Here is a 56,373-nt window from a genome sequence, read left to right on the forward strand (position 1 = left end):
TCGCCGGTGGCGAGACCCTTGGCGATGTCGCCGACCGATTTGGCGATCACGCCGTCCGTCTCGCTGGCCGCGCGCAAATGCGCCCAGATGTCCTTCGAACTGATCTTGGCGTTGGGACCTTCATCCCAAGTGATATCGAGCGCTTCGAGCCCGGACCTGGCGGCCCACATGTGATCGCCGACCACGGCCACGAGGTCGTCGAGCACGACGATCTGCCGCACGCCCGGAATTTTCTTCGCCGCGCGGTCATCGACCTTGGCGAGTTTGCCGCCGAACACCGGGCATTGTGCCAGCGTCGCGAATGTCATGCCCGGCACCATCGCGTCGATACCGTAGATCGTCTTGCCGTTGACCTTGTCCGGTGTATCGAAGCGCTTCAGCGGCTTGCCGATCACCGAGAAGTCTTTCGGGTCCTTGAGCGCGACGTCCTTCGGCGGCGTGAGTTTGCCGGCGGCGTCGCACAACTCGCCATAGGACAGTTTGCGCCCGCTGGCCGCATGCATCACTTGCCCGTTCGACGCCGTGCAGTTCGCAGGTTCGACCTGCCACTGTTCAGCTGCGGCTTGCACCAGCATCGCACGCGCGGTTGCACCGGCATTGCGCAGCGGTTTCCAGAATGCGCGCACCGAAGTCGATCCGCCGGTCGCCTGGATGATGAAAATTGGATTTCCGTAGAGTTTGTCGCTGGGCGGCGCATGTTGCAGCGTGATCTGCGCATAGTCCGCGTCGAGCTCTTCGGCGAGGATCATGGCGATGGCGGTGTAGATGCCTTGCCCCATCTCGACTTGCGGCATCACCAGTGTCGTCTTGCCGGTAGTGTCGATGCGGATGAAGGCGTTGGGGGCGAATTTGCCCTCCGTCGTATCGGGAGGCTGTGTCGGCTCATTGGCCGCGCGTACCGGAAGCTGGAAGGCGAACATAAAGCCGCCCACAAAGGCGCCAGCGAGCAGATTGCGCCGTGACAGGCCAGAAGGCTTGTTTGCAGGACTGGCCGCAACAAGCATGTTGTCTGCAAGTTTCATGGCCGACTCCTAGGTTTGCCGTTCGGAGGCAGCATGTTTGATGGCTTCACGCACCCGGACATAGGTGCCGCAGCGACAGATATTTCCGGCCATGGCGGCATCGATGTCAGAATCGTCGGGGGTCGGCGTAGAAGCGAGGAGCGCCGCCGCCGACATGATCTGCCCGGACTGGCAGTAACCGCATTGAATGACTTCGAGATCGAGCCAGGCTTTCTGCACCTTGGCGCCAACCGGTGTGGTGCCGACGCCTTCGATCGTTGTGATGGCGCGCCCGCTCACCGCACTAACCGGCAGCAGACAGGAGCGCACGGCCTTGCCGTCGACATGCACGGTGCATGCCCCGCATAGCGCGACGCCGCAGCCGAATTTCGTACCGGTCATGCCGAGAATGTCGCGCAGCACCCAGAGCAGAGGCATGTCGTCTGGTGCGTCGAAGGACTTCTGCTCGCCGTTGATAGTAAGATTTGTCGCCATGGAGCCTCCAATCGACCGGCAGCCAATTCAACAGGGGTGTCCAATAACGTCCCGTCGGAAGACCGATTGGAATTAGTATAATCTTACAGCCGTCATTTCAACAGAAGGAAATATCCCAACTGCGTGATGCAAGTGCGCGCAATTGTTGCGATGAGCAACTATCAATTCAATTGCCGGCAATAGCGCAACTATCACGGGCTCCCAATAGTGCGTACATACGTTTTACTCAAAACTGAGATGCTTTGTTCAAGCACCGCGTCGTCAGGGCGGCAGGCAGCGCACAAAGTGCGCTGCCTGCCGCCGATGTCCTCAATATTTCTCCGGCACATACATCTCGGCTGGCACCGGGGTACGATGATAGTCGGGATTGCGCACGCGTGCCGGTAGGACCACGGGCGGATGCTCGACCTCTTGATAGGGGATCTGCTCCAGCAGATGCGCGATGCAGTTCAGGCGCGCCTTCTTCTTGTCGACGGCCTGCACCACATGCCACGGGGCTTCCGGAATATGCGTATGCTCGAGCATCGCTTCCTTTGCCTTGGTGTATTGCTCCCAGCGGGTGCGCGCCTCGACATCCATCGGGCTGAGCTTCCACTGCTTGAGCGGATCGGCGATGCGCATCGAGAAGCGCAGGTGCTGCGCTTCATCGGTGATCGAGAACCAGTATTTGACCAGGATGATGCCCGAGCGCACCAGCATGCGTTCGAATTCCGGCACCGAGCGGAAGAATTCCTCCACGTCATTGTCGGTGCAGAAACCCATCACGCGCTCGACGCCGGCGCGGTTGTACCAGCTTCGATCGAACAGCACGATCTCGCCGCCGGCGGGGAGGTGCGAGACGTAACGCTGGAAGTACCACTGGGTGCGCTCGCGCTCGTTCGGTGCGGGGAGTGCGGCAACGCGGCAGACGCGCGGATTGAGCCGCTGGGTGATGCGCTTGATGACGCCGCCCTTGCCGGCGGAATCGCGGCCTTCGAAGATCACAACGACCTTGAGCTTGTTGTGCTGGACCCAGCTCTGCAGCTTCACCAGTTCGCGCTGCAGGCGGAACAGCTCCTTGAAATAGTGGCGCCGCTCGATGGTCTCCGCGGGGCTGTGGCCGGACATTTCGTTTGTCAGGGCGTCGAGACGATCGTCGTCGATCTCGAGCTCGAGTTCTTCATCGAAGCTGTCCAGCATTTCTGCGCGAATGCGGTCGTGGATTGCTCGAGCGTCGTCGAGGGAATGTTCGGTCATGGCAGCTCCGCTGGTATCGAATGGGTCCACGGTTATGGACCAATGCAAATGTCAGCGGTGTGACACTGCCCCCCAACTTCGCGGCGGGGGAATGGCCCCAATGGGCCTCGCCACCGCTGTGTCCATGCAGGACGGGGTACCGCAAGCCGAATTCAACTACGCGTGATTGGCGCTACCTTGAGGGCCAGGCGTGCGCATCTGAGGTCGCGGGGCTCATTGACGAAGGAAAAATGTGATGAATAAATTCATTCTGTTGGGCGTCGCTTTACTGATCGCCGGCACTGCGAACTGGACCGCACAGGCCAAAGACGGGCATAGCACTGCCAGCAAGCATCGACGGATCATGTCCTCCCACGCGCGGTATGAGGGAAGCGCCCCCGTAATGGTCTATCGCGGATTTGGTGCCGGCCCCGGTTCATATAGATACAGCGCGCCATATGGATATGGCGGCGGTTCATACGGCGGATCTGACGATGCAGAAGGCCGAACAAGCGGCGGCTAGGAGGGGTCTTGGCAGTTTTGGCTGTTACCCACTCACAGACGGAATATGCGGCGCTGCACCAGCTCTCAGGTAGCAGCGCCGTGTGCAAACCCAAATCATAATTTGTACGCCGTGCGGAACCCGCCCCAATGACGTCCCTGTATGCGCACGGGCACGTCGATCTCGCGCATCATCACGGTCTGGCCGTTGCCCATGTCGCGGGCATAGCTCTGAATCAGGTAGGAACGGGTGTTGCGACCGGCGGCCAATCCAGCCGGATCGTTGAAGATGCGGCGGTTGCGGCAGTTGGCCGTGTTCCAGGCGACATCGCCCGGGCGCTGCGGCTTCGAATAGATGCTATTGTGCACCGGCAGATAGCCGTTGCGGTCGATCATGGCGCAGAACGCCATGCGGCTGTCCTTGGCGAGAAATGCATCCTGGAATTCGGGCAGTGCGCGGTCGGCCCAGCCGAGAATCTTTGTCCGGTACTGTACCGGATTGGAGCCGGGGATCTCGACGTAGTTGTCGTCGAACATGTCGTCGATGCTGATAGCGCCGGATGCAATACCGTCGGCAAAGATCTTGTTGAGCACGGCGCCGGCGTCAATGGCGCGGGTGACGAATTCGGTGTTCTCGTCATGGATCGCCCAAAGCCGGTCTTCGATCCGGCTGATGAGAGCCCCGTCGGGCGCGACGAACAGTGCCTGTGCGCCGGCGGGAGAATGTTCGGCAATGCGCAGGCGGCAGGGGCCGACCTCGCTGAGTTCAGCAGCAACGATGTCGTGCAACGGAAGCCGGTTCGCGTCCGGCCCCCCGATGAGAATGCCATCCATCGAGATTTCATAGACCGGCGCGCTGATCTGGCGGCCGCGGGCCTGAAGATCGACGTTGAGGTGACATGGCAGCTTTTCGCGTCGTCGCTCGTCTTCGCGCTCGCTCTGTTTGAGCAGTACCGCGCAACGCGACTTCAGCCGCGAGGCAAACATCGTCACGGCCTGGCCAGCCTGCGCGACATGCTCGCCATGGGCAGCCGCTTCCTTTGCAGCGCTATCGATTTCCGCGGCGCTGTCGCCGACCGAGACGATGAACTGCGAGGCGGTGGCAGCGTTATGCGACATCTCGCTGGTCGTTGCGTTCTGCTCGGCAACTGCGCCATTCACATTGGCAAACACCGGGCGGATCGCGTCGATGGCGATGGAGATGCGATGCACCGCATCGACCGAACTCGCTGCGTCGCGCTGCAGTGTGTCGATCTTCTTCCTGATCTCTTCGGTCGCGCTCTGCGTCTGCACCGCCAGCGCCTTGACCTCGGTGGCGACGACCGAGAAGCCGCGGCCTGCGGCGCCTGCGCGTGCCGCCTCGATGGTCGCGTTCAGCGCCAGCATCGTTGTCTGCCGGGCGATCTGCGCGATCAACTCCAGCACATTGCTGATCGCGGCCGAGGAATCGCGCAGCCGGTCCACATTGGCGCTGGCCTCATGCGCGGCGGCGCCGGCCTCGTCCGCAAGCCGGCTGGCATCGCGCACCTGGGCGCCGATGCCTTCGGCCGAATGAGTGAATTTATCGGCGGCCTGCGCAAAGGTTGTGGCAGTGGATTGCGCGGCGCTGCTGCGGTCGGCCAGCACATCGGTGCGGGCGCGGATGGCGGAGAGGGTGGTGGCGGTCGATTCGGCGCCGCCGGCGACAGACGTCGCGGCACGCTCGAGCTGGCGGATAAGCGCGCCCAGCTCGAGTTCCAGCAACTCCAGAATGTCGCGGGCGGAATCGTTGTCGGAAGCCGCGGGGGCCTCGATTGGCGCCGCTTTGTCGGGCGCAAGTACCGGCACAACCAGATCGGGCTGCTTCCTGCGGAACAGTCCAAATGCCATATTCAAATCTCGCGGATTACAATCTATGCGGGTATCCTTGCACCTGAGTGTGAAGTGAGGGTTAAGGATCGCAGTGGCGGCGATTTTGGCCTGCGAGATTTCGACGCATACTTTTGATTTTGCTGGGCTCTCGGCCTATAACCCCGCGCCGCAGCCCTTAAGACCCCAGACGATTCAAGAGAGACCGCATGGCCGGACATTCCCAATTCAAGAACATCATGCACCGCAAGGGCCGGCAGGATGCCCAGAAGTCCAAGCTGTTCAGCAAGCTGGCGCGCGAAATCACCGTCGCTGCCAAGATGGGGACGCCCGACCCGTCGATGAATGCCCGGCTGCGCTCCGCCGTGATCGCCGCCCGGCAGGAGAACATGCCGCGTGACAACATCGAGCGCGCCATCAAGAAGGCGATCGGTAGCGACGGCGAGAACTACGATGAAATCCGCTACGAGGGCTACGGCCCCGGCGGCGTCGCCGTCATCGTCGAGGCGCTGACCGACAACCGCAATCGCGCCGCCTCCGACATCCGTTCTTACTTCACCAAATCCGGCGGCAATTTGGGCGAAACCGGCTCAGTTTCCTTCATGTTCGACCATGTCGGCGTGATCGAATATGACGCCGACAAGGCCTCTGCCGACGACATGCTGGAAGCTGCCATCGAGGCCGGTGCGGATGATGTGGTGTCGGGCGAGGGCGGCCACGAGGTCTACGCGTCGCAGGAGACGTTCCGCGAGGTTGCCAAGGGACTGGAAGGCAAGTTCGGCGAAGCCCGCAAGGCCGCGGTGATCTGGAAGCCGCAGAACACGCTCTCGGTCGATGACGAGACCGGCGAGAAGCTGATCAAGCTGATGGACCTGTTGAACGAGCATGACGACGTGCAGAACGTCTATGCCAATTTCGAAGTGTCCGATGCGCTGATGGCCAAGATGGGCGGCTGAACAGGGGCTCAGCTTCCCTCTCTTTCCTTTGGGACGGCTCCGCGTTTCTATTTCGTTCCCTGCCGTCCGGCGTTATCCCTGTGGGATGACACATCCTCCGATTCGCCCTCCTGTCCGTATCATCGGCATCGATCCGGGCCTGCGCCGCACCGGCTGGGGCGTGATCGAGATCGACGGCAACCGGCTGACCTATATCGGCTGCGGTTCGGTGGAACCGCCGGACAATCTGCCGCTGGCGAGCCGGCTGCTCGGCATTCATGAAGGGCTCGCCAAGGTGCTCGGCGACTTCCAGCCGGCCGAAGCTGCGGTCGAACAGACCTTCGTCAACAAGGACGGCGTTGCCACGCTGAAGCTCGGCCAGGCGCGCGGTATCGCCATGATGACGCCGGCGATGTTTGGCATTGCCGTCGCCGAATACGCGCCCAATCAGGTGAAGAAGACCGTGGTCGGCGCGGGCCACGCCGACAAGAACCAGATCCAGGTGATGCTGAAGATCCTGCTGCCGAAGGCTGAGCCGAAATCCGCCGATGCGGCCGACGCGCTGGCCATCGCCATCACCCATGCGCATCACCGTCAGAGCACGGCACTGCGCCTCAAGGTCGTCGGCGCGTGATCGGCAAGCTCAAAGGCCTGATCGACAGCTATGGCGAGGACTATGTGATCCTCGACGTACAGGGCGTGGGCTATCAGGTGCATTGTTCCGCTCGCACGCTGCAGGCACTGCCGCAGGCGGGTGAAGCTGCGGTGCTCGCCATCGAAACATATGTCCGCGAAGACCATATCAAGCTGTTCGGATTCCGCAGCGATATGGAGCGCGAATGGTTTCGCCTGCTGCAGACTGTGCAGGGCGTTGGTGCCAAGGTCGCGCTCGCCGTGCTTAGCACGCTGCCGCCGGCCGACCTCGCCAATGCCATCGCGCTGCGCGACAAGACGGCCGTGGCGCGCACGCCGGGCGTCGGTCCTAAAGTGGCCGAGCGCATCGTCAGCGAATTGAAGGACAAGGCGCCGGCCTTTGCGTCCGTTGATCCGGTGGTCGCGCAACTCGCCGGCGCGATGGACGATAACCGCGCACCAGGCGCCGTCAGGGATGCGATCTCCGCGCTGGTCAATCTCGGTTATGGCCAGCCGCAGGCGGCGGCCGCCGTCGCAGCCGCGTCGCGCAGCGCAGGTGAAAGTGCGGAAACGGCGCAACTCATCAAGCTCGGGCTGAAGGAACTGGCGAAGTGAGCCTTGCCAGAATCGCCCGTGTGATCGGCATTGTCGCGATCTTCGGTATTGTCGGTTCGCTATCCGTGGCTGCACTTGTGTCGTTGCTTGTGGTCGGTCTGGGTGCGTCGATCCTGCAATTGATCTTCTCTGTGGCCGATCTCGATGGTTTCAGATCGCTTGTCTCGATTGCACTGTGGCTGCTGGCATTCGTTGCGGCATTGGCGGCGCTGCTGCCGTCGCTCGGTGCCGGCGTCGTCTTTGCGCTGTCGGCCGTCTATGCCGGGCAAAACGCGATCTGGATGGCGTGGCTCGCCGCGGCCGTCGGCATTGCCGGCTTCATCGGGTTTGGGATGTTCGTTCAGCCCTCGGAATCCTCAGCAGTGATTTTGCCCGGCGTTCGATCGCTCACGCAGGCGCTGTCACTGTCCGCATTGCTCGCGGGCATTGCCGTGATCCCAGCCAGCCTGTGCTGGTGGTTCGCGCGGCCGTTGCACCGTGGTAACGTCGCATCATGAATACGCCACCCGATCGCATGGTTACACCTGAGCGCCGCTCTGACGATGTCGGCGACACCACGCTGCGCCCGCAGTCGCTGTCCGATTTCGTCGGCCAGGCACAGGCGCGCGCCAATCTGCAAATCTTTATCGATGCCGCCCGCAAGCGCGGCGAGGCGCTGGATCACACATTGTTTGTGGGGCCGCCCGGCCTCGGCAAGACCACGCTGGCGCAGATCGTGGCGCGTGAACTCGGTGTCGGCTTTCGCGCGACATCGGGGCCGGTGATCGCCAAGGCCGGCGATCTCGCCGCACTGCTCACCAATCTCGAAGAGCGCGATGTGCTGTTCATCGACGAGATCCACCGTCTCAGCCCTGCAGTAGAGGAAGTGCTCTATCCGGCGATGGAGGATTTCCAGCTTGATCTCATCATCGGCGAAGGCCCTGCGGCACGCTCGGTGAAAATCGAATTGTCGAAATTCACGCTGGTCGGCGCGACCACCCGTGCGGGCCTGCTCACCAATCCGCTGCGCGATCGTTTCGGCATTCCGCTGCGGCTGAATTTCTACACGGTCGACGAGCTCGAAAAGATCGTCACCCGCGGCGCCCGCGTGCTGGACATCGGCATGACCCCTGAAGGCTCTAACGAGATTGCGCGCCGCGCCCGCGGCACGCCGCGCATCGCCGGGCGTCTCTTGCGGCGTGTGCGCGACTTCGCCTCCGCTGCGGATGCATCGGCCGTCGACCGCAAGATCGCCGACCACGCGCTGTCCGCACTGGAAGTTGACAGTGCGGGTCTCGATGCGATGGATCGCCGTTATCTCACCACCATCGCCATGAACTATGCTGGTGGCCCGGTCGGTGTCGAAACCATGGCCGCCGCGCTGTCCGAGCCGCGTGATGCCATTGAGGACATCATCGAACCTTATCTGATCCAGTGCGGCTATCTGCAGCGCACGCCGCGCGGGCGCTTGCTGACGTCGCATGCATTCAAGCATCTCGGTCTGAGCGAGCCGAAGCGCGACGCGAGCCAGATCGGGCTATTCGGATCGAGCGAGGAGGAGTAGCGCGATGAGCGAAAAGATTATCGGCGTGGTAGCCGCGCTGATCCGTGACGATAGCGGGCGCATGCTGGTGGTGCGAAAGCGTGGCACCGAGGCCTTCATGCAGCCGGGTGGCAAGCGCGATGTCGGCGAGGACGATCTGGCCGCGCTGGAGCGCGAGATCAGCGAAGAGTTGGGATGCCGAATGGTGCCGGGCTCGGCGCAGGCGCTCGGCCAGTTCAACAGCGTTGCCGCGAATGAGCCGGGATGGCGGGTGCAGGCCAGTGTTTATGCGGTGAAGGTGGATGGAGCGATCGCGCCCCAGGCCGAGATCGCCGAAGCGATTTGGATCAATCCAACTGCGCCTGAGGCTATTGTCCTGGCTCCATTGACGCGTGATCATGTGCTGCCACTCGCAGCTCACGGCTTTTCGTTATGACGGGTTCTACGACCTTCCATCTCGACGGCGCCATCGCCGACGGCCTGCATCGCATGCAGGTGCGGGTTTATTACGAGGACGCCGATTTGGCGGGAAGCTTGTAATTGCCTTTCGGGGACAGACTTTAACGCGCCCGATTCTAAAGACCGGACTATTGCAAATCTTTCGCTTGGCTTCGGTAATCCTCAGATAGCAGGCTTGCCCAATATTGGCGGCCGCTAGGCCTGAACCGTCGATGCGGCGATCTCGTTCAGTACTTCGGTCAATCGGTCTACGGCCCAATCCACCTGTGACTCGTCGATAATCAAGGGGGGCGCAAAGCGTATCGTGTTCCGGTGAGTATCTTTGGTCAGCACTCCCGCCTGAAGCAAGCGGCTGATCACCGTACCGGCACTAACCATGTTGCGGTGTAACTCGACCCCCGCAAACAAACCGCGACCGCGCACCTCGCGGATGATCGGATTTTTGATCGCAGAGAGCCGATCGAGGAGATGCGCGCCGACGGTCGCGGCACGTTCAATCAATCGCTCGTCGATCAGTGTGTCGAGGGCGGCTAATCCAACCGCTGATGCAATCGGGTTGCCTCCGAACGTGCTGCCGTGGTCACCGGGAGTGAAAACCTGCATGACCTCGCGACGGGCGAGGAAAAGCGAAACCGGCAACATCCCGCCACCGAGCGCCTTGCCGAGCATCAGACCGTCGGGTGTTACCCCTTCATGCTGACACGCGAGCAGACGTCCGGTGCGTCCCAGACCGCTCTGGATCTCGTCGCACAGCAGCAGCACGTTGTTCGCCTTGCAAATGCGTGCGGCCTCAGCGAGATATCCAGGGGGCGGCACGTTGATCCCGCCTTCGCCTTGAATTGGTTCGACCAGAAAGGCTGCGGTGTCAGGGGTAACGGCCGCGGCGAGTGCCGACGCATCGCCGAACGGCACGCGCGTGAAGCCGGGCGGGAACGGCCCGAAGCCGTCGCGATATTGGGTTTGCGAAGAAAAGCCAATGATCGAGATGGTACGGCCGTGGAAATTTCCCTCCGCGGTAATGATTTCGGCCCGGTCAGTCGGCACACCCTTGACCTTGTAGGCCCATTTACGTGCCGCCTTGAGCGCCGTCTCGACGGCTTCCGCGCCGCTGTTCATCGGCAACGCGGCGTCCATGCCGGTAAGTGCACAAGCCTTCACGAGAAAAGGCCCCAACTGATCACTGAAATAAGCGCGCGAGATCGTATCCAGGCGCTGTGCCTGTTCTGTCAGCGCCTTGACGAGGCGCGGATGGCAATGGCCGAAGCTTGCCGCCGAATATGCGCCCATCATGTCGATGTAGCGTCTGCCAGCCTCGTCCCACACGTAGACTCCAGCCCCGCGGACGATCGTGACCGGCAATGGTGCATAGTTTCCTGCACCAAAACGGGATTCAAGACCGGCGAAATCAGTCATGACAAGCGCTCCTGCCGCGTTCCTCCCCCGCGCCGGCTCGGCATGCCAGCCCGACCGTTGGTGAGGGCGCACAACCACAACTGCATCGTGAGATCACCGCTCATGGCGCGCGCTCTCCCGATTGGGCGCGCGTAAGGCGATGCGCGCCTCAGTTCTGATGTAGGAAGGCCGACGCAAAAAAAACAGGTGCGAGGGCTCACGACAGGCACCGCCACCTTTTTCGTTCTGCTATAATTCGTTCATGACGATCGGGATTACCGGGCCCGAACGGAAGACGCCAGGGCGAAGCGCCGTGGTCGGGGTGATTGTGACTGCCATCTTCTCCGGAATTTGCCTGATCCTTCTCGGGATTGTCGGCGAGTTCCTGGTCGACTGGATGTGGTTCTCCGCGGTCGGCTATTCGCAGGTTTTTTGGACATCGATCGGCGCCAAAGCCGCAGTCTTTTCCGTCGTCTTTGCGGCAACTGCCGTCATCGTGTGGGCGAACGCCCGGCTGGCACTTTTTCTTGCCCGACGGCGGCGAGGCCGGCTTCCCGTCGGCTTCGACTGGAAACTCGCGGCCACTGCAGTGCCGCCCGATCCATTCGAATTCATACGCGATCGGTTGCCATGGCGCCTCGCCATCGCTGGCGGCGCCGGACTCCTCGCTCTGCTTGTCGCATGGGGGGAGGTCGGCAACTGGAACATCATTCTGCAGTTCCTCTATCAGGTGCCATATGGCGCGAACGATCCGCTGTATGACAAGGATATTGGATTCTATCTGTTTTCTCTGCCCGCCTATATCGCCATCAGGAATTGGGCAGTGCTAACGCTGTTCATGAGCGCGCTTTTCGCCGCAGTGATCTATTGGATGCATGGTCAGATCGAATACCAGGTCCAGCGGTGGTCGATATCACCAACAGTGGTTGCTCACGGCTCGGCGCTGCTCGGCTTGCTCTTTGCGGTGAAGGCATGGTCCTACGGGCTCGACCGCTATTTGCTGCTCTACGGAGACAATGGCGTAGTGGTTGGCGCGAGCTACACCGATGTCCACGTGCAACTGCCCGTTCTCCGGTTGCTGATCGGGCTTTCGATCGTCGCGGCATGCGCTGCGTGGACGAACCTGTGGGCGCGCACCTACCGCCTCCCCACAGCCGCGATGTTGCTCGTCTTCGGCGGCGCTTTCCTGCTGTCCGGCGTGATCCCGACATTGTTTCAGCGCTTCTACGTGAAACCGAACGAACTGGAACTGGAGCGGCCCTACATCGAACGCAGCATCCGCCTGACCAGGGAAGCCTATAATCTCGACCGGATCGCCGCCAAGCCCTTTCCTGCCGAACAGGACCTTACCTTCGGGACACTCGAGGCCAACAAGGCGACCATCGAGAACATCAGATTGTGGGACGGGCAGCCGCTGGCGGATACCTACGCCCAGCTGCAGGAGATACGCACCTATTACAAATTAAGCGACCTGGATGTCGACCGCTACTGGCTTCGCGGCACCTACCAGAGCGTGATGCTGTCGGCACGCGAGCTCAGATCCTCACTGCTGCCGCCGAACGCCCAGACGTGGGTCAACCTCCACCTGCTGTTCACCCACGGCAATGGAGCGGTGATGAGCCCGGTAATGCACAAGAGCGCTGAAGGGCTCCCACTGCTTTACCTGCGGGATATTCCTCCCGTTGCGGATGGCGGCCCCGAAATCCGCGAACCGCGCATTTATTATGGACAAGAGGAGAGCAACTACGTTTTCGTCAGGACTACCACGCCGGAATTCGACTATCCGAAGGGGAGTGAAAACGTATACGCGGCCTACGACGGTGCCGGTGGCATACCGCTGACGGGGATGGTGCGGAAAATCATCTTCGCTCACCACTTCAACGATATGAACCTGCTGCTCTCCAGCTATATCACCGACGACAGCCGGATTATGATCCGGCGCAATATCGGGGAACGGCTACGCATGATCGCCCCATTCCTCAGTCTCGACCACGATCCCTATCTGGTCGTTAGCGAGGGGCGGATGTTCTGGATCCAGGACGCCTATACAACCAGCGACTATTTTCCCTCAGCTCAGCCTGCGCCCGGCCGCAATCTGAACTACATCCGTAATTCCGTGAAGGCCGTCGTCGATGCCTATAACGGCAGTGTCGACTTTTATCTGATGGACCAGGCGGACCCGATCGTGGCCACCTACCAGCGAATCTTTCCGGGGCTATTCAAGCCGCTTGCGGCAATGCCGTCCGATCTGCAAAAGCACATTCGCTATCCCGAGGACCTCTTCCTGATTCAGGCGCAGCTTTACCAGACCTATCACATGGCATCTGCCGACGTTTTCTATAACCGAGAGGATCTTTGGCAGTTTCCGCGCCAGCCGGCCGGCGACGGCGTCGCGCCGATGGTCCCTTACTACATCGTGATGCGGCTGCCCGGAGAAACCCAGGCCGAATTCTTTATCATGATCCCCATGGTGCCAAGCCGACGCGACAACATGATCGCGTGGCTGGCAGCGCGCTGCGACGCTCCCGACTATGGAAAATTGATCGTCTACGAATTTCCCAAGGAGAAGCTCGTCTACGGACCGTTCCAGATCGAGGCGCGCATTCATCAGAACACGGAGATCTCCCAGCAAATATCGTTGTGGAACCAGATGGGTTCACGGGTGATCCGCGGAAACCTGCTGGTGATCCCGATCGAGAATTCGATCCTGTACGTGTCGCCGCTGTACCTGCGCGCAGTCCACGGACACTTGCCGGAGCTCAAGCGCGTGATCGCCGCCTACGGCGAGCATGTCGTCATGAAAGAGACGCTTGCCGAGGCCTTGTCCGCGCTTTTCATCGAAACTAACGCGTCGCCGGCATCGCTGAGTGCTGCAACGGAAATGTCACGTGCGAACCCTGCGGAAAACAGGGCGCAGGAGGCGCTTGATCGCTATAACGAGGCAGTGAAGCTGTTGAGGTCTGGGGATTGGGCAGGCTTCGGCCTGCAGATCGACGCGATGCGCGGTCTTTTGGAGAAAATGAGCCGGGAATCAGCCGGACACTGACCAACGCTGGCTAATTGTCATTCGACAAAGAGAAATTCTCTCGTGATCTCAAATGCCCAAAAAGCTGAGAAATATCAGAATGGCTTTTGAACGCATTGGGAATCCGAAGACTTCCAAGCTGAATACTATAAACTCCGAAGATTGCTTCGCGGTTCAAGCCGCTGTCTGGAAAAGCAATTTGAGATGGTGGATGGTTGCGCGTCCCCGCAACCAAGATTCCAGGTGCATCCCAAGCAAGGTTCAAGCCCAAAGCGATTGGTGCTTGCTGGGGAAGGTGCCTCTGTGCAAGACGGTTACTCTCTGAAGTGTGATTGATAAGAGGAATCTCCCTGTGACAGCCTCTCTTGATGGCGAAATTCGCGACGGTCGTCATCATATGCGGGTTCGCGTCTATTTCGAAGATACTGACTCCGGCCAGATTGTTTATCACGCGAATTTTCTGCGCTTCATGGAACGCGGCAGAACGAACTATTTGCGTTTACTCGGAACAAGTCAGCAAGAGCTGCTGAAAGAAGCGCGAGAAGATGCGCCCGGCTTTGCCTTCGTTGTTCGTTCGATGAAAATTGATTTTCTAAAACCTGCAGTCCTGGACGATCTGCTTGACGTCATCACGGTTCCACAAGAGGTGAGGGGCGCCTCGATCATGCTAAGTCAGGAAGTGCGCCGCGGCGATGAGTTGCTGCTTGAGGCCAAGGTCAAGGTGGCCTTCGTGTCCGGCGGCCGCGCCAAGCCGATTCCGAAGGCACTGCGGATCGCCATGAAGGCCGATCAGATTTAGCGATCGCCCCATAGGTGAAATGGCATCGACTCCGCATGCGGCAAGGCTACAATCCCGGCATATCGCAAAGCCGAGGGTCCCATGTCGCGTCCACCGTTCCCGCCCTTCACCCGAGAAACTGCCGCCCAGAAGGCCCGCATGGCCGAAGATGGCTGGAATTCGCGCGATCCGGTGAAAGTATCGCTCGCCTATACCGAGGACAGCGTCTGGCGTAATCGCGGCGAGTTCTTTCAGGGGCGCCCGGCAATCGTCGAATTCCTCACCCGCAAATGGGCGAAGGAGCACGAATATCGGCTGATCAAGGATCTGTGGGCGTTCGACGGCAATCACATTGCCGTGCGCTTTCAATATGAATGGCACGATGACGCCGGCAACTGGCATCGCTCCTATGGCAACGAGCAGTGGGAATTTGATGAGGCCGGCCTGATGCGACGCCGCGAGGCCAGCATCAATGACATTGCGATTGCCGAAAAGGACCGCCGCTTCCTGTGGCCGGCGCCGGGGCCGCGTCCAGCGGATGTACCGGGTCTCGGCACCGATCCGTTCTAATCCCATCTGAGAGGATCACGTCCGACAGGATCTCATCCGGCAGGATCAGAGAGAACCGCTATCGACCACGAACTCCACGCGCTCGGCGACGAAGCGCGAATGCGTAGCGCTCAGTGGCGTGCCGTCGGCATCCACATCGATGGAATCGACAATCAAGATCGGACGCCCGAGTGCAACGCCAAGCCTTGTCGCATCGGTCGCGTCGATGATCCCCGCAGTGACCTTGGTCGAAGCGCGGCGATAGTCCTTGATGCCGTAATGCGCCAGCGCCTTGGTCATCGAGCGCACACGCTCATAGACCTTGCCGAAATCGGGAAAGCGTTCGGCCGACAGCCAGTTGGTGCCGACACAGATCGGCGTCTTGTCAGCGAGGCGCAGCGCCTCGATGCGGATCAGCGGAGCGCCGGCTTTGAGGCCAAGCTGCCTGGCGAGATCGCGTGTTGCCACATCATCCCAGGCTCCGATCAATTGCGCCTGTGGCTCGCGGCCGCCGGCACCGGCAATTTCCGAGAAGCGCGTGCGTGACCGCAGAGGATATGCCAGCTTTGGCGATTCCACATAGGTGCCGCTGCCGCGCTCGGCGCGCACCAGGCCGCGTTCGGCCAGGGTTGCGAGGGCGCGGCGCACGGTGTGGCGATTGACGCGGTAGATGTCAGCCAGTTCGGTCTCGCCGGGCAGCTTTTCGCCAGCGCCATAGCGACCATCGGCAATGCCGCGCTCGATGCCGTCGGCGACGTGCCGCCACAATGCAACGCCTGTTGGCTTGTCCTGAATGGTCACAAAATCGGTCCCGGAATGATGTCGACCACGCATTAGCGAAAAATCGTGCCGCTGTCACGAAACGGTCATTGCCTCCGCCTATAAAGTTGTCTAGTAAATCATACAACTTGTTGAGCGACGGTGACATGACTTCATCCTCCCTGAACCACCAGCAGGCCCGGCGCCGTGAGGCGATGGGGGTGCTTGGGCACTCCGCCACGGCGGATATCGCCGGATATCTCGATGCTGTGGCTGTTCCCGCCCATGAACATCTGCGTCAGCCGGAAAACGGCCTGGTGATGTTGCGCGGCCGGATCGGCGGCGATGGCGCGCCATTCAATCTGGGCGAAGCGACCGTGTCGCGTGCCGCTGTACGGTTGGCATCAGGCGAGGTTGGCTTCGGCTACACGCTGGGCCGGGATGGTGCGAAGGCGCACCTGATCGCGCTCTGCGATGCACTCATCCAGACCAGTGAATTTTCAGATGCTGTCGAGACCAAGGTGCTCACGCCGCTGCGCGCGCGCGTCGTCGCCGATAGCAAGCGCAAGGCCGCAGAGACCGCGGCAACCAAAGTCGATTTCTACACGCTCGTGCGCGGGGAGGGCTGATCATGACGACAGTTGCGGAAATGCCGGCCGGTTTCGCGGACAAGGTGCTTGCAGCGCAATCGACCTTCCGTTCGGTGATGGATGCGATGGCGCGTCCGGGTACCGTGCAGCGCATTCAGGCTGTTTCGGGCGTTCCCGCGCCAATGATGCGCGGCGCGGCGGCCATCGCGCTGACGCTGTTCGATCAGGACACGCCGGTCTGGCTCGATAGCAAGTTGGCGGCGACGATGGATGTTGCCAAGTGGATCAAGTTTCATACCAGCGCGCCTGTGATTGCCGATCCGGCGGTATGTACCTTTGCCGTAGTGGCAGATCCCGCCGCGCTACCGTCCTTCGAGCACTTTGCATTCGGCTCCGGCGAATATCCGGATCGCTCCACCACGATCATTCTGCAGGTGGCGAGCCTGACTGAAGGCCCTGCCTATGAGCTGCGCGGTCCAGGCATCGACGGCGCCACCATCCTGCGTGCGGCGATTGGCGTGCCGGATCTGCTGGATCGCCTCGCGCTGAATGCCTCGCTGTTTCCCCGAGGCATCGATCTCGTGCTGGTGTCCGGCGAATCCATCGTCGCGCTGCCGCGCACCACGCGTCTTGTCGCGAAGGAGGGCTGAGCATGTATGTCGCCGTCAAGGGTGGCGAACGCGCCATCGAGAATGCGCATCGTCTGCTGGCTCATGAGCGCCGAGGTGATCGCGATGTGCCGGAAGTGTCGCTGGCGCAGATTTCCAATCAGCTCGGCCTAGCGGTCGATCGCGTAATGACCGAAGGCTCGCTCTATGATCGCGAGCTCGCTGCGCTGGCCATCAAGCAGGCGCGCGGCGACATGATCGAGGCGATCTTCCTGCTGCGCGCCTTTCGCGCGACGTTGCCGCGGTTCGGATCGAGTGAGCCCATTGATACGTCGCAAATGCAAGTGCGGCGTCGCGTGTCCTCGACCTTCAAGGATATGCCAGGCGGCCAGGTGCTCGGCCCGACCTTCGACTACACGCATCGTCTTCTTGATCCCGAGCTGACCGGCGAATCCTCGCCCGAGCAGCCGGCCATGACCGACGCAGAGCCGGGCGTGATGCCGCGCGTGACTGATATCCTCGGCCGCGACGGCCTGATTGAAACGTCGCCCATCGAAGATCCCGAAAAGCCGGTCGGCGATCTCACCCGCGATGCGCTGAGCTTCCCGGCAGACCGCGATCTGCGCCTTCAGAATCTTGCGCGGGCCGATGAAGGGTTTCTTCTGTCGCTCGGCTATTCCTCGCAGCGCGGCTATGGCCGCAACCATCCTTTCGCCGGCGAAATCCGTCTTGGCGAGGTCGAGGTCGAATTCATGGCCGAGGATGTCGGTTTCGCGGTGCCGCTGGGGTCGATCACGCTGACCGAGTGTCAGATGGTCAACCAGTTCAAGGGCAGCGATACGGAAGCGCCGTGCTTCACCCGCGGATATGGCCTCGCTTTCGGTCAGTCTGAGCGCAAAGTAATGTCGATGGCGCTGGTCGATCGCACGCTGCGTGCACGCGAGCTTGGCGAGGACATCAAGGCGCCGGCGCAGGACGAGGAATTCGTCATGTCGCATTCCGACAATGTGCAGGCGACCGGCTTCGTCGAGCATCTGAAGCTGCCGCATTATGTCGACTTCCAGTCCGAACTCGGCCTGCTCCGCAAGCTGCGCAAGGAATTCGCCGACGCCAACGAGACGCCAGTTGCTCTTCAGGAGGCCGCGGAATGAACGCGCCGACATATAACTTCGCTTATCTGGACGAGCAGACCAAGCGGATGATCCGCCGCGCCATTCTCAAGGCGATCGCGATCCCCGGCTATCAGGTGCCGTTCGCCAGCCGGGAAATGCCGATGCCCTACGGCTGGGGCACCGGCGGCGTGCAGGTGACGGCGGCGATCCTCGGACCCATCGACAAGCTCAAGGTGATCGACCAGGGCTCCGACGACACCACCAACGCGATCTCGATCCGCAAGTTCTTCGAGAAGACCGCAGGCGTGGCCGTGACCACGAGCACGGGTGATGCGACGGTCATTCAGACCCGGCATCGCATTCCCGAAGCGACGCTGCAGGCGCATCAGGTGCTGGTCTATCAGGTGCCGATCCCGGAGCCGCTGCGCTTCCTCGAGCCACGCGAGACAGAGACGCGGCGTATGCATGCGCTCGCCGAATACGGCTTGATGCATGTAAAGCTCTATGAGGACATCGCGCGCTTCGGCCATATCGCCACGTCCTATGCCTATCCGGTGAAGGTCAATGCGCGTTACGTGATGGACCCGTCGCCGACGCCGAAATTCGACAATCCGAAGATGGACAACTGCGCGGCGCTGCAGCTATTTGGCGCCGGCCGCGAGAAGCGCATCTATGCGATCCCGCCCTACACATCGGTGGTGTCGCTGGATTTCGAGGACCATCCGTTCGAGCCCTACAAGCACAAGGCCTGCTGCGCGCTGTGCAACGCCGAGGATAGCTATCTCGACGAAATCGTAACCGACAACAAGGGCAGCCGGATGTTCGTCTGCTCCGACACCGATTATTGCGAAACGCGGCAATCACAGGGACACCGCGGCAGCGAGAATGCTGCGCCCTATGCGGAGAGCGCAAATGCTTGATGTGACAGCGAATTCAGGTCACCGCGCCGCGCCCGTGCCTGCCAGCGACGAGCCGTTGCTTGTTGCGGCAAACCTGGGGAAATCTTATGGCCGTCTTGCGGCATGCCGCGACGTGTCGTTCGAACTCTATTCCGGCGAAGTTCTGGCCATCGTCGGCGAGTCCGGCTCCGGCAAATCGACGCTGCTGCAGATTCTCTCAGGCCAATTGGCGTCGACCACTGGCAGCGTCGCCTACCGGATGCGCGATGGCGTAACGCGCGATCTCGCCACCATGGGCGAGGCTGAGCGGCGCTTCCTGTTCCGCACTGACTGGGGCTTCGTGCATCAGGACCCGGCGATGGGGCTGCGCATGGCGGTTTCCGCCGGCGCCAATGTCGGTGAGCGACTGATGGCCGTTGGCCATAACCATTATGGCAAGATCCGCGACACTGCGTCGTCCTGGCTCGAGCGCGTCGAGATTTCGCCCGAGCGTATCGACGATGCGCCGCGGACCTATTCCGGCGGTATGCGGCAGCGGCTGCAGATCGCGCGCAATCTCGTCACCGAACCGCGTCTCGTGTTCATGGACGAACCGACCGGCGGTCTCGACGTATCGGTGCAGGCGCGTTTGCTGGACATGATGCGCACGCTGGTCTCGGAGCTTGGTCTGTCGGCCATCGTCGTGACCCATGATCTCGCGGTGGCGCGGTTGCTGTCACATCGCGTGATGGTTATGCAGGGCGGACGCGTGATCGAAACTGGTCTCACGGATCAGGTGCTCGACGATCCCAGAGAGCCCTATACGCAACTGCTTGTTTCCTCGATTTTGCCGGCGTGAGGGCAACATGATTCCGATGATCGATATCCGCAACGCCGAAAAGACCTTCGTGATGCATCTGCAGGACGGCATTCGCCTGCCTGTTGTGCGCAATGTCTCCTTTCACGTTGCGCCGGGCGAATGCGTGGTGCTGTCCGGCCCCTCGGGGGCGGGCAAGTCGTCGATCCTGAAGATGATCTTCGGCAATTATCGTTGCGACGGCGGCACCATCGGAGTGCGCCACAACGGTGATGTCATCGATATCGCCACCGCCGAGCCGCGCGAGATTCTGGGTGTGCGCCGCGACACCATCGGCTATGTCAGCCAGTTCCTGCGCGCAGTGCCGCGTGTGGCCGCGATCGATGTCGTGGCCGAGCCGCTGCTCGTTGCTGCCGTAACGCGCGAGGAGGCGCGTGCGCGTGCGGGGGCGTTGCTTAAACGTCTCAACATTCCCGAGCGGCTGTGGAAGCTGCCGCCATCGACCTTCTCCGGCGGCGAGCAGCAACGCGTGAATATCGCCCGTGGCTTTATCTCCGATCTGCCGATCCTGTTGCTGGACGAACCGACTGCATCGCTTGATGCAGCCAACCGCGCCGTGGTGGTCGAGCTGGTTGCAGAGAAAAAACGTGCGGGTGTTGCCATGGTCGCCATTGTGCATGACGACGAAGTGCGGCACTTGATCGCCGACCGGCTGGTGGACGTCGCATCCTTCGCCGCTGCTGCTGCCTGAGAAAGAGAACCATGATCGCATCATCGACCGAAACCGTCATCGGCAACGCCAGGATCGTTCTTGCCGACCGCGTCATCGACAAGGGCTGGATCGCCTTTGTTGACGGTCGCATTGCCGAATTCGGTGAGGGAGATGCGCCGCGCGGCAGCGACGACATGCGCGGCGATCTGATCATGCCCGGCCTGGTCGAATTGCACACCGACCATCTCGAAGCGCATTTCATGCCGCGGCCGAAGGTGTTCTGGGATCCCATCCCCGCGGTCGTCTCCTATGACGGCCAGCTTGCTACCTCCGGCATCACCACAGTGCTGGACTCGGTACGGGTCGGCTGCGAGGACTCAAGCCAGGGGATCGACAGCTATGCCGGCCTGCTGGTGGATTCCATTGCCTCTGCCGGCGAAGCCAGTCTCCTGCGGGTCGATCACTTCCTGCATCTGCGCTGCGAGATTCCGATGCCGACCGTGGTCGAGGAAGCGAAGGCGCTCTTGGAGAAGCCGAACGTCCGGCTGATGTCGCTGATGGACCACACGCCAGGCCAGCGCCAGTTCCGCGACGAGGAGAAGCTACGCACTTACTATCGCGGCAAGGGTGGCAAGAGCGATGCCGAGCTCGATGTGATGTTCGCGCAACGCCTGGCCTGTCAGCAGCAATATGCGGCCGGCAATATGCGCGCGATCGTGGCGCTGGCCCATGGGCGAAACATTCCGCTGGCGAGCCATGACGACACCACGGAAGACAACGTGACCGAAGCCGTTGGAGACAAGGTCTCGGTGGCCGAATTCCCGACCACGCTGGAAGCGGCCCAAGGCCTGCACAAGGCCGGCATCGGCATCCTGATGGGCGCGCCGAATGTCGTCCGCAACGGATCGCATTCCGGCAATATCGCGGCGATCGATCTCGCCCGCGAAGGCATGCTGGATATCCTGTCGTCGGACTATGTGCCGTCGAGCCTTCTGATGGGCGCGTTGCAGCTCTCGAGCAAGGTGCCATCCATCGATCTGGCGAGCGCGATCCGCACGGTGACCAAGCGGCCCGCGGAAGCCGTCGGGCTCACGGACCGCGGCGAGATCGCGGTCGGCAAGCGCGCCGATGTGATCCGCGTACATGTGGCGCATGAGGTACCGGTGGTGCGCAATGTCTGGCGCGAAGGACATCGGGTGGCATGACCGACACCGCGGCGATATCCGAAGCGCAGGCAGGCCGGATCGGCCCCGGCCGGTTGGTGCTGGTGGTCGGCCCGTCGGGTGCCGGCAAGGATACGCTGATCGGTCTGGCGCAGGCCGCCTGCGCGGATGACAACAAGGTGGTGTTCGCGCGCCGCGTGGTGACGCGCGCGGCATCAGAATTCGAGAACAACGAACAGGTCACGCCGGAGGCTTTCTGGCGGGCACAGGCGCGCGGCGACTTCGCCATCGACTGGGAGGCGCATGGCCTCTGCTATGCGCTGCCGCGCTCCATCGACGATGAACTCCGCGCCGGCCGCAGCGTCGTCGCCAATATTTCGCGGACGGTGATCCCGGCGTTGCGCGCCGCCTATGACAATGTTGTCGTGGTGTCGATCACGGCGCCATCAGAGGTTCTGGCGGCACGGCTGGCGGCACGTGGCCGCTCTAGCGATGGACCGATCGGCGACCGGCTGCGCCGCAGCGTCGATGGCGCGAGGCCCGACGTGACGATCAATAATGTCGGTGCGGCGGAAGAGCACGCCGGCGATCTGATCCGGATCATCAGAGGCCAATAGTCAGGCGAACGGGAGAGCGATTATGTCAGTCATAGGAACGATCGAACAGCTCGAACAGATCTACGGTCGTTTCGATGACATTGGCGAAGCCTCCACCGCCAAGGTCGCGGACTGCGTGACGGCGCAATATCGCCGGCTGATCGAAGTGTCGCCTTTCGCGGCGCTGGCGACCACCGGCCCAGAGGGGCTGGATTGCTCGCCGCGCGGCGACCTGCCGGGCTTCGTCCGCATCCATGATGAGAAGACCCTGATGATGCCCGACCGTCGCGGCAACAACCGCGTCGACAGCCTGCGCAACATCGTGCGTGATCCGCGGATCGCGCTGCTGTTCCTGATCCCGGGCTCGGGCACGACGCTGCGCATCAACGGAGAGGCGCATCTGTCGGCGGATCCCGCATTGCTTGAATCCTTTGCGGTGACAGAGAAGGCTCCCCGCACGGTTATCGTGATGACGGTCGGGGAGATCTATTTCCAATGCGCCCGCGCCATCGTGCGGTCCGATCTCTGGAACCCTGATAAACGCGTCGATCCGAAGACCCTGCCGACGCCCGGCGAGATCCTGGCGGAGATGAGCGAGCGCCGGGTCGGCGGTCCGGAATACGATCGGCAATGGCCGGAAAGGGCGCGCCAGACCATGTGGTGACGGGGCGAATCTGGGGGTGATTTTTGCAGTGCGTTTCTGTCGCCTGCCGCGACTCCGTAGGCCCCTTGTTTCAAGTATTTTGCGCTTGCGAGGGTCCTGAAACCCTGCCGTACAAGTCGAATCGGGGTTTGATGGTCAAAAAACATCATTTTTCCCGGCAAAATCTGTGAAAATTTCATTGAGAACGGGTTTTTTCCCGTAATTCCTCATAGTGTCTGTCTCACCGAATCACGGCAAACCAAAAGGTGCAAAATGGCAGACCAAATGACGAAGTCGCAGCTCATCGAGAAAATCGCTGAGACCACTGAGCTCTCGAAGAAGGACGTCAAGGGCGTTATCGAGACCATGGCGACCCTCGGCTATAAAGAGCTGAAGAAGAGCGGCGTGTTCCTCGTTCCCGGCTTCGCCAAGTTCGTCGTCATAAAGAAGCCCGCCACCAAGGCACGCAAGGGCACCAACCCCTTCACCGGCGAAGCCATGACCTTCAAGGCCAAGCCGGCCCGCAAGATCGTGCGCGCCCGCCCGGTCAAGGCTGCGAAGGACGCGGTCTAAGCGGACCCTCGGCGCGGTCGCCCATGAGGTGACCGCAGCCGACTTGAATTGAGAACGGCGCGGCATTCCCTTGGGATGCCGCGCCGTTTTCGTTTGGGGGAGTGCCTGACCTCTCCCCGCTTGCGGGGAGAGGTCGACTGCAACGCGCGAAGCGCGTGGAAGTCGGGTGAGGGGCTCTCCATTCGCCTGCGCCTGCGGAGGCTCCCCCTCATCCGTCGTCGCTTCGCGACGCCACCTTCTCCCCGCAGGCGGGGAGAAGGCAGTCAGCGCGGCTCTACTCGTTCAGCCGCTTCTTGTAGGCGACGGGGTCCATGTCCCGGATATCGACGCTGAGGCTCTTGGTCTGCGGCAGCAGTTCGGCCATCGCTGCTCGCAGGGCTTCGCTGACAACAACCTTCTGCTCGGGCGTGCGGCCTTCGCATCGATACGGTGACATGGCAGAAGCCGTCGCGTTCCCTGGCAAGCAGATAGTCCACATAGGCCATCGTGCGGACCTTGATGTCCCCCGCCTGCATCACGCCGGTGGCGGCTGCTGCATCATGCAGGGCCTGCATCAGGCTGGTGGCGTCGAACAGGCTGCCATGGCCCTCGGTGGAGTGTTCGATGACGAGATGCGGCATGGGCTGTCCAGTTGGATTAAAGAAGCAGCGGCTTTACCGAGTCGGCGGCATCGCGCAGCAGCGGCAGGAAGCGGTCGATCATTTCCCCGGTCGAGACCCGGTCGACATGGGCGCCCATATTGATGGCGGCGACGATCGCGCCATCGTAGCGCCGCACGGGCACCGAGATCGAGCGGAAGCCCGGCTCGGCCTCGCGGTCGACCAGCGAATAGCCTTTCTCGCGGTCGGTGATGATAGTCGCCTTCAGCAATTCCTTGTCGACAACCGTGAAGGGCGTCATTGCCACGAGATCCATCGCATCCAGCGTCGCGGTGAGGTCGTCGTTGGAAAATTTCCCGAGCATGGCGCGGCCGACCGACGAACAGAACGCCGGTAGCCGGTAGCCGAGATCGATGCCGGCGGAGAATACGCGTGCCGGGCTGGCGCGGGCGACGAAGATCACCTCATGGCCCTCGAGCACCGCGAGCGAGGAAATCTCCTGCGCATCGCTGGAGATGCTGTCGAGCACCGGCTGCAGGATGGTGACGACCTGATTGGACGTCATATAGGAGCCGGCCAGCGCGAGGACGCGCGGCGAGAGCGCGAACAGCTTGCCGTCGCTGGTCACATAGCCCTTGCGTTCCAGCGTGAACAGGATGCGTCGGGCGGTGGCACGCGGCAGGTCGGCGGCCTTGGCGACGTCGCTCAGCGTCATCGGGCGCGAATGCGCGCCGAACAGTTCGAGCACCCGCAAGCCGCGATCGAGGCTCTCGATGAAGTCGGTATTGCCGCGTTCGTCGTCGGGGCGCTTGATTTTGGGCATGAGCCGCTGGTCCGACCTATTTGCCTGCTTCGAATTTTTTCAGATCGAATGACAGATCGGCGGCCTGTTCTGGTGTCGGCGACAACGACGCGGTGATCAGGCGACGTGCGATCATCTGGTCGCCCGGCCGGTTGATACTGTCGACGGCGGTGAGCTTGCCGTCGCGATAATAAAACACCGAGAACTTGCCATCATCCATCGAACCGCGGATCACCGCGCTGTCGGTTGGCGCAGAGAGGCCGACGATCTGCAGCTTGGCGTCATATTGATCCGACCAGAAACGCGGCACCGCGTCATAGGCTTCCGGCCTGCCGGCGATCATCGCGCCCACAGCCTTGCCCTGATCGGTGGCGTTCTGCACGGCTTCCAGCCTGACGCGGCGGCCGGCGAAGCCGTTGTGGTGATTGCTGACGTCGCCGGCGGCATAGATGTTCGGCGCGCTGGTCAGGCCATGTTCGTCGACATCGATGCCATTGGTGCAGGTGATATCCGCCTGCGCGGCCAACTCGTCATTGGCGATGCCGCCAATGCCGGCGACGATCAGGTCGGCGCGCACCCGCAGGCCGCTGGAGCAGACGACCTCATGCACGGCGCTGTTGCCTTCGATGGCAACGACGGATTCGTTGAAGCGGATGTCGAGACCATGGGAGCGATGGCTATCCAGAAGGAATTGCGAGATCAGCGGCGATACCGCGCGCTCCAACAGGCGCGACTGCGCCTCGATCAGCGTCACCTTCTTGCCGGCCTTGGCAGCAGTCGATGCTACTTCGAGGCCGATGAAGCCGCCGCCGACGATGACGACATCGTTGGCTGCTTCGAGCCGGGGCTTGAGATGCAGCGCGTCATCGAGTGTGCGCAGATAGACGATGCCGTCGCGCTCATGGCCGGGCACGCTGAGCCGTCGCGCCCGTGAGCCGGTGGCGATGACAAGCTGATCGAAGGGCAGGCTGTCGCCGCCGTCCAGTGCGATCCGGCCAGCCGCGTGATCGAGCCCGATGGCGCGATGGCCCAGCACCAGTTCGATGCCCTGGGTCTTGAAATAGTCCTCGCCGCGGAGGAAAAGGCTGTTGTGCACGACGTCGCCAGACAGAAATGCTTTGGACAGTGGCGGTCGCTGATAGGGCAGATGGATTTCGTCGGCGACGATGCGGATCGGCGCCTGATAGCCTTTCTCACGCGCACTGATGCCTGCCTGCACGCCGGCATAGGACGCGCCCACGATCACCAGACCCGTCATGCTTGTCCTCCGAACGTCGTTTCCACGCGAGATTTGTTCATTGAGGGAACATACGTTCGGAATAATTGATGGGCAAGCGGAAGGCCAAATGCCCACCATTGCCGACGTTACGAGCATCGGCGCTTCAAAATTGGGCTTGCACACGATTTAGTTTGGATCCAATCTATCAATATTCGAACTAATGTTCGCTTATTGAACATTATTGGGGGCAGTTCTGATGAAGTTCACGTCCTTGTGGATTGCCGGAATACTCGTCGCTGCGGCGCTGCCGGCAGCCGCGCAGCAACGCAACGTCAACGATCCCGATCTCGTGCTGGTGGGCGGAAAAGTCCTGACCATGGACAGCGGCTCGACCGTGGCCGAGGCGGTAGCGGTTCGCGACGGCAAGATTCTCGCGGTCGGCAGCACCGCCTCCGTCAGACCGCTCGCCGGCGCGCAGACGCGGGTCATTGATCTCGCCGGCAAGACTGTCGTTCCCGGGCTTATCGATACCCATGCCCATTTCGGCGCGGCCGGCCTGGGCGCCTATGTCGTCAACCTCAGCCCGGCCAAGAACGTGGCTGAGGCCTTGCAGTTGCTGAAGGCCTTCGTTGCGAAGAAGCAGGCCGGCGAGTGGATCACCACCGGTGGCTGGCATCCGCCATCGCAACTCGCGGAGAAGCGCTACCTGACCCGGCAGGAAATCGACAGCGTGACGCCGAACAACCCGGTATATCTGCGCACGGTCGGGCATTTCGCCATGGCCAACAGCCTTGCCTTGCAGAAGGCCGGAATCGACAAGACGACGCCCGATCCGTCGGGCGGATCGTTCGAGCGCGATGCTGCGGGCGAACTGACCGGCGTGCTGGTCGAGACCGCGATCCCGCTGGTCGAAAATCGCGTGCCACCGTTCACCGAGGCCGAGCAGATCAACCAGTACAAGGTCGCCGAGGCCGCGCTGAACAGCTTTGGCATCACCAGCGTGGTCGAAGGCGCCACCAGCGCGCGCGACACGCGCACGCTGCAGAAGATCGCGCTGTCGAAGGAAGCGACCTTGCGCGTCGGACTGATGTACCGCCCCGAGCCGCCGGCCGAACTTTCCGCATGGGAAGCGATTATGAACGGCAGCGGCGCGACGTCAGGTTTCGGCGACGACTGGCTGAAGTTCGGCGGCATCAAGATCTTCTACGACGGCGGCATGACGTTGAAGACGGCGATGATGCGCGATGTCTATCCGGACTCGCATGACGATTATCACGGCATCGCCCAGCAGACGCCGGAGCGGTTGAAGCAACTGGTGTCGATCTGCAACAAGTATGACTGGCGCGTTGGCGTTCATGTCGTCGGCGACCTCGGCGTCGATCAGGTGCTGGACGCCTTCGAGGCCGCGGACAAGGAAAAGTCGATCAAGGATCGCCGCTTTATTCTGATCCATGCCAGCCTGATCAGGCCGGAGCAGATGGAGCGCGCGCACCGTCTCGGCGTGAGGGTCGATTTCCAGAACGTGTTCATGTGGGACAAGGCCGCGACCGTGGAACGCTTTCTCGGCAAAGCGGTGGCGGACCGCGCCGTTCCGACCAAATCGTTGATCGACAAGATGGGCCTAGACAATCTCGGCGCCGGCACCGACTTCCCGGTCAATCCGATCAACCCGTTCCTCAACATGTACATCATGGTGACGCGGAAAGACCCGAATGGCCACGTCTACGGCGCGGCCGAAGCGATCGGCCGAGAGCAGGCGCTGAGGCTCTATACAAGCGCCGCATCCCGATACATGTTCGACGAAGCGCGGAAGGGCACGCTGGAGGCCGGCAAGCTGGCGGACCTCGTCGTTCTTTCCGCCGACTTCATGAGCGTTCCTGAAGACCAGATCAAGAATATCACGGCCGATATGACATTGGTTGGCGGTAAAGTCGTATTTCAACGTTGAGCCGTACCACCGGTCGAGTTCGAAGAGGAATCTTCCCATGATGAGCCAAGAGCAGAACGACCTGATCACCCGTATCGGGCCCAAGGCGCCCGCGGGCAAGCTGATGCGCCAATACTGGCAGCCGGCGGCGCTGGTCGATGAGCTCGAAGGGGATCGTCCGATCCGTCCGGTCAAATTGCTCGGCGAAGATTTTGTCCTGTTCCGCGACGAGCAGGGCCGTTATGGCCTGCTGGATCGCGACTGTCCGCATCGCGGTGCTGATCTGGCCTTCGGTCGCCTTGAAGGCGGCGGCGTGCGCTGCGCGTTTCACGGCTGGCTGTTCGACGTCGAGGGCAAGTGCCTGGAGACACCGGCCGAGCCGAAGACCTCGAAGCTTTGCGCCGGCATCAAGCAGCGCGCTTATCCGGTGGTCGAGAAGGGCGGCATTCTCTGGGCTTATCTTGGCGAGGGCGAGCCGCCGGCATTCCCGGAGATCGACTGTTTCGCCGCACCCGGTCAGTACACCTTCGCCTTCAAGGGGCTGTTTGAATGTAACTGGCTGCAGGCGCTGGAGGTCGGTATCGATCCCGCCCATGCCTCGTTCCTGCATCGCTTCTTTGAGGACGAAGACGTCAAGGCGTCCTACGGCAAGCAGTTCCGCGGCGCATCCGCTGGCACCGAGCTGCCGATGACCAAGATCCTGCGCGAGTATGATCGCCCGATCATCAATGTCGAATCGACCGAATACGGTCTGCGTCTGATTGCGTTGCGCGAGCTCGACGACGAGCGCACCCATGTCCGCGTCACCAACCAGCTATTCCCGCACGGCTTCGTCATTCCCATGAGCACGGAAATGACGATCACCCAGTGGCACGTGCCGGTCGATGACGAGAACTGCTATTGGTATGCGATCTTCACCAGCTACACGACACCGGTCGACAAGAAGAAGATGACCGACCAGCGGCTCGAACTCTACGAGCTGCCGAACTACACCTCGCGCAAGAACAAGACCAACGACTACGGCTTCAATCCGCACGAGCAGAAGCACGAGACCTATACCGGCATGGGCGCCGACATCAACGTCCACGACCAGTGGGCGGTGGAATCCATGGGCAAGATCCAGGATCGTACCCGTGAGCATCTTGGCTCCAGCGACAAGGCGATCATCGCCTATCGCAAGCTGCTGCGTGCGGAGATCGAGAAGGTTGCCGGCGGCCAGAGGCCGATGATGTCTCTCGATGCGGACACCGCGCGCAGCATTCAGGGCCCGGGCACCATGGACGGCATCGGGCCGACCAAGGGCTGGGAAACCTATTGGATGGAAGTCGACGTCGCCCGCCGTCGTGGTGCGCCATGGATGGCGGCGGCTCCGGCCGACCAGACCGAGCCGGGGTCCAATGTCATCCACCTGCCGGCGGCAGAGTGAAGATCGATCAGAACAGCCGCGGGAGAGTGCGTTGAGTTTCGTTGAACGTCACGGTTTGTGGTCCGCGGAGCAGAAAGAAGCAGCCGTCCGGCTGCGCAGCATGGTCGAAGAGCACAAGCTCGAAGTGGTCCGGCTGTCGTTTCCGGATCAGCACGGCATCCTGCGCGGCAAGACGCTGATCGCCAGCGAGGCGTTGCGCTGTCTCGAAAGCGGCTGCTCGATCACCACGACGATGTTCGCCAAGGACACGTCGCACAAGACGGTGTTTCCGGTGTTCACCGCCGGCGGCGGCTTCGGCATTCCCGAGATGCAGGGCGCGGCCGACGTCTTGATGATCCCGGATCCGACGACGTTCCGTGTGTTGCCATGGGCGCCGGAGACAGGCTGGGTTCTGTGCGACGTGCATTTCGCCGACGGACGTCCGGTGCCGTTCGCGACGCGCAACCTCTACAAGAAGGTGCTCGGCGATCTCGGCGCGCGTGGCTACGATTTCGTTGCCGGTCTTGAAGTCGAATTTCATATTTTCAACGTCGAGAACAACCGCATGAAGCCGGAGGATGCCGGCCAGCCCGGCACGCCGCCGGATGTCAGCCTGCTCTCGCACGGCTACAACTATCTCACCGAGCAGCGCTACGACCAGATGGAGCCGGTGCTGGAAATCATCCGGCGCGACGTGCTGGCGCTCGGTCTACCGCTGCGGTCGGTCGAAGTCGAATACGGCCCGAGCCAATGCGAATTCACTTTCGCGCCGACCATCGGCCTCACGCCCGCCGACAGCATGGTGCTGTTTCGCAGCGCCGTGAAGCAGATCGCGCATCGCCACGGCTATCACGCGACCTTCATGTGCCGGCCGAAGATTCCGAATGTCGTGTCATCGGGCTGGCATCTGCACCAGTCGATCGTATCGCGTACGACCGGCGCGAACGCGTTCATGCCGACCGAGGGCACGCAGCCGCTGTCATCGTTCGGGCAGGGCTATCTCGCGGGGCTTCTTACGCATGCGCGCGCGGCGACCGTATTCACGACGCCGACTATCAACGGCTACAAGCGTTATCGCTCCTATTCTCTGGCGCCGGACCGTGCGATCTGGGGCCGCGATAATCGTGGCGCGATGTTGCGCGTGCTCGGCGGTGCTGGCGATTCCGCGACGCGTATCGAAAATCGCGTCGGCGAGCCCGCCGCCAATCCCTATCTCTATATGTCGTCGCAGATCCTCTCGGGTCTCGACGGCGTTGATCGCAAGCTCGATCCAGGGCCATCAGCCGATACGCCTTACGAGACCAATGCCGATCTGCTGCCGAAGTCGCTGCGTGAGGCGACCTTTGCGCTCAAGGAAGATCCGTTCTTCCGCGAGAAGATGGGCGCGATGATGGTCGACTATTATACGCACATCAAGAATGCTGAGATCGATCGCTTCCAGGCGGAAGTCTCCGACTGGGAGCAGCGCGAATATTTCGAGATGTTCTGACGCTGCAATCTGTCGCGTCTTGTTGAAATCAAACGCGCCCCAGTTCGGCACGTTTATTGAATACAGGTTTGCCGAATAGCTTTCCAACTTTTGTAACGGGGACTACTGCAATGAATAAAGGCGCTCAATCGATCCTGGCTCTGGCCATTCTCGGCCTGATGACCGGTACTGCATCCGCCGACGTCATCAAGGTTGGTGTCATCGGCACGTTTTCGGGGCCGTATGCGCTGTTCGGCAAGAACTTCAAGATGGGCATCGATGCCTGGGTTGCGCAGAATGGCAACAAAGTAGGCAATCACACGGTCGAGTTTGTTTACAAGGACGAAGAAGGCCCGAACCCCGCGAAGTCGAAGGCGCTGGCGCAGGAGCTGCTGGTCAAGGACAAGGTGCAGTATCTCGCCGGCATCTATTTCACGCCGAACGCGCTGGCGGTTGCGCCGCTGCTCGAAGAATCCAAGACGCCGCTGATCGTGATGAATGCGGCGACCTCGGCCATCGTTGAGAAGAGCCCCTATATCGTCCGCACCTCCTTCACCATGTGGCAGAACACGGTGCCCGCGGCAAAGGTCGCGTTCAAGAATGGCGCCAAGAAAGTTGCAATTGCGGTCAGCGATTACGGTCCGGGCATCGATGCCGAAGCGGCGTTCAAGAAGACCTTTGAAGGCGAGGGCGGCGCCGTTGTTGAGGCAGTCCGCATTCCGCTCGCCACCACCGACTTCAGCCCGATCATGCAGCGTATCAAGGACTCCGGCGCTGACACGATTTTCACCTTCCTGCCATCGGGTCCGCCGACCCTTGGTTTCGTGAAGGCCTATCTCGACAACGGTCTCAAGGCCGGCGGCGTCAAGCTGATGTCGACGGGCGACGTGGTGACCGAGCCGGATCTGCCGAATATCGGCGATCCCGGCATCGGCATCCTGTCGACCTATCACTATTCGGTGTCGCATGACTCGAAGGAAAATGCCGCGTTCCTCGCGGAGCTCAAGAAGGGCGGCGCCAGCCTGGACGAGGTCACCATGACCTCGGTCGCGGCTTATGACGGTGCACGCCTGATCTACAAGATGATCGAGGCCACCGACGGCAAGCGCGATCCGGCCAAGGCGGTAGACGCGGTGAAGGACATGAAGTGGATCTCGCCGCGTGGTCCGGTATCGATCGATCCCGCCACCCGCCACATCCGTCAGAACGTCTATGTGCGCAGCGTGGCGAAGGTGGACGGCAAGCTGATCAACAAGGAAGAGCAGACCTTTGCCGATCAGCCCGATTGGGCGCTCAGCACGAAGTAGGCAATGCCGGGGATTCCGCCTCGTTGCGGAATCCCCCTCTTTCTGCGACATCGTCGCGCGAGATGAGATTTCCTTCGACATGACCAGCCGCGCGCGCTCGCTTCGATTGACCAACGCCCGCATCTATCGTTCTGCCTGGGATGAAACCCCCGCGGACAGCATCGTCGTCAGCGATGGCAAGGTGGTCTGGATTGGTGCAGCAGATGTTGCGCCATCCGCCGACGAGACGATCGATCTCGCGGGCGCCACCGTCATTCCCGGCCTCACCGACGCGCATATTCATCTGTTCGCTATCGCCCATGCGCGACTGCAGGTGCCGGTCACGCCGCGCGATGCGCCCACGATATCCGATGTGCTTGATTTGCTGGTTGCGCGTGCGCGCGCCATTCCATGTGATAAATGGGTCTACGGCGCGGGCCTCGATGAGAACGGACTGGCGGAGCATCGGCTGCCGACACGGGCCGAGATCGACGTCGTCATTCCCGATCATCCGGTGCTGATCCGCCGCTTCTGCGGTCATGTCGCCGTCGTCAACAGTGCCGCGCTGCGACTGCTGGACATCGACGATGCCACTGCCGATCCGGAAGGTGGCACGTTCGGGCGCTCCGAGGATGGCCGACTGGACGGCAGTGCCAAAGAAAGCGCAGCCGAACTGATATTCCGTGCGGCGCCGCCGATGGATCGCAATGAGCTCACCACGGCTCTGCGCGCGACAATTGCCGACAGCGCCAGGTTCGGTCTTATTGCTGCTGTAGAAGCTGCGGTCGGATTCACCGTCGGCTTCGATGATGAATTCGCGATCTGGAACGAGATCCGCGCGAATGGCGATGTGCTGCCAATGCGGCTCGGCTTCATGAACCAGCTCGACCCGGCTGAAGCGGCGGCGCGTGGGTTGGCGCCGACGCAAAACGTCGACTGGCAGTCGATGACGCTGAAATATTTCGCTGATGGCATCGTCGGCGCGCGAACTTCGGCGGTGAGCGAGGATTTCTTCGATACGCCGTCCCGCGGCATGTTCATGCGCGATGAAACCGAACTGCAGCGCGTGATCGCCGACGCGCATGCGGACGGCTGGCAGGTCGCCGTTCATTGTACCGGCGATCGCGGTATCGACTGCATCATCGAAGCCTATGAGAAGGCGCAGGCAGCGTATCCCCGCGCCGATGCCCGGCATCGCATCGAACATTACTTCGTGCCGCCCGCCGGTGGACTGGCACGGATGAAGGCATTGGGCGCGCTCGTCGTCACCCAGCCAAGTTTCCTCACCCGGATGCGGCGCTCGATTGCCGGCGCTTTCGGTCCGCGCGCCGATCGTTGCTATCCCGGCCGCTCGGTGATCGACGCGGGTGTCACTTACATCGCCAGCTCTGATGCGCCGACCGGGTCGTGGTCTCCGTGGGATGGCATTGCCGATGCGGTGAGCCGCGCCTCGGACAGCGGCGGTGCGCCGATCGGGCAGGGTGAAGCCATCAGCGTCCGCGAAGCCATTCACAGCTATACGGTCGGTGGCGCCATCGCGATGAAGCAGGAAGACTGGCGCGGCACGCTGATGCCGGGCATGGCGGCCGATCTGATCGCCCTTGATCGCGATCCGTTCGCCGCCGAGTGCTTCCCTTTGAAGGAGACGCAGGTGTTGCTCACCATGGTGCGTGGCGCCGTCGTCCATGACGCCATGCCGCAGTTTCCGGAATGGCGCTCGGCCGCTGCTTCGGCATAGGATCAATCATGCGCACCATCTTCAGCATCATGACCGACGCCGTTGCCTACGGGATGGTGCTGTTCATCATTTCTATCGGCCTGTCCATCATGATGGGGCTGATGCGCGTGGTGAACCTCGCACATGGCGCTTTCGCCATGATTGGCGGCTATCTGGCCTCCTATGCGATCCGCGACCTGCATGTGCATTACAGCGTCGCGATCCTGATGGCAGTGATCGGTACCATCATCGTTTCGATCCCGTTCGAGATTCTGCTGTATCGCCGGATCTACCGGAAGTCCGATCCGCTGATTCAGGTGCTGATGACCATTGGCATCACGTTCTTCATCATCGGCATCGTCAATTTCATCTTCGGCCCGTCGCTGAAATCGATTCCGTTGCCACAGACACTCAGTGGTCCGCTCGATATCGGTTTCCGCATGCTGCCGACTCATCGCATCTTTGTCATCGCCTGCGGCGTGGTTACGGCGCTGGCGCTGTGGCTTCTGATCGAGAAGACGGAGTTCGGAATCAAGCTACGCGCCTCGGTCGATCATAGTGGTATGGCGGACGCCTTGGGCATCCGCACCGAAATCATCTACGCAGTGACCTTCGCGCTGGCGATCGGGCTCGGCGCATTCGGTGGCGTGGTCGGCGCGGAGATCCTGCCGATCGAACCGTTCTATGCACTGCGCTATATGGTGACGTTCCTCGTCGTGGTCTCCGTCGGGGGGGCGGGTTCGATCCTTGGTGCGCTGTCGGCGTCGCTCTTGCTCGGCCTCGCCGACACCACCGGCAAATATCTCGCGCCGGAGTTCGGCGACTTCTTCTTCTATCTGTCGGTGATCGTCATCGTGTTCCTGTTTCCGCATGGCCTGTTCGGCAGGTCGCACGCATGAGCGAGATCGTCGTGACCCACGTTCCGCACAAGCGCAGCATTCCCTTCGGTCAGGAGGCGGTAGGTGCGCTGAGTATCATCGCGCTTGGTGCCATCGGCTACTTTCTGTATCCGGACGATCTGGCGTTCCTGACGCGGCTGATCGGCATCGCATTCCTGGTGCTGTCGCTCGATTTGGTCACCGGTTATTGCGGCGTCGCTACCCTCGGCCATGCCGCGCAATTCGGCGTCGGCGCCTATGCCGCCGGCATTGCTTGCGTGCGCGGCATTACAGATCCCGTCGCGTTGCTGGCGGTCGGCGTGTTTGCGGGCACGATCATGGGGCTGATCTCCGGCGCGCTGATCACGCGGTTTCGCGGGCTGCCGCAGCTGGTGCTGTCGATTGCCGTGGGGCAATTGGTCGCCGCACTTGCCAACAAGCTGTCGTGGCTGACCGGCGGCAGCGACGGCCTGTCCGGTATCACACCGGGCAAGGTGTTCGGCATCTTCAATTTCGACATGTACAGCCGCACGGCATTTTTGTTCTCGCTGGGCGTGCTGGTCATTGTCTTCGTGCTGCTGCAGCGTTTCGTGCGCTCGCCATTCGGCCTCATGTGCCGCGGCATCAAGGATGACGATCTGCGCGCCAGGATGATCGGTGTCTCGATCTATCCGCGCCTTGTCGTGATGTATGGCGTCGCTGGTGCCGTTGCCGGGATCGGTGGAGCGCTGACGGCGATCAGCACCGGCGTCGTCGGTCTCGACAGCGTCAGCTTCGAACGATCAGCCGAAGTTCTGGTGATGCTGGTGCTTGGCGGTGCAGGGCATCTGTGGGGCGCTCTGGCCGGCACGGTGATCTTCATGATCTTCGAGCATATCGTGGCCGCCGCCAATCCGTTCCACTGGATGACGCTGGTCGGCCTGCTGCTGATCCTGATTGTGGTGTTCGCGCCGCGCGGGCTGATCGAACCAGTGCTGTCGCTGGCCTCCCGCTTCAAGCGCAAGGGAGAGGCGGCATGACCAATCTCCTCGAAGCCCGCGGCGTGTCGTGCTCGTTCGGCGGGCTGCATGTGACGCGCGACGTCAATTTCAAATTGACTGCCGGCGACCGCGTCGCGCTGATCGGCCCGAACGGCGCTGGCAAGACCACGCTGGTCAATCTGATCACCGGCGACATCGCGCCGAGCGAAGGCCAGTTCTTCATGGGCGGTGACGAGATCACGGGTCTCAGCATTCCCGATCGCGTGCGTCGCGGCCTGGTGCGCACGTTCCAGACCACGCGGCTGTTTGCCAATCTCACCGTCGCCGACAATGTCGCGCTGGCGATCATGCAGCGCAAGCGCATCACGCGGCGTTTTTTCTCGTCATCGACGGAGCTGCCGGAAGTCCGTGCGGAGTGGAGTGAGATCCTTAGCCATCTTGGCCTCGCCAAGCTCGCCTATCGCAAGGTGGTCGAGCTCGCCTACGGCCAGCAGCGCCTGATCGAGCTTGCCATCGGCCTCGCGCTGCATCCGAAGGTGCTCCTGCTCGACGAGCCCGCCGCCGGCGTGCCGCATGACGAGGCGCCCAAAATCCTTGAGGCGATCAATCGGCTGCCATCGGATATCGCCGTGTTGATGATCGAGCACGACATGGATCTGGTGTTCAAGTTTGCCAGGCGCGTACTGGTGCTGGCGGCCGGACGGTTGATCTTCGAGGGATCGCCCGATGAGGTCACCGCCGATCACGAAGTGCGCCGCGCGTATTTGGGGAGCTATGCCGATGCCCGCCGCGCCACTTGATATCCAGAACCTGAGCGCGGGCTACGGCCCAACGCGGATCATCGAGGGCATTTCGTTCTCGGTGAAAGCAGGTGATCGTCTCGCCGTGCTCGGCCGTAACGGTATGGGCAAGACCACGCTGCTGGCGACGCTGATGGGCCTGACGACGCGCCATGCCGGCGAGATCAGGATCGCTGACCAGGATGTCACGGCCAGGCGCACCTCGGCGCGCGCCGATCTCGGTATCGGCTATGTGCCGCAGACCCGCGACATTTTCGCCTCGCTGACGGTGGAGGAGAATCTGCGTACCGGGCTGAAGGGGCGGCCGGCGTCGGCGCTCGATGAAGCCTATGCGATGTTCCCGCGGCTACGCGAACGCCGCGGCAATTACGGCAAGCAGCTGTCAGGCGGTGAGCAGCAGATGCTGTCGATGGCCCGAACACTGCTGGGCAAGCCCTCGATCCTGTTGCTCGATGAGCCGCTGGAAGGTCTGGCGCCCGTCATATGCGACGAGCTGATGGCATTGCTGGCGAAGCTGGCCGCCACCAGTGAAGTCACCATCATTCTGGTCGAGCAGCAGATCGAGCGCGCACTGGATTTCGCGAGCAGCGTCATGGTGATGGAGCGGGGCCGTACCAGCTGGACTGGCACGCCGGATGTGCTGATCGCCGACCGCGCGCTGGTCGATCGGCTGGTCGGTGTCGGCATTCACTAGATTCCGGAATTGGCGCGCCGGCTGGCGCGTCAGGCCCGAAAGATCGTGATCCCCAATACCAGCAGCACGATGCAGATCGCCAGGAAGATATAGAAAAGCACGCGTGCGACATCCGCCGTGGCAGCGGAAATGCCGGTGAAGCCGAACAGGCCGGCGGCGACGGAAATCAGAAAGAAGATCAGCGCCCATTTCAGAAGGCTCATCGGGGAACTCCGGTTGCAGCGGTTCCGGAACGCCCCGCTGCGAGATTTGGTTCCGGCTCGCAACCAAAGCAGCTCGCTAATGCGGCACCGGTCCGGGGGAATGCGTAACAGCCTACTAATTAGGCAGCGCAAAGGTATTGGTTAGCATTTTAAACCCGCCCTTAACCAAAACATCCCTAATGAATGGATAGTAGGCCTGCTCCCCGCAGTGGATTTGTGGTTCGGGGGACGAAGGGTTCAGTATGCGTGTCGCGGTCGGTCATGGGTGGTTGCGCTGGGTGAGCACCGTTACGGCGCAGGGATGTGCGGTGCCGGCGCCCCGTAGTAAAGTCTGACGCGCATGTTCACCAAACGCGCCATCGTTACGAATACGGAAGCCGCCGATGGCACTGCGGGCGAGAGCCCGCTGCTCAGGGTTTGGCGCAATCGCAGCCTGTTCGGCGCTGTGTTTCTTGGCGTGATGATCCTGACGGTCATTGCGCTGGTCGTGCTGCCCGTGCGCTATCTCGCCACAGGTTCGGTGATCGTCGCCGAACAAGAGCCCAGCAATAGCAACGCCTCGGCCGCCTGGGCGCAGAAGATCGGTGACCCCGCCGACGTCGAAAGCCAGCTCTTGATCGCGCGCTCGCCGCGGGTGATGCGGCTCGCCATGCAGCAGCCGGGCGTCACAGAAGCCGCCATTGAAGAGTGTCAGAGCAGGAGCAGTAGCTCGACCTGCGAAAAGATGCGGACCGATACGGCGGCGCTGATCGACTATGTGTCGGGAAATTTTGCGATCGGTGCTGTCGGACGTTCGCGCGTCATCAATATTTCCTACACCTCGTCGATCCCCGAAGTCGCGCAGAAGATGGCGAATTCGTTGACCAACGCGTTTCTCGACGAGCAGCGGACATCGGGTGCCAGCAGCCGCGAGGTCGCCGCGTCCTATCTCTGGAAGGAAGCCAAGCAGCTGGATGCAGAGTTGCGCGATGCCGATGCCAAGATCCAGGCATTTCGTCGCAACAAGGGCCTGATGCGCGGATCGCTGGCGCCGATCAGCTCGGAGCGGCTGAGCAGCATCAGCCAGCAGCTGTCGACCGCCGAGACCGCGCGTGCCGATGCGCTCGCCCGCTTGCAGGAGATCAAGGCCAATCAGGCGCGCGCTGTCGATTCCCCTTCAGTGCTGTCGAACCGCTCGATCGCCGATCTCAAGCAGCAGCTCACGGTCGTCACCGCGCAGCTCGCCAGCCAGGCCAATGTACTCGGGCCACGGCACCCGTCGCTGCGTGCGCTGGAGCAGGAGCAGTCCGCGATCAAGGAGCGCATGGCCACGGAAGTGGCGAGCATTGCAGCGAGCGCGCAGAAGGCGTTCGACGCCAATGATTCCCTCGTGAACGCGCTCAGAAAGCAGATGGATGCCGTGAAGGCTGAAGTAGGCTCGGCGACATCGGACGAGGCCTCGATCGAGAGCATGGTGCGCAGCACCGAGATCAAGCGCCAGCAATATGCCGATCTCTACAAGCGCGCCAGCGAACTTGAAACCGAGCGGCGCGTGCTGATTGGCAATACACGGCTGGTCAGCCTTGCCGAACTGCCGACCAAGCCGTTTTTTCCGAAGAAAATTCCGTTCCTGGCCGCTGGCGGCACGCTCGGCCTGCTGCTCGCATTCGTCGCAGCCTTCTTCGGCGACCGGGTCAATCTTGCGGGTCTGTCCCGGCTGCGGACTGCAACTATTCGCCCGGTGCGCGCAGCCGCGCCTGCCGCCGAAGCTGCACCAGTCGCAGTCGCTGCACCAGTCGCTCCGGCGCCCGTCCAGACGACTGCACCCGTGGCGCCGCGTTCTGGACCGCCGCCGACGGCATTGTCATCGGAGTTGGCCGTCGTCACCGGCGCCCCCATTCTGGCACGATTGCCGACCGTCAAGCGCGATCCATCGGAATCGCCGATCGGTGCGATCCTCACGGCGCAGTCCGGCGCCTCGCTGGCGCGTGCGCTGCCGCTCGCGCTGCAGGATCGGCACTATCAGGATGCGCTCCGCGATCTGGCGACGGGCCTGCTCGCGTCGAACGACGCCAGGACACGCCGCAAGATTCTGGTCGCGTCGCCGACGACGGCCGAGGGCAAAACGTTTCTGACCCTGACTCTGGCGCAATATCTCGCAACGGCTGGCCGCAGCGTGCTGGTGATCGAATGCGATTTCGGCGCGCCGAAGTTCGAGACCGCGCTCGGATTGCGCAGTAACCTCGGCCTGCAGGGGATCTTGCGCGGAGACATCACGGCGCGCGAAGCGGTGGTCCGCACCGCGACTCCTAATCTCGACGTCATTCCTGCCGGGCCGTTCTCGGCATCCGCCGAATTGCTGATGCGCAAACCGCTCGGTGATCTCCTGCTCTGGAGCCAGATCTACGACGTTGTCCTGATCGACGCGCCATCGCCGGGCATCCAGACCGATCTGGGCGTGCTGGCCAGGCAGGTCGATGGCGTGCTGCTCTGTATGCGTTCCGGCCGCTCGTCGATCGGGCAGGCAGTGGCCACATCCAGCGCGATCCGTGTCGCTGGCGGCAGCGTCTTCGGCATTGCCGTCACCATGATGCCGGATGCCAATACGCCGCGCGGCACAGACCGGGTTTCGAATGATGCCTATGCCGGAGCGACGTGATGCCCGCTCCGCGCGTTCTGTTCGTCTGCCATACGGGCTCGATCTCCGGCGCTGAGCTCGTTCTGATCGATCTCGTTCAGCCATGGGTGGGCGAGTCGGCCTTCCTGTTCGAGGATGGTCCGCTGCAGCAGGCGCTCACAGCCAAGGGCCTGAAGGTGCGCGTGTCGCGCTGGGGCGAGGGGCTCACGGATGTCAGGCGCGACAGCTCGATCCTGAAAGCCTTTCCGCTGATTGGTCGGCTCGGGGCCATCATTGCCGAATTGACGCGCGAGGCGCGCCGTCATGACGTCATCTATGCGAATTCGCAGAAGGCCTTTGTGTTATCGGCCGTGGCCGCCACGCTGGCGCGGCGTCCGCTGATCTGGCACCTGCACGATATCATCAGCAGTGAGCATTTCGGAGCTACACAGCGCCGCGTGCAAGTGGCGCTGGCGAATTATTGCACGGCGAAGGTGGTCGTTCCTTCGCAAGCCGCTGCAGATGCCTTCATTGCCCAAGGCGGCCGCAAGGAGCTGGTCGCGATCGTGCCCAACGGCCTTGATGTGCCGCCGGACGTAAGCACGCCGCTCGAGATCAGGCGCGAGTTGAAATTGCCCGAAGGACCGCTCGTCGGAGTCTTCAGCCGCCTCGCGGCCTGGAAGGGGCAGCATATCGTGTTGCAGGCTCTCGCAAAGACGCCGGGCGTCAGCTGTATTATTGCAGGAGCTGCGCTGTTTGGCGAAGAGCCTTATGCCGAGAAGCTCAACCGGATGGTGGCGGATCTCGGTCTTGGCGATCGCGTGCATTTCCTCGGCCAGCGCGGCGACGTGCCGAGGCTGATGCGCGCCGTCGATGCGATGATCCATCCCTCGATCGATCCCGAGCCCTTCGGTCGCACGCTGGTCGAAGCCATGCTCGCCGATGTGCCTGTGATTGCGACGGATGCCGGTGCGGCGTCCGATATTCTCGAGGCCGGCAAGGCGGGGACGCTGGTGCCGCCCGGAGATGCCGATGCGCTGGCCGCCGCTATTACCAAGGTCATGTTAAGGCCGCCTGAACTGGCGGGCCAGTTGCAATATGCCGAAGCGCGGGCGCGCTCGCATTACAGCGTCGATCAGATGCTGCAGACGGTCTCGGGCCTGATCGGGCGAGCGGCTGCCGGAGCTCCCGTGTGACCGCGTATCGCTGCTCAATTCTTGGTTTGAAAGCCTGGACGGTCCCTGATCGGACCGCAGCGGTGCGCTTATGAGCGGCGCCCGGCATTCGACGCGCAAGTTTACGGCGATTCTCATCAGCGGTGCGCTGACCAGCAAGCTGCTGGGCTTCGGCCGCGAGATATTGATGGCGCAAGTGCTTGGCGCTTCGCTGGTCGCCGACGGCTTTCGTGGTGCAATCACGGCGGTGATGCTGCCGCTGGCCTTCCTGCAGAACGAAACTGTTCCCGCCGTGATGATCCCGATGCATCGGGATGCATTGAAGGACGGCAACGGACCTCAACGCCTTGGCGCCATGACGGTGGCGATCACCGGCATCGCCGTGATCCTGATGGTAGGGCTGCAGGCGCTCGGCGAGCGGGCCGTGGATGCGCTGGTCGGTGGCTTTTCGGCGGAGGGGCGTAGCCTCACTCTCGACTTCATTCGAATCATGGCGCTGGGCATGCCGGCTTCGGCGATGATCAATGTGCTGGCCGCGGGGGAAATCGCGCTCGGTCGGACGCGCCTGACGAATATCCGCGCCAGCATCCTGAACATCGCCGTGCTCATGGGCATCGCACTGGTCGCTGTGTCCGGCAACTTCCATACGCTGGCCTGGTCGTTCTCGATTGCCTTCAACGCGCTCGGCGCCTGGGGCCTCTACACGATGTGGCGCGAGGGGGTGCTCAGCTTCAAGGGCCTGTCGCTGTCATCGGTGCTGGCGTCAGGCCGCGAATTCTTCCGTCGGCTGCGACCGCTGCTCGCGCTACCGGTCGCCGAACAGGCCAATGTCTGGATCGAACGCCTGCTGGCATCGCGGGTCGGGACCGGTGCGGTGGCCTCGCTGGATTATGCGCGGACATTGACCGAAAGCGCGTTGCTGCTGATCAGTCAGCCGGTCGGGCTGGCGGTGTTGTCCAGCCACCCGCCGAAGGATGTCGGCGCGCAGATCGAAGCGATTGCGCGACCTATTCTCGCACTGGCGGTGCCGGCGTCGGTCTTTCTCGCGATGTTCGCGCCGGAGATCGTGCGGCTGGTTTTTCTGCGCGGCGCCTTCAACGAGCAGGCGCTATTCCTGACCAGTCAGGCCTTGCGTGGCATTGCACTTGGCCTATGGGCCGCGACGCTTGGCTGGATCCTGATCCGCATTCTCAATGGCGCAGGCCGGAACTTTGCGGCCGCTGCCATCATCGTCAGTGCCTATCTGGTTAATATCGTAGTTAACCTTCTCACCTCATACCTGCCCACGGCGCATGAATGGGGCACCTTGTTGCTTGGACTGGGTGAAGCCGCCCGTGGTATCGTTCTCCTGGCTGGCGTCATGATCGTCCTGGGGTCCCGGCGCAAGCTGCTCTACCTGATGTTTCTCGCGTGTTTCCCGGCAGCGCTGATGGCACTCCTCAGCTGGCAAATTCATGAGGTTCTGACGGGTCCGTGGCAGCGGCTTTTCGCCGGTGGCTTTGCCTATCTGGTCTGCCTTGCGCTGTCTGTCGCGATGCTGATGCCGGGCGTTTACATTGCGGCATTTGCGCGCGTCCGGGGTCGCTTGTGATTTTGATATGCATTTTTGTATTAGAGAGTGCCTTGATCGTCTGAGGACTTTTCGATGAAGCACCTGTTATCCAGCGCCGCCCGACGCATGGCGTCGTCCGAAGCGCTGGTCCGCCCGATCAGCATGGCTGCCGATATGTTCATGGGCACGCGTGGCTGCCTGATGACCTTTCATCGCGGCGCTTCAGCCAGGACCTGGGAAAAGCTGCCCAACCGCGACTTCTATCTCGATACGAATTTTCTCGATCAGTTCCTGTCGCATCTGAAGCAACGCGGCTGGGATGTCGTGACGATGGAAGAAGCGATCCAGCGCTCGAAGGCTGGAAAGTCCAACGATCGCTTCGTCAACTTCTCCGTCGACGATTGCTATCGCGATACCTATGAGGAAATTGTCCCGCTGTTTCGCCGCCGCCACGTGCCGGTGACACTGTTCGTCACGACGGGCATTCCTGACGGTACGCTTCCGCTGTGGGCGGCAGGTCTGGAAGATACCTTGCTCAACAACGACCGGGTCATTCTCGAGGATGGTGCGATTGACGTGCCGACATCTGACGCCAAGCGTGCGGCATTCTATTGTATTGCAGACCGTTGGGATGGTCCGCAGGCGTCAGCCTCTTACAAGAAATTTTGCGAGCTCAATGGTGTCGACATCGACGCGATGCACTGGAAGCACGCGATCACCTGGGAGATGCTCGAAGAGTTGCGCGACGATCCGCTGGTGGAGATCGGTGGCCACACCGTGACACATGCCCGCATTTCGTCGCTGTCACCCGATGGCGCACGCTTCGAACTCAAGGGCAGTCGCGACCGGTTGGTCGAGCGCCTTGGCATCCCCGCCAGGCATTTCGCATTTCCCTATGGACGCTCAGGCGATTGCGGTCCACGCGATTTCGCGATCGCGCGCGATGCCGGTTATGCGAGTGCAGCGACGACCCGCAAGGGCCTCGTGCGCAACGGCCAGGATGCCTATAACCTGCCACGCTGCACGATCAACGGTTCGGATCGCAGTCTCGCGACCATGGAGCTCCATCTGTCTGGCCTGACGGGTGTGGCCGCGAGGATGACGGGGCGTGTCTAGCAGTCGTCGTCTCAAGGTTCTCTCGATTGCACATTCCGCCGTCAGCCGCGACGCGGGGCGTCTGCGATACTACCCACTCGTCGGGCGCGATGACGTCGATATGCATCTCGTCGTCCCGGCTACCTGGTATCAGTTCGGCCGTACGATTATTGCAGATCCGTCCGATGATCCCGGTATGACCGTGCATGTGATGCCGATCCGCCTGCCGCGCGCCGGCCCGATGAGCTGGTATCTGCACTTTTATCCGGGCTTGCGGCGTCTCATCCGTGAGGTCGATCCGGATGTGATCCATCTCTGGGAAGAGCCGTGGAGCGTCGTCGCGATGCAGGCGCGCATCCTTAAGGGGCGCGCCGCGATGGTCCTGGAAGTCGATCAGAACATCCTGAAGCGCTTGCCACCGCCGTTCGAGTTCATCCGCAAGGACGTGCTGCGGAACACCGATCATATTCTCTCGCGCAGTCCGGAGGCGACAGCAGTCGTCCGCGCGCGCGGTTATGCGGGGCCAGCGTCGCCGATTGGCTACGGCGTCGATCTCGCGACCTTTAACCAAACTGGCGAACGCCAGGCGCCGATTGCGCCCGGGCAGGGACTACGCATCGGCTATGTCGGGCGTCTCGTCGAGGAGAAGGGTCTCGATGATGCGCTCGATGCCATGAAGCGCGCCACGGCACATGTGACATTGGCGATCATGGGCGAAGGCCCGCATGAGCCTGCGCTAAAGCTGCGGGTCAACGAACTGGGCCTGACCGATCGTGTCACGTTCCAGGGCTGGGGCAAACCGGCCGATGTCGCGTCGTTCCTGAGCGGTCTCGATGCAATGATCTTGCTGACACGCACCACCAGCGCCGTGCGTGAGCAGTTCGGCCGGGTGATCGTCGAGTCGCAGGCTTGCGGCGTGCCGGTGATCGGTTCGACGGGCGGCGCTATTCCCGATGTTGTCGGCAAGGGCGGCTGGACTATTCCCGAGCGCGATCCGGATGCGCTGGCGACACTGCTGGATCGGCTTGCTGCCGACCCGCAGCAGTTGCTGGACCGCGGCGTGGCCGCGCGCGACAACGTGCTGACGCGTTTCACTTACGAGGTGGTGGCGAATGCGCTGGTGTCGGCCTGCCAGCAGGCCGCCGATGCAAAGCGGGTGGGGTGACCGGCCGCTCCCTTGAAGCAGGCGCTTGTGATCAGGCACCGACCGCCATGGCGCCCGGCGCAAATTCGTTCTTCGACGCCTGCACCTGCTCCAAAAGCTCGATATAGCGCGAACCGACATAGTCCCAGCCGTAATTCAATGCCGTGGCATGCGCGCCTTCGCACAGCCGGGCCAGTGTCACCGGATCGGAGAAGGCCATCGCGATCTTCTCGGCGATGTCTGCGCCGTCCGTCTTGATCTGATAACCGTTCACGCCGTCGACAAGGTAATCCTCGATACCGCCGGCTGGTGTTGCGAAAACCGGCGTCGAGCAGGCCATGGCTTCCATGCAGACCAGCGAGAAAGTTTCATAGGCAGTCGGCAGTACAAAGGCGTCGGCCGCAGCATAGAAGGCCGGCATATCGGTGCGGGATCCCGCGAAGACCAGCCGATCGGCGGAGGTTGTCGCCAGTTTGCGATAGGGCGCGGGATTATCCGAGCCCACCACAAGCATCCAGACATCGGGGCCAAGGCGTTCGAGTGCGCCGATGGCATGCGCCAGGCCCTTCCGGCGGAATTCATGGCCGGCGAACAGCAGCAGCTTTGCGTTCGCCGGGATGCCGAATTCTTCACGGATATTGAGGCCGGCGGCGGTGTCGCGGGTAAAGCGGTTAAGATCGATGCCATTGGGGATCACGCGGATGCGCGATGCCGGCACCTTGTAGATCTCCTGTAGCTCGGTTGCGACGCGCGGCGAGACCGCGACATACATGCGATAGCGCAGGCCGCCGATCATCCAGCGATCACGCACGGCCACCCACAGATGCATCGGATTGAGCATCCAAGACCAGGCGCCGGCGTTGCGCTTTTCGGCGAGGCTCTGCGCGTTGACAGCATGCACGACCAGCACGTCACCTATCAGGCTGTCACCGTGACTGATGATGACGGCCTTGGGATGATGATAGGCGGCGCGCGTCGCCAGTAATGTGAAGGTGGGAACGACAAAAGCGCGACCAAGATAGCGCAGGATGCCGCGCGTCTTGATGCGCGAAAGCCAGGCACCGACGCGCTCGATGCGCGTACCTGGCGTTGCCTTTTCACCGACGGCGCTGGCGAGAACTGTGTTGGCGATTTTGGCGCGACTGAATGCGCATGCGAGTTCGCTGGCCACGCTCTCAACGCCGCCGACTGAACTCAACTCCTGGACGATCTGGACGATCTCGATGGTCATGGGCCGACACTATGAAAACGGGTGAACGCCAATACCGTAGGTGCGCTGATAAGTCGCAATTTCATCAATATCCTGCTTTCGCAGGCTTTTGTCACCAGCACAACGTCTAAGATTTGACCTTCGCGATAAGGCATATCGGCGGAAACACTCGGACACAGTCGAGTGAATGCAGCCTCGTTGCGCCAAGTAGTATTCCGCTCCACCTGGAGTCGGTAATTGGCGCGATTCTACGTTGACGACGTCTCGTCGGGCAGTTTTTACCAGCGCTTCGGGCCTAATGGTGAACGGCGTCTTGAAGCGACATCTGAAACAGAGCGCGGAAATGGATGTTGTGGCCCCGATTCAATATCGAGTCATGCTTAACGCGCGCTGTTTCAAATTGATCACGCAGGTTTCAAAGAGACACAGCACTGATCGAGCGTGGGACAGTTACGGCCAGGCCGCATAGGACGGACCATGCTGGCTTGGATCGAGCCGCGCGCGACGCCGATAGGCGCCGGGTGATGCGTTTTGATACTTGCGGAAAAAGCGGTTGAAATAGCCGGGATCACGAAAGCCGAGGCCGTAACCGATCTGCTCGACTGGCAGATCGAGCTGCCGCAACCGCATGCAGGCTTCGTGGATCAGGCGCTGATGCACGATGGCGCGCGGGCTGTAACCCTTCTCGCGCTTGCAATGCGCATGGAGCTTGTCGTCGGTGACGCCGAGCGCGGCCGCATAGCGGGCGATAGGCCAGCCGTCGCGATAATGCAGTTCGACCATCTGCAGGAAATTGCCGACGAGGCGGGGGCCGTCGCCGCGCTGTGCAGCATTGTCGGAGGCTTCCTCCGAAATCACCGATCGCCAGATGTGGAGGCACAGCAACAACACATGCGTCGATGTCATCGTCGCGCTGCCGCGGCCCGGCGTATTTAATTCACGCACCAGCGTGCTGCAGGATTCCGTGATGGCCGCAAAAGTCGTCGCGAGTTGCGCGCCTTCGCGCAGGACCAGCCGGTCGATGGTTCGCCGCAGATGCAGCGCCTCGGCACTGCCGGCGACGGTGCGGGTGAGGACATCGTCCGACACTGAAATCAGATAGCCTTGCGCGCCGGCTTCGACCTCCAACGTGCCTTCGTGATCGCCGGGAAGCCACAACAGGCCGGGGGACTGAATGGCAACCGTGGTGCCGCGCATCGTGGCGGTGCCGCGCCGGGTTTCGATCACCAGCAGATGCGAGCGCCTGGCAACCGACTGCCGGATGATCCAGCTGCGCGGCGCCAGTCCGGGTGCGAATCTTTCCGCATGCAATGCCGGAAGCGGCTTCTCCGCGAAGCCGGTGGGACCAGAAACGATGTGTGCGGTCTCAAGCACTGGGACAATCCGTCGCGTGAAATAACTCGCCTACACGGATCAATACAATCTTTCCCCGGATGCGTCCAATTCCCAGCCCCAAACGCTGGACTAGTCTCCGGCCATCGAACGCCACAAGGCGTCGGTGAAAAGAATTCGGGGAGGATAACATGGTGTCAGCAGTCAAGCGCCTTGCGGCGGGACTACTCGCAGTGGTCGGTGCGGCGTCCGTCGGGTGGGACGGTGCAGCGGAGGCCCAGACGTCGGTCAAGATCGGTTATGCCATCTCGCGCACCGGCCCCGCCGCCGGCGGCGCCGCGGTGACGACGATTCCAAACTACGAGCTGTGGGTCAAAGAGGTGAACGCCGGCGGCGGGCTCAAGCTCGGCGACAAGCGCGTCCCAATCGAGGTCGTCCAGTATGACGACCGGTCGAGCGCAGAAGAAGCCGCCAAGGCGCTGGAGCGGTTGATCACCCAGGACAAGGTCGATTTTATCCTGCCGCCCTGGGGTACTGGCCTGAATCTCGCGGTCGGCCCTATCCTCAACAAGGCCGGCTATCCGCATATTGCATCGACGGCCGTGACCGACCGTGCGCCAGAACTGGCGAAGCGCTGGCCCAACAGTTTCTGGCTGCTCGGCACCAGCGCCGATGCTGCCAAGACGCTGGTCGAGCTGCTGGTGAAGCTGCGCACCGAAGGCAAGATCGGCGATACCGTGGCAATGGCCAGCATCGCCGACGGCTTCGGCATCGATCTCTCTGGTGCCGCCAGGCCAGCTCTTACAGCCGCCAAGTTCAAGCTCGCCTATGACAAGACCTATCCGGTCGGCACGCAGGATCTCAGCCCGATCATCAACGAGGTGAAGGCGCTGAACCCCGACGTGTTCATCGCCTTCAGCTATCCGCCGGACACGATCGCGATCACTGAACAGTCACGCATCTCCGGTTTCAATCCGAAGATCTTCTACACCGGTGTCGGCACTGCATTCCCGCTGTTCAAGCAGAAATTCGGCGCCAACGCGGAAGGCGTGATGGGCATCGGCGGCTGGAACGGCGACAGCCCGGCCATCAAGGACTATCTGGCGCGCCACAAGGCGTCGGCAGCAAACGGTGCAGAGCCGGATCGCTGGGCCAGTGCGGTCACCTATGCCGGCCTGCAGATGCTGCAGCAGGCGATCGAACGCGTCGGCAAGGTCGATCGGGCCGCCGTCATCAACGACCTGCAGAGCGGCACGTTCGATACCGTGATCGGCAAGGTGAAGCTCGAGAACAACATGCCGACCAAATACTGGTGGGTCGGGCAGTGGCAGGACGGCGAGTTCTATGGCGTTGGCCCGTCGGGTAACGAGGGCGCGCGTGCGCCGGTCGTCCCGAAGCCGGCCTGGAAGGCGCAGTGATCGCGTCCCTCCCGTATCTGGTCTGACAGAATGACAAACGCGGTTCTCACCGGCCTCGTGCTGGGCGGCATGTATGCGCTGATCGCCATGGGGCTGACCCTGCAATATGGCGTGGCGCGGATCATGAACCTGTCCTATGGCGAGTTCCTGATCGGCGCGGCCTTTGCGTCCTATTGGCTGTTCACCGGCTGGGCACTCAATCCGCTCGCAGGACTGGCGTTTGTCATTCCGGTCAGTTTCGGCATCAGCTATCTCTTGTATCGCGTGTTGCTCACGCCGCTGGTGCGCCGCGCGCGCACCCGCGACGCCCTTGAGGTCGACAGCATTCTAGCCACCTTCGGCATGATGTTCATCGTGCAAGGCATCATGCTGACCATGTTTGGCGGCGCCTATTTCAGCTACTCGTTCCTCGCGGTGCCGGTGACGATCGTCGGCGAGGTGCTGGCGCTGAATCGCCTGATTGCATTCGGCCTCGCGGTCGTGGTCGGCCTTGCGCTCTATCTGACGCTGACCCGCACACGGATCGGGACGTCCATCCGGGCAGTGGCTGTTGATCCCATCGCGGCGCAACTCGTTGCCATCGATGTCACCAGGACATCGGCGCTGGCCTTTGCGCTCGGCGGCGCGCTGGTGGCGTCCGCCGGCGTGCTGATCAGCATGTTCCTGACCTTCAGCGCCACCTCCGGCGTGGTGTTCACCATGAAGGCGCTGATCGTGGTCGTGATGGGTGGCGTCGGCAATTTGCTGGGCTGTCTCGTCGCCGGGCTGGCGCTGGGATTGAGCGAAGCGCTGGTGGCGACCTTCATTGATCCCGGCCTGACGCTGGCTGTTAACTTCGCGCTGTTCCTCGGCGTGCTGCTGGTGAAGCCGGCCGGCATTTTCGGGAGGGCGCAGCGATGAGCAGTACCCAAATAACCACCGGTGCGATCTGTCTCGCAGCCGTGGTTGCGCTCGCATTCGCCCCGATGATTGTCGATGCCTATCACCTCGCGCTCGCGATCAGTCTCTTGCAATTCACGGTGCTGGCGACGGCATGGGGCATGTTCTCTGGCCCGACGCGCTATGTGTCGCTGGCGACCACAGCCTTCTTCGGTGTCGGCGCATACACCGTCGCCGTTCTGGGCGAGCAATTGCCGTGGTCGCTGGTGCTGCTGATCGCGGCTGCGATCGGCGCGGTCATGGCCGTCATCGTCGGCCTGTCGACGCTGCGGCTGAGCGGCGTGCATTTCGTCATCTTCACCTTTGGCCTCGCTGAACTCGTGCGCCAGATCGTCGTCTGGTACGAGGTCAACATGACGCGTGTGCTCGGCCGTTATGTCTTTGTCGATATCACCCAGAACGACATCTACTGGCAGTTGCTCACGCTCGCCGTCATCGTGTTCGGTACCGGCTGGCTGATCGCCCGCTCGCGCTTCGGCTTCGCACTGCGCATCATCGGCGAAGACGAGACTGTGGCGCGGCATTGCGGCATCAACGTCACCATCGCCAAGGTCGCGCTGTTCACTATCACGGCCACCTTCATGACGCTGGTCGGCGCGATCATGGCGCCGCGCTTCACCTATATCGAGCCATCGATCGCCTTCAACGCCACCATCTCTTTCGAAGTGGTAATCATGGCACTGCTCGGCGGCGCGCATCGGTTATGGGGGCCAGCGCTCGGCGCCATTCCGCTGACGCTGCTGTTCGACTTTCTGTCCGCGCGCTTTCCCAGCACATCGACGCTCATTATGGGCGTGGTGTTTCTGCTCATCGTCTACGCGCTGCCGTCAGGTGTGGTCGGCCTCTGGGAGAAGTTGAAAGCCTGGCGACCCACGGCCTCGAAGATGCGGGGAGCGCAGGCATGACCGCCAGTGCAATGCCGGTGCTCCGCATCGAAGGTCTGACCCGTGCCTTTGGCGGTCTCATCGCGGTCAACGGCATTGACCTCACGGTTCATGCTGGCGAGATCGTCGGGCTGCTTGGCCCCAACGGCTCCGGCAAGACCACGGCGCTCAACCTGATATCCGGCGTGCTGTCGCCGAATGCCGGCGTAATTGCCTTCGCCGGCCACGATATCGCGGGCTGGCCGACCCATCGCATCGCGCGACTCGGTCTCGCGCGCACGTTCCAACTGGTGCGCGTGCTCGACGGCATGACCTGCGGGCAGAATGTGGAGGCCGGGCTGGCCTTTCATCATGCGCCGCTTGCACGCGACGCGATGGCGGCCGCTGCGGCCGGCCTGCTCGCGCGGGTCGGTCTCGCCGGATTTGGTGGACGGCCCGCATCGGAGCTCACTTATATCGACCGCAAGCGACTCGAACTGGCACGCGCGCTGGCGCTGCAGCCGCGCCTGCTGCTGCTCGACGAATGGCTCGCCGGTCTGAACCCGTCCGAGTTGCTGATCGGGATCGAGCTGATCCGATCGCTCAAACAGGAGGGGCTGTCGATCCTGCTGGTCGAGCACGTGATGGATGCGATCCGTTCGCTCTGCGATCGTTGCGTGGTGATGAGCAGTGGCCGCAAGATTGCAGAAGGGCCTGTAGCTGCTGTGCTGAGCGACCCCGCGGTGATCGAAGCCTATCTGGGAGTCCCGGCGGATGCTTGAGGTCTCCAACATCAGCGTCACCTATGGCCAGCATCACGCGCTGAGTGATGCGGCGCTCCATGTCGAGCGCGGCGAGATCATTGTCATTCTCGGCGCCAATGGCGCCGGCAAGTCATCGTTGCTCAAAGCCATTGCCGGTTTGCTGCCGTCACCAGCCAAGATCGTCAAACTCGCCGGTCGTGATCTGTCCCGTTTGCCGCCTCATGAGATCGTGGAAGCCGGGCTCGCGCTGGTGCCGGAAGGCCGCGGCGTGTTCGGCGAATTGACTGTGGCCGAAAACCTGTTGCTCGGCGCTAATCCGAAACGCGCACGGGCCGTTGAGGCCGAACAGCGTGCCAAGGTGATGACGCTGTTTCCTCGGCTCGGCGAACGCTTGGCACAGACCGTGCGTACCATGAGCGGCGGCGAGCAGCAGATGGTGGCAATCGGCCGCGCGCTAATGTCGAACCCGGAAATTCTTCTGCTCGACGAGCCATCGCTCGGCCTGTCGCCACTGCTGGTGCGCGAATTGTTCGCCGCCTTGCGCAAGGTGCGTGAGACCGGCGTCGGCCTGCTGCTGGTCGAGCAGAATGCCCGCGAGAGTCTGGCTATCGCCGATCGCGGCTATCTGATCGAGAACGGCAAGATCACCGGCAGCGGCACCGCGGCAGCCCTTCAATCCGACGACGCCGTGCGCCGCGCCTATCTCGGCGGTCTCGCCAGCGGCGCGGCCTGAGCGTTCCAAGAAGCATTCAACGGAGGATATCGCCATGAACCAGATCAATCTGCTGCTCGAGAACCAGGATGTGCAGGCCATCGACGGCGCGACATTCGATCGCCTCAACCCGATGACCGGCGACATCGCGTCGCGCGCCGCTGCCGCGCAGATCGCCGATGCCAAGCGCGCTGCCGATGCAGCCGCCGCTGCCTTCCCTGCGTGGTCGGCGACCGGCCCGGGTGCGCGCCGCGCCGTCCTGCTGAAGGCCGCAGATATTCTCGCCAGCAAGGCGCCCGACTTCATCGCACTGATGGCATCTGAAACCGGCGCCACTGCCGGCTGGGCCGGCTTCAATGTTCATCTCGCCTCCAACATGCTGCGTGAGGCGGCGGCGATGACGACGCAGATTTCCGGCGAGGTGATCCCGTCGGACAAGCCCGGCTGCATCTCGATGGCGATCCGCCAGCCCGCGGGCGTGGTGCTCAGCATCGCGCCGTGGAATGCGCCGGTCATCCTTGGCGTACGTGCGGTCGCGCTGCCGCTGGCCTGCGGCAATACGGTAATCCTGAAGGCATCGGAAATCTGCCCAGGCACACATCGGTTGATCGGCGAGTGCCTGCGCGAGGCCGGTCTACCGCCGGGCGTACTTAATGTGATCACCAACGCGCCGGAAGATGCGCCCGCGCTGATCGATGCACTGATCTCGCATCCCGCCGTGCGCCGGATCAACTTTACCGGTTCGACCCGCGTCGGCCGGATCATCGCAGAGACCGCCGCCAAATATCTTAAGCCGGTGCTGCTCGAACTCGGCGGCAAGGCGCCGCTGGTGGTGCTCGACGATGCGGATCTTGATGCAGCAGTGGCGGCCGCGGCCTTTGGAGCATTCATGAACCAGGGGCAGATCTGCATGTCTACCGAACGCCTTGTGGTCGATCAGAGGGTCGCTGATGGTTTCGTGGCCAAGCTCGCCGCCAAGGCCGGCAGTCTTGTCGCTGGCGATCCGCGCAAGGGCGATACGCCGCTCGGTTCACTGATTGGCAAGGATGCTGCGGATCGCATGCAGGCGCTGATCAAGGACGCTGTGGGTAAGGGCGCCCGCGTTGTAGCGGGCGGCAGCGTCGAGGGCACGCTGATGTCTGCGACAGTGCTTGATCACGTTACCTCGACGATGCGGATCTACAATGAGGAGTCATTCGGGCCGATCGTGAGTGTCGTGCGCGTCGATGGCGTGGACGAAGCCGTGCGCGTTGCCAACGATACCGAATACGGACTATCGGCAGCGGTGTTCGGCCGCGATATCGCCCGCGCGCTGGATATCGCCAAGCGGATCGAGTCTGGAATCTGTCACATTAACGGCGCGACCGTGCATGACGAGGCGCAGATGCCGTTCGGCGGGGTGAAGGCGTCGGGCTACGGTCGGTTCGGCGGCAAGGCCGGCATTGCCGAATTCACTGAACTGCGCTGGATCACCATCGAGACCGGCCCGCAGCACTATCCGATCTGATCGTGTCCGTTACATGCGGCCGTTAGAGGCTGACGGCCGCATAAGCTTTGCTGATATCCGTGGCCGCATGCTGCAGATGTTCACGCAGCTTGATCTGACTGGCTTTCGGCGTGCGGAATGCCGGTGTCACGAAAGAGATCGCGGCGATCACGCCATTGGAATCGCGGATGGGAACGGAGACGGCATAGACATGCGGTGTGATTTCCGCGCGCGACTCCGACCATCCCTGCTCGCGGATCATGGCGAGTTCGCGTACCAGCAGCCTGCGATGTGGTGCGAAGCCGGGATCGCGCCGAACGGCGTCGTCGAGGATTGTCTCGCATTCAGCTTCGGGCATATGCGCGAGCAGCATTTTCGGTCCGGCGCCGCGGTGCAACGGCAAGGCCGTTCCGACCTCGAAGGTCAGGCGAATGCGTGACGACGATTCGGCGCGCTCGATACATACGGCGCGATCGGCCGAGCGGCGCAGCAGGATGATGGTTTCTCCGACCTCCTGAGAAACGCGCTTCATGAAGGGGCGAGCAATGGAGGCGAGATCGGTGCCGGCTCGGGCCGCCTGAGCCAGGCCGATGACGCGTGGCGCGAGCACGAACGAGCCGCGGCCGTCTTCGTCGATGAGGTCGGCTTCGCGCAAGATGCCAATGTACCGATAGGTCGACGACAGTGGCACCCCGATCTGTTCAGACAGGCTTTCTGCGGAATGCCGCGGGCGATCGGTGGAGAAGGCCAGCAAGGCGCGAAGTATCTTTCGCGAACTGCCATCCGCAGCAGCAGGACGGTCCGTCTGGTCGACGCGTTTCGACGCAGTTGCGGCTCTCTTGATGGCCAACGGAACCTCCATTCGGTAATGCTTGCCAATGGAAACGGCAGCATGTGGATATCATTTGCGCACCAACAAATATTGCCGTGCGCGTGCCTTCTTATAAGATAAGATAGTGTTCTCAGCAATTGAGAAGTAGCAAATCAGCCGATGAAGCTTCCGCCGCTGGACTATATTTGCCCTGCTACGCTGACCGAGGCGATTGCCGCGCTCGCGGCTTATGGCGGCAATGCCAAGGTGATCGCGGGTGGGCAGAGTCTGGTGCCGATGCTCGCATTCCGGCTGGCGGCACCAAGTGTGCTGGTCGATATCGGGCGGCTGCCAGATCTCAAAAACATCAGTATTTCCGCTGACGGCATCGACTTTGGCGCCCTCGTGACCTGGCGGGATATCGAGCGCGATGCGCGGCTCGCACAGGCGCATCCGCTACTGGCGGCGGCCATCGCCCATGTCGCGCATTACCAGATCCGTAACCGCGGTACCGTCGGTGGCAGTATGGCCCATGCCGATCCGGCCGCCGAAATGCCGGGTATTGCGGTGACCTGCGACGCGATGCTGACGATCGTCGGACCGACCGGGACACGCATCGTGCGCGCAAACGAGTTCATCACTGGCGGCCTCAGCACGGTTCTGGGGGCCGACGAAATCTTGACCAGCATACGCTTGCCGCTCTGGAAGAAGGCGCGGCGCTGGGCCTTCGAGGAATTCGCACGCCGCCGCGGAGATTTTGCGCTGGCGGGTGTTGCCGCATTCTACGACATCGACGCGCAGGGCCTGGCGTATAATGCGCATATCGGGCTGATCGGCGTTGCCGATCGTCCGATGCGGCTGCCCGGTGTCGAGGCCATCCTCGATGGCCGCCGGATCGATGCCGACGTGATTTTACAGGCCGCGGCTGTGGCGCGGGACGCGGTCGATCCCGCCGATGATATCCACGCGGAAGCCGCCTATCGGCGCGATCTTCTCGGCGTGTTGCTGGAGCGGGCGCTGGCGCGTGCGGCCGACATTGTCTTGCCGGAGGCTGCATGATATCGGCGCGCGCCCTCCGTTTGACCGTCAACGGCACGCAAACGACCGTCACGGTCGAACCTCGCACCACGCTGGCGGATGCGCTGCGCAACGAACTCCGCCTGACCGGGACACATCTTGGCTGCGAGCACGGCGTCTGCGGTGCCTGCACGGTGATCGTCGATGGCGCCGCTATGCGCGGCTGCCTGATGCTGGCGGCACAGGCGGAAGGACGCGAGGTGACGACCGTCGAGGGTCTTGGCAGCGCCGCGCATCTCAGTGCGTTGCAGCTTGCGTTCCGCAAGCATCACGCTTTGCAGTGTGGCTTCTGCACGGCCGGTATTCTCACGACGGCGCATGCATTGCTGACCGACGAGCCGCATGCGGGCGAGGACCGCATCCGCGAGGTGATTTCTGGAAACCTATGTCGCTGCACCGGTTATCTGCCGATCATCGCGGCGATCATGGAAGCCCGCATTGCCTATAGCGACGTGCAATGCGAGGCGGCGCAATGAGCGATGTCGCCAAACTCCTGGTCGGCAGCGCGGTCGAGCGCATGGAGGATGCGCGCTTCCTGTCGGGATCCGGCTATTTCGCTGATGATCTTGCCGTCGAGGGGATGCTGCATGCGGCGATCCTGCGCAGCCCCATCGCCCATGCACGGATCGCGTCTATCGACGCATCGGCTGCGCTGGCTATGCCGGGCATTCACGCCGTGATCACGGCTCACGACATCGGCGACACCATCCCCATCATCCCGCTTCGCCTGGCGCCGCTGCCCGAATTCGAGCCATTCCGCCAGCCCGTCATCGCGCGCGACAAGGTGCGTTATGTCGGTGAG

55 protein-coding genes (2 of these 55 cut by a window edge) are annotated in these 56,373 nt (G+C 62.2%); 42 read left to right on the plus strand and 13 right to left on the minus strand.

Annotation, left to right across the window (positions count from 1 at the left end):
• The 4 genes from A4A58_RS19720 to A4A58_RS19735 all read right to left on the minus strand — a co-directional run.
• A protein-coding gene (locus tag A4A58_RS19720; protein WP_081421960.1) for a xanthine dehydrogenase family protein molybdopterin-binding subunit crosses the window boundary here: on the minus strand, positions 1-1,022 show its beginning. 1,183 nt of this gene lie to the left of the window's left edge; only the first 1,022 of its 2,205 coding nucleotides appear in the window; it begins with the start codon at positions 1,020-1,022; its stop codon lies beyond the left edge, outside the window.
• Between the two features lie 9 nt (positions 1,023-1,031).
• On the minus strand, positions 1,032-1,496 hold the full coding sequence (locus A4A58_RS19725; RefSeq protein ID WP_068735178.1) for a (2Fe-2S)-binding protein: 465 nt from the start codon (positions 1,494-1,496) through the stop codon (positions 1,032-1,034).
• Between the two features lie 309 nt (positions 1,497-1,805).
• Complete coding sequence (gene ppk2 / locus A4A58_RS19730) at positions 1,806-2,732, minus strand: polyphosphate kinase 2 (protein ID WP_068735179.1); 927 nt, start codon at positions 2,730-2,732, stop codon at positions 1,806-1,808.
• Positions 2,733-3,329: 597 nt separating this feature from the next.
• Complete coding sequence (locus A4A58_RS19735; protein WP_068735182.1) at positions 3,330-5,081, minus strand: methyl-accepting chemotaxis protein; 1,752 nt, start codon at positions 5,079-5,081, stop codon at positions 3,330-3,332.
• A 188-nt stretch (positions 5,082-5,269) separates the two neighbouring features.
• Here A4A58_RS19735 and A4A58_RS19740 point away from each other — a divergent pair, with 188 nt between their 5' ends.
• The 6 genes from A4A58_RS19740 to A4A58_RS19765 all read left to right on the plus strand — a co-directional run bounded on the left by A4A58_RS19740 (position 5,270) and on the right by A4A58_RS19765 (position 9,201).
• Positions 5,270-6,016, plus strand: coding sequence for a YebC/PmpR family DNA-binding transcriptional regulator (locus A4A58_RS19740; RefSeq protein WP_068735184.1), 747 nt, complete (start codon positions 5,270-5,272; stop codon positions 6,014-6,016).
• A gap of 85 nt (positions 6,017-6,101) precedes the next feature.
• A complete protein-coding gene (gene ruvC, locus A4A58_RS19745) occupies positions 6,102-6,629 on the plus strand; it encodes a crossover junction endodeoxyribonuclease RuvC (protein ID WP_068735186.1) in 528 nt (175 codons plus the stop codon).
• A complete protein-coding gene (ruvA, locus tag A4A58_RS19750) occupies positions 6,626-7,243 on the plus strand; it encodes a Holliday junction branch migration protein RuvA (RefSeq protein WP_068735188.1) in 618 nt (205 codons plus the stop codon). The genes ruvC and ruvA overlap by 4 nt, the downstream gene beginning before the upstream one ends.
• Positions 7,240-7,740, plus strand: a complete 501-nt coding sequence (locus A4A58_RS19755; RefSeq protein WP_068735190.1) for a hypothetical protein — start codon at positions 7,240-7,242, stop codon at positions 7,738-7,740. The genes ruvA and A4A58_RS19755 overlap by 4 nt, the downstream gene beginning before the upstream one ends.
• Positions 7,737-8,786 carry a Holliday junction branch migration DNA helicase RuvB gene (ruvB, locus tag A4A58_RS19760; RefSeq protein WP_068735193.1) on the plus strand — a complete coding sequence of 350 codons (1,050 nt, stop codon included), beginning with the start codon at positions 7,737-7,739 and terminating at the stop codon, positions 8,784-8,786. The genes A4A58_RS19755 and ruvB overlap by 4 nt, the downstream gene beginning before the upstream one ends.
• A gap of 4 nt (positions 8,787-8,790) precedes the next feature.
• Positions 8,791-9,201 carry an NUDIX hydrolase gene (locus A4A58_RS19765; protein WP_068735195.1) on the plus strand — a complete coding sequence of 137 codons (411 nt, stop codon included), beginning with the start codon at positions 8,791-8,793 and terminating at the stop codon, positions 9,199-9,201.
• Between the two features lie 218 nt (positions 9,202-9,419).
• Here the strand turns inward: A4A58_RS19765 and rocD are convergent, their stop codons facing one another.
• The gene (rocD, locus tag A4A58_RS19770; protein ID WP_068735197.1) at positions 9,420-10,637 is read right to left on the minus strand and encodes an ornithine--oxo-acid transaminase; all 1,218 of its coding nucleotides are present in this window, start codon (positions 10,635-10,637) and stop codon (positions 9,420-9,422) included.
• 241 nt (positions 10,638-10,878) lie between these two features.
• Between rocD and A4A58_RS19775 the strand changes: the two genes are divergently transcribed.
• The 3 genes from A4A58_RS19775 to A4A58_RS19785 all read left to right on the plus strand — a co-directional run bounded on the left by A4A58_RS19775 (position 10,879) and on the right by A4A58_RS19785 (position 14,989).
• Entirely contained in the window at positions 10,879-13,662 is a 2,784-nt protein-coding gene (locus A4A58_RS19775; RefSeq protein ID WP_068735199.1) for a UPF0182 family membrane protein, read from the plus strand.
• 331 nt (positions 13,663-13,993) lie between these two features.
• Positions 13,994-14,440, plus strand: coding sequence for a tol-pal system-associated acyl-CoA thioesterase (gene ybgC / locus A4A58_RS19780; RefSeq protein WP_068735201.1), 447 nt, complete (start codon positions 13,994-13,996; stop codon positions 14,438-14,440).
• Between the two features lie 81 nt (positions 14,441-14,521).
• Complete coding sequence (locus A4A58_RS19785) at positions 14,522-14,989, plus strand: DUF1348 family protein (protein ID WP_068735203.1); 468 nt, start codon at positions 14,522-14,524, stop codon at positions 14,987-14,989.
• Between the two features lie 45 nt (positions 14,990-15,034).
• Here the strand turns inward: A4A58_RS19785 and phnF are convergent, their stop codons facing one another.
• Positions 15,035-15,769, minus strand: coding sequence for a phosphonate metabolism transcriptional regulator PhnF (phnF, locus tag A4A58_RS19790; protein WP_068735417.1), 735 nt, complete (start codon positions 15,767-15,769; stop codon positions 15,035-15,037).
• Between the two features lie 125 nt (positions 15,770-15,894).
• Between phnF and phnG the strand changes: the two genes are divergently transcribed.
• The 10 genes from phnG (at position 15,895) to A4A58_RS19840 (ending at position 23,419) form a co-directional block, all read left to right on the plus strand.
• Complete coding sequence (phnG, locus tag A4A58_RS19795; protein WP_081421961.1) at positions 15,895-16,356, plus strand: phosphonate C-P lyase system protein PhnG; 462 nt, start codon at positions 15,895-15,897, stop codon at positions 16,354-16,356.
• Between the two features lie 2 nt (positions 16,357-16,358).
• Positions 16,359-16,967 carry a phosphonate C-P lyase system protein PhnH gene (phnH, locus tag A4A58_RS19800; protein ID WP_068735205.1) on the plus strand — a complete coding sequence of 203 codons (609 nt, stop codon included), beginning with the start codon at positions 16,359-16,361 and terminating at the stop codon, positions 16,965-16,967.
• A 2-nt stretch (positions 16,968-16,969) separates the two neighbouring features.
• Positions 16,970-18,076, plus strand: a complete 1,107-nt coding sequence (locus tag A4A58_RS19805) for a carbon-phosphorus lyase complex subunit PhnI (RefSeq protein ID WP_068735207.1) — start codon at positions 16,970-16,972, stop codon at positions 18,074-18,076.
• On the plus strand, positions 18,073-18,957 hold the full coding sequence (locus A4A58_RS19810) for an alpha-D-ribose 1-methylphosphonate 5-phosphate C-P-lyase PhnJ (RefSeq protein WP_068735209.1): 885 nt from the start codon (positions 18,073-18,075) through the stop codon (positions 18,955-18,957). The genes A4A58_RS19805 and A4A58_RS19810 overlap by 4 nt, the downstream gene beginning before the upstream one ends.
• On the plus strand, positions 18,950-19,774 hold the full coding sequence (gene phnK, locus A4A58_RS19815; protein ID WP_068735211.1) for a phosphonate C-P lyase system protein PhnK: 825 nt from the start codon (positions 18,950-18,952) through the stop codon (positions 19,772-19,774). Before A4A58_RS19810 ends, phnK begins: the two co-directional genes overlap by 8 nt.
• Before the next feature lie 7 nt (positions 19,775-19,781).
• Positions 19,782-20,483, plus strand: coding sequence for a phosphonate C-P lyase system protein PhnL (gene phnL / locus A4A58_RS19820; RefSeq protein ID WP_068735213.1), 702 nt, complete (start codon positions 19,782-19,784; stop codon positions 20,481-20,483).
• A gap of 11 nt (positions 20,484-20,494) precedes the next feature.
• Positions 20,495-21,649, plus strand: a complete 1,155-nt coding sequence (locus A4A58_RS19825; protein WP_068735215.1) for an alpha-D-ribose 1-methylphosphonate 5-triphosphate diphosphatase — start codon at positions 20,495-20,497, stop codon at positions 21,647-21,649.
• Entirely contained in the window at positions 21,646-22,224 is a 579-nt protein-coding gene (gene phnN / locus A4A58_RS19830; protein WP_068735217.1) for a phosphonate metabolism protein/1,5-bisphosphokinase (PRPP-forming) PhnN, read from the plus strand. Before A4A58_RS19825 ends, phnN begins: the two co-directional genes overlap by 4 nt.
• A gap of 22 nt (positions 22,225-22,246) precedes the next feature.
• Positions 22,247-22,867, plus strand: a complete 621-nt coding sequence (locus A4A58_RS19835; RefSeq protein ID WP_068735219.1) for a pyridoxamine 5'-phosphate oxidase family protein — start codon at positions 22,247-22,249, stop codon at positions 22,865-22,867.
• Between the two features lie 252 nt (positions 22,868-23,119).
• Positions 23,120-23,419, plus strand: a complete 300-nt coding sequence (locus A4A58_RS19840) for an HU family DNA-binding protein (RefSeq protein WP_068735221.1) — start codon at positions 23,120-23,122, stop codon at positions 23,417-23,419.
• Positions 23,420-23,693: 274 nt separating this feature from the next.
• Here A4A58_RS19840 and A4A58_RS31750 read toward each other — a convergent pair whose 3' ends face one another.
• The 3 genes from A4A58_RS31750 to A4A58_RS19855 form a co-directional block, all read right to left on the minus strand.
• Positions 23,694-23,855, minus strand: a complete 162-nt coding sequence (locus A4A58_RS31750) for a hypothetical protein (protein WP_349509581.1) — start codon at positions 23,853-23,855, stop codon at positions 23,694-23,696.
• A gap of 200 nt (positions 23,856-24,055) precedes the next feature.
• Positions 24,056-24,841, minus strand: coding sequence for an IclR family transcriptional regulator domain-containing protein (locus tag A4A58_RS19850; protein ID WP_068735223.1), 786 nt, complete (start codon positions 24,839-24,841; stop codon positions 24,056-24,058).
• 16 nt (positions 24,842-24,857) lie between these two features.
• A complete protein-coding gene (locus A4A58_RS19855; protein ID WP_068735225.1) occupies positions 24,858-26,078 on the minus strand; it encodes an NAD(P)/FAD-dependent oxidoreductase in 1,221 nt (406 codons plus the stop codon).
• Between the two features lie 217 nt (positions 26,079-26,295).
• Between A4A58_RS19855 and A4A58_RS19860 the strand changes: the two genes are divergently transcribed.
• From A4A58_RS19860 to A4A58_RS19900, 9 genes are all read left to right on the plus strand, one after another.
• Positions 26,296-27,987 (plus strand): amidohydrolase, encoded by a 1,692-nt coding sequence (locus A4A58_RS19860; protein WP_068735226.1) that lies wholly within the window; start codon positions 26,296-26,298, stop codon positions 27,985-27,987.
• Positions 27,988-28,024: 37 nt separating this feature from the next.
• Positions 28,025-29,392 (plus strand): aromatic ring-hydroxylating dioxygenase subunit alpha, encoded by a 1,368-nt coding sequence (locus tag A4A58_RS19865; RefSeq protein WP_068735228.1) that lies wholly within the window; start codon positions 28,025-28,027, stop codon positions 29,390-29,392.
• A 31-nt stretch (positions 29,393-29,423) separates the two neighbouring features.
• Entirely contained in the window at positions 29,424-30,860 is a 1,437-nt protein-coding gene (locus A4A58_RS19870; RefSeq protein WP_068735230.1) for a glutamine synthetase family protein, read from the plus strand.
• A gap of 110 nt (positions 30,861-30,970) precedes the next feature.
• A complete protein-coding gene (locus tag A4A58_RS19875; protein WP_068735233.1) occupies positions 30,971-32,146 on the plus strand; it encodes an ABC transporter substrate-binding protein in 1,176 nt (391 codons plus the stop codon).
• Between the two features lie 79 nt (positions 32,147-32,225).
• Positions 32,226-33,863, plus strand: a complete 1,638-nt coding sequence (locus A4A58_RS19880; RefSeq protein WP_068735235.1) for an amidohydrolase — start codon at positions 32,226-32,228, stop codon at positions 33,861-33,863.
• Between the two features lie 8 nt (positions 33,864-33,871).
• On the plus strand, positions 33,872-34,741 hold the full coding sequence (locus tag A4A58_RS19885; RefSeq protein ID WP_068735421.1) for a branched-chain amino acid ABC transporter permease: 870 nt from the start codon (positions 33,872-33,874) through the stop codon (positions 34,739-34,741).
• Positions 34,738-35,739, plus strand: a complete 1,002-nt coding sequence (locus tag A4A58_RS19890; protein ID WP_068735237.1) for a branched-chain amino acid ABC transporter permease — start codon at positions 34,738-34,740, stop codon at positions 35,737-35,739. The genes A4A58_RS19885 and A4A58_RS19890 overlap by 4 nt, the downstream gene beginning before the upstream one ends.
• Complete coding sequence (locus A4A58_RS19895) at positions 35,736-36,500, plus strand: ABC transporter ATP-binding protein (protein WP_068735239.1); 765 nt, start codon at positions 35,736-35,738, stop codon at positions 36,498-36,500. The genes A4A58_RS19890 and A4A58_RS19895 overlap by 4 nt, the downstream gene beginning before the upstream one ends.
• A complete protein-coding gene (locus A4A58_RS19900; protein ID WP_068735423.1) occupies positions 36,481-37,194 on the plus strand; it encodes an ABC transporter ATP-binding protein in 714 nt (237 codons plus the stop codon). The genes A4A58_RS19895 and A4A58_RS19900 overlap by 20 nt, the downstream gene beginning before the upstream one ends.
• Positions 37,195-37,223: 29 nt before the next feature.
• On the opposite strand, the gene A4A58_RS29720 is transcribed toward A4A58_RS19900, so the two are convergent.
• On the minus strand, positions 37,224-37,397 hold the full coding sequence (locus tag A4A58_RS29720) for a DUF1328 domain-containing protein (protein ID WP_081421962.1): 174 nt from the start codon (positions 37,395-37,397) through the stop codon (positions 37,224-37,226).
• Positions 37,398-37,737: 340 nt separating this feature from the next.
• Here A4A58_RS29720 and A4A58_RS19905 point away from each other — a divergent pair, with 340 nt between their 5' ends.
• The 5 genes from A4A58_RS19905 (at position 37,738) to A4A58_RS19925 (ending at position 44,980) form a co-directional block, all read left to right on the plus strand.
• Entirely contained in the window at positions 37,738-40,035 is a 2,298-nt protein-coding gene (locus A4A58_RS19905) for a GumC family protein (RefSeq protein WP_068735241.1), read from the plus strand.
• A complete protein-coding gene (locus tag A4A58_RS19910; RefSeq protein WP_068735243.1) occupies positions 40,035-41,189 on the plus strand; it encodes a glycosyltransferase in 1,155 nt (384 codons plus the stop codon). Before A4A58_RS19905 ends, A4A58_RS19910 begins: the two co-directional genes overlap by 1 nt.
• 70 nt (positions 41,190-41,259) lie before the next feature.
• Positions 41,260-42,759: a lipid II flippase MurJ gene (locus tag A4A58_RS19915; RefSeq protein WP_068735245.1), complete on the plus strand. Its 1,500-nt coding sequence runs from the start codon at positions 41,260-41,262 to the stop codon at positions 42,757-42,759.
• A gap of 54 nt (positions 42,760-42,813) precedes the next feature.
• Complete coding sequence (locus A4A58_RS19920; protein WP_068735247.1) at positions 42,814-43,836, plus strand: polysaccharide deacetylase family protein; 1,023 nt, start codon at positions 42,814-42,816, stop codon at positions 43,834-43,836.
• Positions 43,829-44,980: a glycosyltransferase family 4 protein gene (locus A4A58_RS19925; RefSeq protein ID WP_068735249.1), complete on the plus strand. Its 1,152-nt coding sequence runs from the start codon at positions 43,829-43,831 to the stop codon at positions 44,978-44,980. Before A4A58_RS19920 ends, A4A58_RS19925 begins: the two co-directional genes overlap by 8 nt.
• 31 nt (positions 44,981-45,011) lie before the next feature.
• Here the strand turns inward: A4A58_RS19925 and A4A58_RS19930 are convergent, their stop codons facing one another.
• Positions 45,012-46,190, minus strand: a complete 1,179-nt coding sequence (locus tag A4A58_RS19930; protein WP_068735251.1) for a glycosyltransferase family 4 protein — start codon at positions 46,188-46,190, stop codon at positions 45,012-45,014.
• A gap of 429 nt (positions 46,191-46,619) precedes the next feature.
• A complete protein-coding gene (locus A4A58_RS19935) occupies positions 46,620-47,543 on the minus strand; it encodes a helix-turn-helix transcriptional regulator (RefSeq protein WP_068735253.1) in 924 nt (307 codons plus the stop codon).
• A gap of 149 nt (positions 47,544-47,692) precedes the next feature.
• Between A4A58_RS19935 and A4A58_RS19940 the strand changes: the two genes are divergently transcribed.
• From A4A58_RS19940 to A4A58_RS19965, 6 genes are read left to right on the plus strand one after another with little or no spacing between them, the layout of a single operon-like run.
• Positions 47,693-48,919, plus strand: a complete 1,227-nt coding sequence (locus tag A4A58_RS19940; protein WP_068735255.1) for an amino acid ABC transporter substrate-binding protein — start codon at positions 47,693-47,695, stop codon at positions 48,917-48,919.
• A gap of 30 nt (positions 48,920-48,949) precedes the next feature.
• Entirely contained in the window at positions 48,950-49,819 is an 870-nt protein-coding gene (locus A4A58_RS19945; protein ID WP_068735257.1) for a branched-chain amino acid ABC transporter permease, read from the plus strand.
• Positions 49,816-50,763 carry a branched-chain amino acid ABC transporter permease gene (locus A4A58_RS19950; protein WP_068735259.1) on the plus strand — a complete coding sequence of 316 codons (948 nt, stop codon included), beginning with the start codon at positions 49,816-49,818 and terminating at the stop codon, positions 50,761-50,763. Before A4A58_RS19945 ends, A4A58_RS19950 begins: the two co-directional genes overlap by 4 nt.
• Positions 50,760-51,503, plus strand: coding sequence for an ABC transporter ATP-binding protein (locus A4A58_RS19955; protein ID WP_081421964.1), 744 nt, complete (start codon positions 50,760-50,762; stop codon positions 51,501-51,503). The genes A4A58_RS19950 and A4A58_RS19955 overlap by 4 nt, the downstream gene beginning before the upstream one ends.
• Complete coding sequence (locus tag A4A58_RS19960; protein ID WP_068735261.1) at positions 51,496-52,218, plus strand: ABC transporter ATP-binding protein; 723 nt, start codon at positions 51,496-51,498, stop codon at positions 52,216-52,218. The genes A4A58_RS19955 and A4A58_RS19960 overlap by 8 nt, the downstream gene beginning before the upstream one ends.
• A gap of 34 nt (positions 52,219-52,252) precedes the next feature.
• Positions 52,253-53,704, plus strand: coding sequence for an aldehyde dehydrogenase (locus A4A58_RS19965; RefSeq protein ID WP_068735263.1), 1,452 nt, complete (start codon positions 52,253-52,255; stop codon positions 53,702-53,704).
• 22 nt (positions 53,705-53,726) lie between these two features.
• Here A4A58_RS19965 and A4A58_RS19970 read toward each other — a convergent pair whose 3' ends face one another.
• The gene (locus A4A58_RS19970; RefSeq protein WP_158005711.1) at positions 53,727-54,533 is read right to left on the minus strand and encodes an IclR family transcriptional regulator; all 807 of its coding nucleotides are present in this window, start codon (positions 54,531-54,533) and stop codon (positions 53,727-53,729) included.
• 141 nt (positions 54,534-54,674) lie between these two features.
• Between A4A58_RS19970 and A4A58_RS19975 the strand changes: the two genes are divergently transcribed.
• The 3 genes in view from A4A58_RS19975 to A4A58_RS19985 are tightly spaced (each overlapping or abutting the next) and all read left to right on the plus strand, a layout consistent with a single transcriptional unit that may run on beyond the window.
• Complete coding sequence (locus tag A4A58_RS19975; RefSeq protein ID WP_068735267.1) at positions 54,675-55,553, plus strand: FAD binding domain-containing protein; 879 nt, start codon at positions 54,675-54,677, stop codon at positions 55,551-55,553.
• Positions 55,550-56,047 (plus strand): (2Fe-2S)-binding protein, encoded by a 498-nt coding sequence (locus A4A58_RS19980; protein WP_068735269.1) that lies wholly within the window; start codon positions 55,550-55,552, stop codon positions 56,045-56,047. Before A4A58_RS19975 ends, A4A58_RS19980 begins: the two co-directional genes overlap by 4 nt.
• Positions 56,044-56,373 carry the 5' portion of a xanthine dehydrogenase family protein molybdopterin-binding subunit gene (locus A4A58_RS19985; protein WP_068735271.1) on the plus strand. 1,965 nt of this gene lie beyond the right edge of the window, so the window shows 330 of its 2,295 coding nt (coding positions 1-330); the start codon lies at positions 56,044-56,046; its stop codon lies beyond the right edge, outside the window. The genes A4A58_RS19980 and A4A58_RS19985 overlap by 4 nt, the downstream gene beginning before the upstream one ends.

This window comes from Tardiphaga robiniae (assembly GCF_001618955.1).
GTDB classification, from domain to species: Bacteria; Pseudomonadota; Alphaproteobacteria; order Rhizobiales; family Xanthobacteraceae; genus Tardiphaga; species Tardiphaga robiniae_A.

Excerpts from the sequence above, each read along its gene's own strand:
- A4A58_RS19725 (WP_068735178.1), bottom strand. The coding sequence starts at position 1,496 with ATGGCGACAAATCTTACTATCAACGGCGAGCAGAAGTCCTTCGACGCA.
- ppk2 (WP_068735179.1), bottom strand. The coding sequence starts at position 2,732 with ATGACCGAACATTCCCTCGACGACGCTCGAGCAATCCACGACCGCATT.
- A4A58_RS19735 (WP_068735182.1), bottom strand. The coding sequence starts at position 5,081 with ATGGCATTTGGACTGTTCCGCAGGAAGCAGCCCGATCTGGTTGTGCCG.
- A4A58_RS19740 (WP_068735184.1), top strand. The coding sequence starts at position 5,270 with ATGGCCGGACATTCCCAATTCAAGAACATCATGCACCGCAAGGGCCGG.
- ruvC (WP_068735186.1), top strand. The coding sequence starts at position 6,102 with ATGACACATCCTCCGATTCGCCCTCCTGTCCGTATCATCGGCATCGAT.
- ruvB (WP_068735193.1), top strand. The coding sequence starts at position 7,737 with ATGAATACGCCACCCGATCGCATGGTTACACCTGAGCGCCGCTCTGAC.
- A4A58_RS19765 (WP_068735195.1), top strand. The coding sequence starts at position 8,791 with ATGAGCGAAAAGATTATCGGCGTGGTAGCCGCGCTGATCCGTGACGAT.
- rocD (WP_068735197.1), bottom strand. The coding sequence starts at position 10,637 with ATGACTGATTTCGCCGGTCTTGAATCCCGTTTTGGTGCAGGAAACTAT.
- A4A58_RS19775 (WP_068735199.1), top strand. The coding sequence starts at position 10,879 with ATGACGATCGGGATTACCGGGCCCGAACGGAAGACGCCAGGGCGAAGC.
- A4A58_RS19785 (WP_068735203.1), top strand. The coding sequence starts at position 14,522 with ATGTCGCGTCCACCGTTCCCGCCCTTCACCCGAGAAACTGCCGCCCAG.
- phnG (WP_081421961.1), top strand. The coding sequence starts at position 15,895 with ATGACTTCATCCTCCCTGAACCACCAGCAGGCCCGGCGCCGTGAGGCG.
- phnH (WP_068735205.1), top strand. The coding sequence starts at position 16,359 with ATGACGACAGTTGCGGAAATGCCGGCCGGTTTCGCGGACAAGGTGCTT.
- A4A58_RS19805 (WP_068735207.1), top strand. The coding sequence starts at position 16,970 with ATGTATGTCGCCGTCAAGGGTGGCGAACGCGCCATCGAGAATGCGCAT.
- A4A58_RS19810 (WP_068735209.1), top strand. The coding sequence starts at position 18,073 with ATGAACGCGCCGACATATAACTTCGCTTATCTGGACGAGCAGACCAAG.
- phnK (WP_068735211.1), top strand. The coding sequence starts at position 18,950 with ATGCTTGATGTGACAGCGAATTCAGGTCACCGCGCCGCGCCCGTGCCT.
- phnL (WP_068735213.1), top strand. The coding sequence starts at position 19,782 with ATGATTCCGATGATCGATATCCGCAACGCCGAAAAGACCTTCGTGATG.
- A4A58_RS19825 (WP_068735215.1), top strand. The coding sequence starts at position 20,495 with ATGATCGCATCATCGACCGAAACCGTCATCGGCAACGCCAGGATCGTT.
- phnN (WP_068735217.1), top strand. The coding sequence starts at position 21,646 with ATGACCGACACCGCGGCGATATCCGAAGCGCAGGCAGGCCGGATCGGC.
- A4A58_RS19835 (WP_068735219.1), top strand. The coding sequence starts at position 22,247 with ATGTCAGTCATAGGAACGATCGAACAGCTCGAACAGATCTACGGTCGT.
- A4A58_RS19840 (WP_068735221.1), top strand. The coding sequence starts at position 23,120 with ATGGCAGACCAAATGACGAAGTCGCAGCTCATCGAGAAAATCGCTGAG.
- A4A58_RS31750 (WP_349509581.1), bottom strand. The coding sequence starts at position 23,855 with ATGTCACCGTATCGATGCGAAGGCCGCACGCCCGAGCAGAAGGTTGTT.
- A4A58_RS19850 (WP_068735223.1), bottom strand. The coding sequence starts at position 24,841 with ATGCCCAAAATCAAGCGCCCCGACGACGAACGCGGCAATACCGACTTC.
- A4A58_RS19855 (WP_068735225.1), bottom strand. The coding sequence starts at position 26,078 with ATGACGGGTCTGGTGATCGTGGGCGCGTCCTATGCCGGCGTGCAGGCA.
- A4A58_RS19860 (WP_068735226.1), top strand. The coding sequence starts at position 26,296 with ATGAAGTTCACGTCCTTGTGGATTGCCGGAATACTCGTCGCTGCGGCG.
- A4A58_RS19865 (WP_068735228.1), top strand. The coding sequence starts at position 28,025 with ATGATGAGCCAAGAGCAGAACGACCTGATCACCCGTATCGGGCCCAAG.
- A4A58_RS19875 (WP_068735233.1), top strand. The coding sequence starts at position 30,971 with ATGAATAAAGGCGCTCAATCGATCCTGGCTCTGGCCATTCTCGGCCTG.
- A4A58_RS19880 (WP_068735235.1), top strand. The coding sequence starts at position 32,226 with ATGACCAGCCGCGCGCGCTCGCTTCGATTGACCAACGCCCGCATCTAT.
- A4A58_RS19885 (WP_068735421.1), top strand. The coding sequence starts at position 33,872 with ATGCGCACCATCTTCAGCATCATGACCGACGCCGTTGCCTACGGGATG.
- A4A58_RS19890 (WP_068735237.1), top strand. The coding sequence starts at position 34,738 with ATGAGCGAGATCGTCGTGACCCACGTTCCGCACAAGCGCAGCATTCCC.
- A4A58_RS19895 (WP_068735239.1), top strand. The coding sequence starts at position 35,736 with ATGACCAATCTCCTCGAAGCCCGCGGCGTGTCGTGCTCGTTCGGCGGG.
- A4A58_RS19900 (WP_068735423.1), top strand. The coding sequence starts at position 36,481 with ATGCCCGCCGCGCCACTTGATATCCAGAACCTGAGCGCGGGCTACGGC.
- A4A58_RS29720 (WP_081421962.1), bottom strand. The coding sequence starts at position 37,397 with ATGAGCCTTCTGAAATGGGCGCTGATCTTCTTTCTGATTTCCGTCGCC.
- A4A58_RS19905 (WP_068735241.1), top strand. The coding sequence starts at position 37,738 with ATGTTCACCAAACGCGCCATCGTTACGAATACGGAAGCCGCCGATGGC.
- A4A58_RS19910 (WP_068735243.1), top strand. The coding sequence starts at position 40,035 with ATGCCCGCTCCGCGCGTTCTGTTCGTCTGCCATACGGGCTCGATCTCC.
- A4A58_RS19915 (WP_068735245.1), top strand. The coding sequence starts at position 41,260 with ATGAGCGGCGCCCGGCATTCGACGCGCAAGTTTACGGCGATTCTCATC.
- A4A58_RS19920 (WP_068735247.1), top strand. The coding sequence starts at position 42,814 with ATGAAGCACCTGTTATCCAGCGCCGCCCGACGCATGGCGTCGTCCGAA.
- A4A58_RS19930 (WP_068735251.1), bottom strand. The coding sequence starts at position 46,190 with ATGACCATCGAGATCGTCCAGATCGTCCAGGAGTTGAGTTCAGTCGGC.
- A4A58_RS19940 (WP_068735255.1), top strand. The coding sequence starts at position 47,693 with ATGGTGTCAGCAGTCAAGCGCCTTGCGGCGGGACTACTCGCAGTGGTC.
- A4A58_RS19945 (WP_068735257.1), top strand. The coding sequence starts at position 48,950 with ATGACAAACGCGGTTCTCACCGGCCTCGTGCTGGGCGGCATGTATGCG.
- A4A58_RS19950 (WP_068735259.1), top strand. The coding sequence starts at position 49,816 with ATGAGCAGTACCCAAATAACCACCGGTGCGATCTGTCTCGCAGCCGTG.
- A4A58_RS19955 (WP_081421964.1), top strand. The coding sequence starts at position 50,760 with ATGACCGCCAGTGCAATGCCGGTGCTCCGCATCGAAGGTCTGACCCGT.
- A4A58_RS19960 (WP_068735261.1), top strand. The coding sequence starts at position 51,496 with ATGCTTGAGGTCTCCAACATCAGCGTCACCTATGGCCAGCATCACGCG.
- A4A58_RS19965 (WP_068735263.1), top strand. The coding sequence starts at position 52,253 with ATGAACCAGATCAATCTGCTGCTCGAGAACCAGGATGTGCAGGCCATC.
- A4A58_RS19975 (WP_068735267.1), top strand. The coding sequence starts at position 54,675 with ATGAAGCTTCCGCCGCTGGACTATATTTGCCCTGCTACGCTGACCGAG.
- A4A58_RS19980 (WP_068735269.1), top strand. The coding sequence starts at position 55,550 with ATGATATCGGCGCGCGCCCTCCGTTTGACCGTCAACGGCACGCAAACG.